Here is a 44,842-nt window from a genome sequence, read left to right as displayed (position 1 = left end):
GATAAAAATTTCGTTTAGAAAAACATCTCCCGCGTAGTGTTGGCACTGCCCCTAGCGGCGGCGAAGAGTTGCTTCGAATGAGATTTTTGTAACCTACAAACTGTAATTTGTAGAAAGTGCGTAGATAAATTCATAGAAGCCTCCATAAGGTAGATGAATCCATCTTATGGAGGCTTCTATATTTTATGTCCGTATAAAGGGATTTTTCACAGTCCCTTTGTTTCCTCGCTTGTTATTATTCCATTAATTCATAGCCAGCCTCGGTGATTACCTGCGCAAATTCCGACTGAGAAATTTCACGGTCTGCCGTAACCATAGCCGTACCGGCTTCTAAATTCACCTCAACAGCCGTAACACCTGCCATTTTTGACAGAGCATCTTTTACATGCTTCTGGCAATGCGCACACATCATACCTTCGATTTTAAGTTCTTTTTGCATAATCTTTTCATCCTTTCTGACAGTTGCCTGTCCATCCTCTTTCGCTTGTCTATCTGCATTCATTTCTGCCGGTGCGGCTTTAGCGGTCGTAAAGGACCGGAGCCGCAAGGCATTCATGACGACACATACACTCGATAAGCTCATAGCCGCAGCACCAATCATCGGCGAAAGTTTGATCCCAAAAGCGGGGTACAAAAGACCTGCCGCCAGGGGAATCCCAATAACGTTATAGATAAAAGCCCAGAAGAGATTCTCCTTGATATTGCGGATTACTGCCTGGGAAAGCTTAATCGCACTTACCACATCCCATAAGTTACTGCGGACGAGTACCGCGTCCGCACTTTCGATGGCTACATCGGTACCTGCCCCAATGGCCATGCCAATATCCGCCCGGGCCAGTGCAGGTGCATCGTTAATGCCATCGCCAATCATAGCCACCTTATGTCCCTTAGCCTGCAAGGCGGCAATCTGGGCTTCCTTGGCGGCCGGCAACACACCAGCAATAGCCCTGGTAATGCCCAACCGCGAGCGCACCGCCTCAGCCGTGCGCTCGTTATCGCCAGTCAACATGATAACCTCCAGCCCCATAGCTGTCAGTTCGTTTATAGCTTCTGCACTGGATTCCTTTTCTTTATCGGCGGCGGCAATGATGCCTAAAAGTTTCTTTCCTTTGGCAAATAAGAGTGGCGTCTTGCCAGCAATCGCCAACTGCTTTAGCTCCTGGCCATAATCCGCTATCGCCACGCCCTGTTCCCGCATGAAGGCTTCACTGCCGGCTAAGCAAACATCACCTTGCACCTCAGCCTTGATTCCCAGGCCAGGAACTGCTTGAAAATCATTAACAATCAAGGGATTTACGCCTCGCGCCTTCGCATAGGCCATCACCGCTTCGGCCAAAGGATGCTCACTGCCCTGTTCAAGCCCAGCAGCCAATGCCAAAAACTCTTCTTCCGGCAGCGATAAGGCCAGCAAATCCGTAACTTCAGGCCGGCCTTCCGTAATGGTGCCCGTTTTATCCAATACCACGGTATCCACAGCCTGAGCAATTTCGAGTGCCTCACCGGATTTTATGAGAATGCCATTTTCTGCGCCCTTGCCTGTCCCTACCATGATAGCTACCGGGGTCGCCAGCCCCAAGGCACAAGGACAGGATATCACTAGGATGGATATAGCAATGGAAAAAGCAAACTCCACGCTCTCCCCCAACGCCAGCCAGACACCGCCTGCCACTAACGCGATGAAAATTACCACCGGCACAAAAATCCCCGCGATGCGGTCCGCCAATCTTGCCATAGGTGCCTTGCTGGCACTGGCTTCGTCCACCAACCGGATGATTTGGCTGATGGCCGTATTTTCCCCCACCTTGTCGGCCCGAAAATGAATAGCGCCCGTCTTGTTTAACGTGGCAGCAGTCACTTTGTCCCCCGGTGCCTTGAACACCGGCATACTTTCCCCAGTAAGAGCGGATTCATCGATACTTGTTTGACCGGAAAGGACCGTGCCGTCGGCCGGCAAACGTTCGCCAGGGCGTACGATGATTTCATCGCCCACCACCAATTCCTCCACGGGTAGAGATATTTCCTGCCCTCCCCGCAGGACCGAAGCCTTTTCCGGCGCCAATTCCATGAGCTTAGCCAACGCTTCACCAGTCTTGCCCTTAGCCCGGGCTTCCAGAAACTTGCCCACGGTAATCAAGGTAACAATCATGCCTGCCGATTCAAAATAGAGATTGCGGCTGTATTCTGCGACCAGCGCCCAATCTCCATGCCCTAAGCCCCAGCCCATACGAAATACCGCAAAGACACCAAAAAGAGCAGCCGCCATAGAGCCCATGCCCACTAAGCTGTCCATATTCGGCGCACCGTGCCAAAGATTGCGAAAACCATTTTGATAATACTTTCGGTTAAGATACATAATCGGCAGCAGCAGAAGAAACTGGGAAAACGAAAAAGTAATGGCATTCTCTGGACCGGCGAATACTTCCCGCAAAAGAACCGGCACCGAAAGCCCCAACCAGCCAAAAAACATCGGATGCATAGCGATAAACATCACCGGCAAAAGAAATACCAACGACCAGCCCAGCCGCTGTTTCATGGCAGCGGCCTCTTTTGCCAAAGGCGCCGTCTCACTTTGCCGAGTTGTTTCCATCGTCTTTCCTTTAACACTTGCTCCATAGCCAGCCTGTTCCACAGCTTCAATGATCTTTGCGGAATCCAGCGCCGTTTCGTCATAGGCAAGCTGCATACTGTTTGTCAGCAGATTGACACTGACTTCAGCGGTCCCAGGCAGCCTTGTTACAGCCTTTTCCACTCGCGCTGAACAAGCCGAGCAAGTCATGCCGGTGATGATAAAACGTTCTTTTTTCATAAGTCACACCACCTGTCAACGTACCATTTTCCCTAGAAGCGTTATCAATTCTTGTACCACATGATCATCGCCTTCACGGATGTCATGAACCACACAACTGTTGATGTGCTGAGCGAGCAGTTCTTTGTTAAACGCCCCCAACGCTGCCTGAATCGCGCTGACCTGCGTCATAATATCCACGCAGTAGCGATCCTCTTCCACCATACGACGAATTCCTCGCACCTGCCCTTCGATGCGATTCAGCCGGGATATCAGTCCTTTATATTCTTTCCCGTCCTTGTCACGGTGTTTGTGCTTGATTTCTGCGCAACAACATTTCTCCATGGGTACCTCCTTGATCATAATAAATATACCCCTCATAGGTATGTATATTATACCTATGAGGGGTATATGTCAAGAAGCTCTCCTCAAATTTTAAAAGGCATGCCGATACCCCAGCGATAGTCCAGCACCATTATAGCCTGGGTTATGGGTCTTAAAGCCATTGGATGCGTGGTGGATGATGTAGGCAGCACTTATCGAATCATCCGTAGTGAAATGATAGGTGATCCGTGGCCCCATTCGCCATAAGAATCCAAAAGCTCGTCCTCTGGCTGGATGTGCGTGATTATACGCTAGGATTGACCCAGCCCCATCGATGGATGCCGACCATTTCTTTGACATTTTTTTCTCCCAACGCATCATATAGGACGGCCCGATCCCTACTGCTTCTGAGTTGCGGTCAATCCCATCATCAGTTGTCTTGCCGAGCGGACGTGTCACACTGATGCCATAGTGAAGCGAAACATCCTTTACTTGTTTGTATTGCCGATAAACATGAAGATTATATAAGTCAATATCGCGTTTGGCAAACCAACGGCCATCCAAATATTCCAACTGTACTTCCACGGCCTGGCTCTTTGCTGGCTTTTGCTCAGCTGGCGCACTGCCAGCGGCCATCGCTGTATTGGTAAAAAACATAACCATCATAGCCATCGTCATTCCCTTGCCTAGTATCTTTCTGCTATCCATAATCATCACATCCTTTATCATTCGGTTCAGAAAATAAACTGCTTATCTTGCGTTATTAATTACTTCGCCACAAAAAAAAGAATCCCTATCAAAAAGAGATTCTTTTTATTTTCTTATTCGAATTCTTTTATTCTTCGTTATAACGCTGCGCCAGCAGGCGTCGTTCGTTTTCCAGCTTTCGCTCCTGAATATAACGATGAATGAAGATATTCGGTATTGCCACGCCGACAGCAATACTGGTAATGATGATAACAGCCTCGACACCACTTCGAATGCCATCGAGCAAAGCACTCGAGGTAATAAACTGAATGTTCAGCAACGCAAAGAGCAAGCGATAAAGCAAAACTCCAGGAATCATTGGAATTGCTGACGGAATCGTCATGATGATATTCGGCGTATGGAACCAATGAATTGCCCGCAGGGCGATGACACCGACAACAGCTGCGCCAAAGAAGGAACCCGCAGCCTGTGACCATCCCAGCTCCATTATCGTCACATTGCGAAGCAAGACGGTGATGATGCCACCAATTCCCACAACGGGCAGCAACCGTTTAGGAACATTAAAGATGATCGAAAATCCGATTGAGGCTATCGCGGCTGCCAAAGCCTGCGATACATACGAAGTCTCCGCCGCCGAAAGTCCCACGGCTGTAAAGTCCGTAACGCCGCCCAAGCGAATCGCCATCACGATACCAAAGGTCATTGAACCGACGACCAGAAGCGTGTGCATTGCCCGCGTCATGCCCGAAACAATAAAATTGTTGAGCAAATCATCCACGGCATTGATAAGCGGGATACCTGGCACTAAAAAGAGCGTGCAAGCGATGAGCGGATACCAGTTAAGCCCTCCGGTTAAAAACTGCGTGGCCCAGGCCAGCATCGTCGTCGCAAAAGACGTGATGGCGATCGCCGCATAAGTATTAAACCCGTACCCCAAGCAAACGCGGCGAATGAGAAAGCCCAGCAGCGCGCAGACCGCAGTCAGCAAAAAGTCCAGCCAACTGCCGCCAAAAAGCTTGCAAAATCCACCACAGGCGGCACCAGCCCCCAGCGCAGTGAGCCACACGGGATAATTCCGTGGCAATTTGCGAATGTTTTCCAATTGCCGTTCAAAATCCTGCAGCGAATAATTTTTCGCCATAGCCCGCCAAGTCAGCTTGCTGACTGCTGAAAGCGTCGTCATATTAACCCCATGCTTGGTACATTTGCGAAATTCGGTATAAGAATGCCGATCATCGTTGACATTTAACATCAGCGTCGTATACATAACATGCTGATGAATGCGATCCTTCGGAATTCCCATAAAAGACGCCGCCCGCATCATATCCCGCAAGGTGCGGTCCGAATCGGCACCATTTTCCATCAGCAACTGTCCCGTGTGCAATAAAAGATGCATTTTGGGACCTATTTCGGCAAACGGCTCGCTAAAGATGCGTTCCTTTTCTTCCTTTTTATCCAAACTATTCATAGGTTATCTTGCTCATTCCCCTATCTTTTCTTACGTTTCCGGACCAAAAAATTCTACGATCTTTGCAATGGCCAAGGCCATATGATTCTGATTCTGGAAGGGATGATTTGCCCCCTCCACAGAAATAAATTCAATGACATTGTTCTCCGCGAATTCTTGAGAAATCGCAAACGGAATCATTTCATCCTTTGTGCCATGCAAAATCAGCATATCATCCGCAAAATCAAAATATTCCTGTTCGCGAACATCAAAGGACTTCAGCGAGTCGAGCAGGCTGTTATCAATTTTGAGTTTGCGCTCGAACCCGACTTGAACCTCTTTTCCCTTGGCCAGTTTTGTCCGATTTTCCTCAGTAAGATGCTTGTCCATGGATTCAAACATATTAACCGCCGGACTGCGCAAAGCGATCTTGGCGAAGGGATTTTCCTGCTCTATCATATAACGCAGCGTCAAGTAAGCCCCAAAACTCGTGGAATAATTGTAGACGCGCTCCGCCTGCAGCTCCGTTTTCGCATAAGCCGTCACAAGCCGCAGATAGGTCATGCACTCCTCAATTTCCAGTTTCTTGCGCGCATCTTCGCCATGACAAGGCCAATCAAAGGCAATGACCGCATAGCCTTTATACTTGTTCACCATATGCTCGCCAAAATTAGCGGTTCCGGCCGTATCCTTGTGACTGCCAAAACCATGTGTGACGATAACCACATCGCGAAACGTACGCACCGTCTTGTCACTATCACGAGTAAAGAGCTTGCAGCGTATACTAAAGCCCTCTTCATTGATGTCAAACTTCTTTTCCATAACCTAATGAGACTTCCTTTTAACCTTATTTTCTATTGTGCATATTTCCATAGGCGCGGGATTCAATGTACTGGGCTTCTCGTCCTAATACCTCGGGCAAGCGATAATAATCCCCTGTGTAATCTGCGGTATCTTCATGCTTGATATAATACGTGCCATTCGGTTTTTTCCAAACGTAAAAATAGCCATTGGCTTTAAGAACTGGCTCGGACTTTGACCACTCGTAAGCACAAGCGACGAATATGATATCCGAATCATTTGTCTGCACTTTCGTAGCCGAGGTCAAATCAGCGAAACTAGCGACACCAGACCCCGAATAATGCGTTATACGCAGATAATTATTTGCATCATCATAAAAGAACAAACCGTTATGATAGTGCCCCGCTTCGGCAAAACGAAGCGGCAACAACAATAGTAACAAGAAACACAACAATCCGAATTTTTTCATAACCCTGACTCTCTTCCCTTTCCTTCTAAGCACAATTAACTAAACAGCGCAATCTGGTCGCTCTCCCCCATGCCGTCCAGACAGCCATGGTCGCGCAGGATTTCGATGTTGGTCTTAGAGATACCCGTGCGGCGGCGAAGGTCTTCGATACTCGTAAACACGCCATCTTTGCGGGCCTCGACGATGCTCTGCGCCGCTTTGGTTCCCATCCCGCTGAGGCTGGCGATCGGCGGCAGCAGGGATTTTTCGTGGATGACGAATTTCTCTGCATCCGATTCGTAAATATTGACGTATTCGCAACTATAGCCACGCAGATACATTTCCCAAGCCAGCTGCAGAACGATAAGCGTCGCATTCTGCTTGGCATCGAGTTTCTTTTCCTTAGACGCAAGCTCCAGCTGATGAATCTGATCTCCTACATAATCCTTGCCACGAGCGATGACGTTCGCATCAAATTCGGCGGCACGGATGGAAAAATACGCAGCATAATAGGCCAGCGGATAATGCACCTTACAGAAGGCGATTCGGTAGGCCATCATAACATAAGCCGTGGCATGTGCACGCGGGAACAGATACTTGATTTTCTGGCAGGATTCGATATACCATTCCGGAATCCCCCCCTTGCGCAAAACTTCTACCGTATCTTCGGCAATTCCCTTTCCCTTACGAACTTTTTCCATAGTCTTAAAGGAAAGCAGTGGATCGATACCGTTATGAATCAAATACATCATGATATCATCACGAGCCGAGATTGCATTCTTAATCGTGCACTGTCCCCCGCGAATGAGGTCCTGCGCGTTGCCCAGCCACACGTCAGTACCATGGGAGAATCCCGATATACGCACCAAATCCGAAAATACATCTGGATTGGTGTCATCAATCATCTGCCGGGTAAAGGGCGTGCGGAATTCCGGGATGCCAAAGGTTCCCGAAGTAGCCCCCAACTCCTCTGGCGTCAGGCCTAATGCTACGGTCGAGTTAAAAATCGACATCGTGGCTTTATCATCAAAAGGAATGGTCTTCGGATCCCGGCAGGTAAGATCTTCGAGCATCTTGATAACCGTCGGATCATCGTGTCCCAGAATATCAAGCTTAACCAGACGGCTGCTGATGGAATGATAGTCGAAGTGAGTCGTTATCGTACCGCAATTCATATCGTTAGCCGGATGCTGAATCGGCGTAAAGAAATGGACGTCCATATTGCGCGGCACAACCATGATGCCAGCCGGATGCTGCCCCGTCGTGGACTTGACACCCATACAGCCATGGGCCAGCCGATCGATATAGGAGCCATGTTTCTTGACCCCCTTTTCTTCAAAGAATTTCTTGACATAGCCAAACGCCGTCTTATCTGCAACGGTCTGAATGGACCCTGCGCGATAGACGTTGTCCTTGCCAAACAAAATCTCTGTGTACTTATGAGCAACCGGCTGATACGTGCCAGAAAAGTTCAAATCGATATCTGGTACCTTATCGCCATCGAAACCAAGGAATACCGCAAAGGGGATATCGTGACCATCTTTTATTAATGGCTCTCCACAAACCGGACAATTCTTATCCGGCAAGTCATACCCACAACCATAGGAACCATCGGTAATGAATTTGCTGTACTGACAATGCGGGCAGCGCCAATGCGGCGGTAGCGGATTAACCTCTGTGATGCCCGTCATCGTAGCGATAAACGATGAACCGACCGAACCACGGGAACCAACCAGGTAACCATCGTCATTGGATTTTTTAACGAGTCGCTGCGCGATAAGATAGAGCACGGAGAATCCATGTCCGATAATCGGCTTCAACTCCTGCTGGAGACGAGCTTCAACGATTTCGGGCAAGTTTTCGCCGTACATTTCCCTAGCCTTGTTGTACGACATCGACCGGATTTCTTCATCGGCACCTGGAATCATCGGCGAATACAGGTCGTCAGGAATCGGCTTGAAGGATTCAATCATCTCGTTGATTTTTCGCGGATTCGTAACGACGGCTTCGTAAGCCAGTTCCTCCCCTAGGTACTCAAATTCCGCCAGCATTTCCTCCGTCGTCCGCAAATAAAGCGGTGGCTGCAGCTCGGCATCATCAAAGCCCTTGCCCTTCATGAGAATGGCGCGGTATATCTGATCTTCAGGATTCAAAAAATGAACGTCACAGGTTGCGACGAGCATCTTCCCGAGTTTTTGCGCAAGGTCAGCGACTTTCAAGTTAATGTTGATAAGGTCTTCATCCGTATTGATGTCCGGGAATTTATCACTGCGCTTCAAAAAGTCATTGTTGTGGATTGGCTGAATCTCAAGATAATCGTAGAAATTCGCAATCTCAATAAGCTGCTCGTCCGATTGTCCTTCGACAATCGCGCGAATGAGCTCGCCTGCCTCACAGGCAGAACCAATGATGATTCCCTCACGGTATTCTTCAATGATTTTCTTGGGCAGACGAGGCTGACGATGAAAATATTTGACGTGCGCCAGCGATACCATCTGATAGAGGTTGCGCAGGCCATTGGGATTTTTGGCCAAAAAGATAATATGGTTGGCCCGCTTTTGCTCCCAATCATCGCCAGTTAGATAGCCTTCCATGCCATAGATGACCTTAATGCCGGCATCCTTGGCGGCCTTCGCCGCATCCGGATAAGCCTGAACGACACCATGGTCCGTAATGGCAATAGCCGGCCAGCCCCAACGAGCCGCCGTCTTGACGAGGTTTTTGACCGATACCACGGCATCCATAGCACTCATGGTGGTATGCGCATGAAGTTCTACGCGCTTTACCTCCGCATTATCCATGCGGGATTCCGTTTCTTTCTTGGCTAACGAATCCATGAAGAGCACATACTCATTCATATAGGTATCAAAGCGGACAGAACCACGGATACGCACTTCCATGCCCTCTTTGAGCTTGCCAATGATTTCCTCAAAATCTTCTTCTGGCCCATTCTTGCCACGTTTTGGCTTGAAGAACTTTTTACAAGCAATGCCGTTACTCTCATCCGACAGACAGAACGAGAGCAACTTCGTCCCGGTCTTGAACTCATTGGTCTTGATGCCAGAAATCGCACCCTCACCAATAAAGCCTTCGAGAATGACATTCTTCATCTCGCCATCGAGTTCATCGATAAGCTTGCGTTCTCCCATAACCCCACGGCCAAAGATGAGGTTGCCTGCGCCATGCACCACCACCGGTTTATCAAAGTCAGCATGATGTTTCGGCACCTTCGGCAATTTTGGCTTACTCTCTGCGGCCGCCGTCTTGACGCTGGCATTTGGAATCTTCGCCGTGGCAGCTTTCTGCTCAGCCACGCGCTCCTGATGAACAGCTGCGCGATACTCCGGCGTATTGAAGCTATCATCTACCTCTAGATTCTGCAATACTTCATCACTGGCATTGCATTCTACCGGACAGCGATATCCCAGCAACTGTTTGATGGCTTTGCCCATGAGCTGCGCCACCGAATGCGCACGCATGATTTCGCCGCCCAGCTCTCCTGGTACATCGAGAATCAAGCGGCTGCCATCCACGCGATACTTGGAACGCTTCAACAGCTGAAACACCGTCGGATTGCCTTCGGAAACCACCGTAACAAGTTTGGTCCAAATTTTCTGGATGCCGTCTTCCACATCAATGACTTCCTGATAAAACAGCACCTGATCGAGCTGGCACTTCCGCTGAATCTGAGCGGCCGCTTCCTGTAAGAGTGCATCGGGGATAAGCGTTTGGCTGATCAGCACGATTTCCCAGCTGTTGGTCTTGGTACATACTTCCACATGACGAATCGACGCCGACTTCATAAGCTCTTTTTGCTCATCATCCAACGTCATCCCCTGAACCAGCTGCCAGAACATATTCTCTTGTTGCGGAACGATTCGATACTTCTGCATTCCCCGAACTCCTCTTACTCCGGATAAAGCTCCCGATACTTCTTCTCATCAGCCAGAACCTGCCGGACATAATCCCGCGTCTCCGCAAAGGGAATGGCATCGATGTCCGAAAAATCTTCTGGCCAATTATATTGTTTTATCCATTCCTGTACGTTTCCCCGGCCAGCGTTATACGCCGCCAAGGCTAACACATTATTTCCGTGAAATTCTTTTTGCAGGGTAGAAAGATACCAGGTTCCATACCGAATGTTGCGATCCGGTTCATGAAGCCCTTCTTCCGAGTAGTTTGTATCCCCCAGCTGCCCGGCAATCCATTTTGCCGTATCCGGCATAATCTGCATAAGCCCAATGGCTCCACGATGGGAATGAACTTCCCGTTTGAATTTACTCTCCTTCTTGATGACAGCTGCCGTAAGATTGCTATCCACATGATACAGGGAAGCGTACTTCATCACCGTATCATGATAAGGATAAACATAAAAATAACTGCGCTGCACCGGTTCAAACTTCAGCACAAAAAAAGCACTAAGGCTTACGAAAATAATGAATAACGCAACACAAAAACAGGATACCATGCGGCGATGCTGCCTCTTCCTGTTTTGACGGACCCTGTCATGAAACTCCGTCATGCGTCCACTCCTTCCATAGATCATCCACCTGCCGCAGGGTTGACGACAAGCTTCCGCTGTTATCAATCAGGCAATCTGCCCGTTTTTTTTTCTCTTCCCAAGGCATCTGCGCGGCAATTCTGGCCGCCGCCTCTTCCCTTCCATAGCCATTGCGCTTCATAAGGCGCGCCAACTGAATTTTTTCCTCAACATATACAAGACAAACCTTCTCTGCCATTTTATCCCATCCCGACTCAAAGAGCAATGGAACATCCAGTACAATTACGGATTTTTTCTCCGCTTGATAACGTTGCAACCGCTGGCAGATTTCTTGCTGAATCAACGGGTGAGCGGTCGCATTCAGCCATTTCCGTTCAATAGGGTCAGAAAAAACCAGCTGCCCAATAGCACGGCAGTCAAGCGTGCCATCAGGCAACAGGATTTTTTCCCCAAAGTGATTGCGATACGCCTCGTATAGCGGTCTGCCCGGCTCCAGGAGTTCATGAGCGATTCCATCGGCATCGATAATGCTGGCACCTTTTTCCTGCAAATACGCAGATACGGTACTTTTGCCAGAGGCTATGCCCCCCGTAAGGCCGATGATTTTCATACTACCTTCTCCTTCTTGTGTCATTTTTGACAATGCGGGCAATAATGGGTTCCCCGCCCCCCCACGGTTATCTTTTCGATCGACGTACCACATTTGCGGCAGGGCTGTCCCTTTCGATTGTAGACAAAGAGATGTTCCTGATGACTTCCCTGCCTGCCCTCACCATTTTGATAATCGCGGAAGGTGGTGCCACCATCGCGGATTCCCGCTTCGATGACCGAATTAATGGTTCCATACAGGCGCTGGCATTCTTCCTGGGTAAGGGTACCAGCACGCCGCTGGGGATGGATGCCGGCTAAGAACAATGCCTCGTCATCGTAAATATTGCCAATGCCGCCAATATATTTTTGATTCAGCAAAAGCGACTTGATGAGCGTCTTTTTTCCCTGCACCAGTTGATAGAGGTATTCTGGCGTAAATTCAGGCGACAACGGCTCTGGTCCCATCTCAGCAAGGCCATGAATGCGCCAGCGCTCCCCTGGAGCTAACGCATAGACCGCCCCGAGCGTACGGGTATCCCCATAGACGAGCAGCCCGCCGCCATCAAGATGGAACAACAGCCGCGCATACGAATCGTGAGACTCTCCCTCCGGTTCAAATACCAGCCGTCCCGTCATGCGAAGGTGGAAAATCAGTTCATTGCCATTGTCGAGCTCCATGATGAGATACTTCCCCCGGCGCTTCATCGCCTGTATCGTCCGGCCAATAGCCATCGCCCGATAAGCTTCCGGCTCTGGCCATTTGATCTGCCGTGGCAGCAACAGGTCAATCTTCATGATTTTTTGACCGGTCAAAACTGTATCGAGATAGCGGCAGATAATTTCCACCTCTGGCATTTCCGGCATATTACTTCGCCTCCGCCCAGTTTTTGCCACTGTGAATATCAATCAAAAGCGGAACGGAAAGCTTAGCTACCTGTTCCATCGATTCTTTTAGGATCTTGCTGACAAGTTCGCGTTCGTTTTCCGTGGTCTCCAAGACCAACTCATCGTGTACCTGCAGCAGGATACGGCTCTTAACCCCAGCTTCCTGCAAGCGATGATACGCTTCAATCATAGCCAGCTTGATAATATCGGCTGCAGTGCCCTGAATCGGCGTATTCATCGCCATGCGCTCAGCGAGAGAACGCTGCATGAAATTCCGGCTCTTGATAGCCGGCAGCTCACGACGCCGGCCGTAAAGAGTCGTAACACACCCCGTCTCATGGGCAGCAGCTACGGTGTCATCCATGAATTTACGAATGCCAGGATAGCGCTCAAAATAACTATCGATATAACTTGCTGCTTCCTTCTTCGGAATGTGCAAATCACGCGAAAGCCCATAGTCACTGATGCCGTAAACAATACCAAAGTTTACCGCCTTGGCCCGGCTGCGCAGCGTCGGGGTGACTTCTGCTAATGGCACCCCAAATACCTCCGCTGCCGTACGGGCATGGATATCCTGATTCTGACAGAACGCATCAATAAAGCTTTCGTCTCCCGACATATGCGCCAGTAAGCGCAGCTCAATCTGCGAATAATCGGCCGAAAGAAGATAATCATAGCCTTCCCCTGGCTCAAAGAGCTCACGGATCGTCTTCCCCTCTTCCGTACGGACCGGAATATTTTGCAGGTTCGGATCGGAACTGGAAAGTCTCCCCGTTGCCGTAACCGTCTGATTAAAGCTCGTATGAACGCGGCCGGATTCTTCCTGGATGAGTTCACCAATTGCATCCAGATAGGTGGATTTCAGTTTCGTCCACATGCGATAGGCCAAGATCTGTTCGATAATCGGATGCTGGAACCGCAGGGATTCCAATACTTCCGCATTGGTGGAGTAACCCGTCTTGGTCTTCTTCGTTGGCGGAAGTTCCAACCGCTCGAAGAGCACCTCGCCAAGCTGCTTGGGCGAGTTGATATTGAACTCTGTCCCCGCCAGCACGTAGATATCCTGCTGGATTTTTTCAATCTTCTTGCCAACCTCGGCGGCTTTCTCTTCCAGGCTTTTTCGATTTACGTAAACGCCATTCTGTTCCATGGCCGCCAGGACTTCCACCAGTGGCAGTTCAATTTCATCATAGAGCTTTTTCATGCCAAGTGCTTCAAGCTCAGCTGCCAGCTTAGGCTGGAGTTTCGCGATGAGTTTTGCCGTCCATACCGCCTGTAGGATTTCATCGTCAAAGGTTTCCGGTACACACTGCTCCGGAAAATACTGATGCGAAAGGTTCGACAGTTCGTATTTGGACAGTTCCGGATGAATCAGATAGTCGGCCAATTTGATGTCAAAAAAGCTATTGCCCGCCTTGATTCCCGCATGATAATACTGCTTCAAATCGTAGACCGTCACCGGTTTTCCCGCTTCCATGAACGCCAACAGCCGCTGCCATGCCGGCGTATCCGAAGCGACAAGGCCCGTATCGCCAGTTGACGAAACCACCACCGCACGACGAAGCGATTCAAACGGGGCACGGCCTGCAAAGATACCACTGACAGCAATTGTTTCTGCCTGCTCCAAGACCTCTGTCAGCTGCTGCTCATCCCATTCTTCATAAGTTAAATCAACGGGCGCCGCTTCCTGGATTTCCATGCCAGCAAACAATCCATCATCGGACTCTCCATAAATTTTCGTGAAGTTCTTCCAAACACCTCTTAACTCATAGCGGTCACAGAACTTCTTCATAGCGATACGGTCTGGGGTGATGGTATAATCATCCATCGAAAGTTCCACATCCGGAACCTGTAATTCAATCGTGGCAAGTTCCTTGGACAGGATTGCCTGATCGCGATTTTCCGTCAAGCGTTCCTTTAGTTTCTTGCCAGAAATTGCCTCAATGTTGTCCAAGACATTTTCAAGAGTCCCATATTCCAGCAACAGTTTCGTTGCCGTTTTGGGTCCCACGCCGGGGACCCCCGGAATATTGTCGGAATTATCGCCCATCAATCCCTTGAGGTCAATCAGTCGAATCGGCTCAAAGCCGTATTCCTCCCGAAATACTTCTTCGTCATAGGCTTTTAGCTCGGATATCCCCTTCTTCGTCAACATGACGCGAAGGTTCGGGCGCACCAGCTGCAATGCATCCTTATCCCCAGTGACTACCATGACATCATGACCTGCCGCAGCAGCCTTTGTTGCCAGGGTTCCGATGATATCATCAGCCTCATAACGCTCTTTTTCCATAAAAGAAACGCCAAAAGCTGCTGCAAATTCATGCAGCAGCGGGATTTGGGCGAGGAGCTCTTCCGGGGTCTTGTCACGCGTTCCCTTGTATTCCGGATAACGTTCCGTGCGGAACGTCTTTTTTCCCTTATCAAAAGCGATAACCAACGAATCCGGTTTCAGCTCCCCCAACAGCTTGGTGAGCATATTGGAAAAACCAAATATCGCATTGGTCGGCTCGCCCAGGGAATCCGTCAATGGTGGCAGCGCATAAAACGCACGATACATAAGGCTGCTGCCATCCAAAATCACAAAACGCTTGCTCAAGCAGGATTCCTCCTCAAATTGTTCAGTTTATAGGTTACGATAACTTACAAGAAACTATTTTACTTCTTTGTTGCTTCTTTGTAAATCTGTTTTAACGATTTTTTGCTTTTGCTGCCATCAACAGCTTTGTCCTCAGCCTTCGGCTGCTCATTGGCTACCTGCTGCGGCGTTTCAGCCGTTTTCTCTTCGGTCTTTACTTCCGGAGTTTCCGTCTTCGGCGTTTCCGGCTGTGCGGCTGTCGTCAAAACGAACTGTTTCGCATCGTTGATGCTGCCCGTCAGGTTAAAGAGGGTTTTCGTATCTTCGGCTTTGCAGTAAAGCACATCGCGTTTATCGACACCCTCGGCACTGCCCAGCGTGCTGATAAGCTTATGGGTTGCTGCATCCCAACCAAGATTTACATTGACGGCATTGGCCAAATCAATCGCTGGCAGATACGTCACACCATCTTTGTTTACCGCATTATTGGTAAGCTTTTTCCCATTGACATAGAGCGGATAGACCTTGCCAACATACGTGGGATTGCCATCGGAAGCGTTGATTTTCGCCTGAATATCCTCATCGGATTCGAAGTTGCCAACGCCATAGCCAGCCAGCCATTTGTGAACATCAGCTACCGACAGCTTCTGCCAGCCATACCCATCCGGATAAATGTAATAGACCACCGTATCATCCGGAGCTTTTTCAACGACAACGCGGTTATAAGTAATTTCAACCGGCGTGCCTACTTCCACCAGATCATAAAGTGCCTCGACATCCTTTTCAAACATGCGCATGCAACCATGCGATGCATACGTTCCGATAGAAGCCGGGTTATTGGTTCCATGAATGCCGATATTGCCCGTAACCGTCATCCAACGATAACCCAGCGGGCAATCCGGGCCCGAAGGAATGGAATAGCCCGTAGCCGGATCCGTCCAAGTCGGATTTACTTCCTTCTCGAGGATTTTATAATAGCCGGTCGGAGTCGGCGTGTAAGCCGTTCCCGGAGCAATCGGATACAGACGGATTTTCGTCGTCCCCTGATAAAGTGCTAACGAACGGGCAGCAAGGTTGATGCTAATCTTCATCGGCTGCTCTACCTTCTGCGTTTGAGCTGGCTGTGCAGCAGTTTCCTCCACCGGCGCAGCACTGACCATATTCGCCGAAAGTCCAGCTGCCGACCCTGTAATCATCATAGCGCCCAACATACCTGCGCAAACTTTTTCCCACATAATTCATAATCTCTTTTCTTTTTAAGATTTACTGTAAAATTAACAGTTACTTTTAATATCCTAACATCTTTAGTCCCTATTTGCAAGTTAAAAGGCCCTTCCGATTTCATTAGGAAAGGCCTTATTTATTCTTAATCCTAGTCAATGCTATCTTGCATTCGCCGCCTCGATAATGGCTTCTGCTGCCCGCTCCGGTACCGGTTCATACCGCGCAAATTCGAGCGCATACGATCCGCGTCCCTGGGTTAACGAGCGAAGTTCCGTAGCAAACTTATAGAGCTCCGCCTGCGGAATCAAAGCCTGAATCTCACTCATATCCCGCTCCTTGCTATCCACCCCTAGGACATGCGCGCGTTTGCTGTTGAGACGTCCCATGACATCTCCGAGATAATACTCGGGGGTCAGCACTTTGATGGTCTCAATCGGTTCCAACAAAATGGGCGATGCCTCCATGACCCCTTTCTTGATGGCAAGTGCGGCGGCTGTCTTAAAGGCAGCTTCCGATGAGTCAACAGGATGATACGAACCATCGTACAGATTGACCTTTACATCTACCACAGGATACCCCGCAAGCACCCCCTGAGCCAAAGTCTCTGCCGTACCTTTCTCCACCGCCGGGATATACTGCTTCGGCACGCTGCCGCCAAAAATCGTTTCGGAAAATTCGTTGCCACTCCCCGCATCCCGCGGTCCGATTTCCAGCCACACATCGCCGAACTGGCCATGCCCGCCACTTTGTTTCTTATGGCGTCCCTGAACTTTGACGGTCTTGCGGATGGTCTCACGATATGGAATTCGTGGCTCAGCCAAATCCAGCTGCGCGCCAAATTTCCGTTCGAGTTTTTCAGCTAGGATCTCCAGATGCACTTCCCCGATGCCCCGTACAATCGTCTCACCCGTCTCCGGATTTTTTTCCACGAGCAGCGTTGGATCCTCATCCTGCTGCTTTGCCAAAGCACCAAAGACTTTGTCTTCCTCCCCTTTCTTATGGGCGGATGCCGCCATCTCAAGCATTGCTGTCGGATAAAGAATCGCTTCATATTGAATGGCGTCGCTCTTATCGCAGAGCGTATCCCCCGTCTTGACCTGCTGCAATTTCGTCGTCACCACGATATCACCAGCCGCAGCAACATTCAAATTATGCTGCTGTTTGCCTTGCAGTGTAAACAACGTTCCGATCCGTTCCTCGGTATCCTTATTGGGATGATGATACGAAGCATCCCCGCGCATTTCGCCAGACAAGATGCGAATATAACTCTGCCTGCCCACAAAGGGATCGACAATCGTCTTGAACACCTGCGCAGAAAACGCATCTTCCGTATGACGTTCCTTGAGTTCACCACTTACCGGATCCATGCCAATGGACACTTTAAAATACGGCGTCGGCATATACTCCACCAAATCATTCATGAGTTTCCGCATGCCGATATTCTGTTTGGCCGACCCACAGAAAACGGGGAAAATCTTACCAGCCTGTATGCCTTCAATCAGCGCCGCTGCGGTCTCCACCTCGGTGATTTCCGTTCCTTCGATATATTTCTCCAACAGCTCATCGTTGAACTCCGAAATGGATTCAATCATCTTTTGACGAGCTTGCTCGACTTCGCCTTTCATATACTCCGGTACTTCGTCTTTAACGATCTCCTTGTCATGAGTGACAATCTTCATATGAAGCGACAGCAAATCCACTACCCCTTGGAAAGCTGCTTCTTTACCAATTGGCAGCTGTACCGGAACGACACCATCCCCGAAGCGTACGCGAAGCTCTTCTACTACCCCGTAGAAATCTGCATGTTCGCGATCCATCTTATTGATAAAGAAAGCTCGTGGCAATTCGTTTTCCTCTGCATACCACCAGGCATTTTCGGTGCCAGATTTGATGCCAGACGAAGCAGATATCACGATCAAGGCACTGTCAGCTGCCGCCATAGCCCCCTTGACATCACCGACAAAATCAGGATACCCCGGTGTATCGATGAAGTTCAATTTGAAATCGCGCCATTCACACGCTGCCAATTTCAAATTAATCGTCATGCCGCGTTTGGTTTCTTCCGGCTCATAATCCAGCGCACTGGTGCCATCCTCGACATTGCCAAGGCGCTTAACCGCTCCTGCATCAAACAGGCAAGCATCCAACAAACTGGTCTTACCTGTTTTCCCGTGACCTACAACAGCAATATTTCGGATATTGGCACTTTTATAGTTCTTCATCGATATTCCCTCCTATTGTTATGATATTATCAGTATTCTTCGACTATTCTTCATTTTCCTGCTACAATTTTCAGATTATGCAAAAAAAGGAGTCATCTCGTAGCGAGATGACTCCAATTTTATTCTTGTTCTTCTAAACGCATCAGCAAAAAGCAATAGTCCGAAATGCGATTTAAATACAGGCGATCCGCCTCAGCGATGGCTGTTTCCTTCGCTAACCGGCAGGCACAACGCTCAGCACGACGAGCAACGGTACGTGCCATGTCCAACATAGCTCCAGCCTTTGTATCCCCAGGAATCAAAAAGCTTTTCAAGGGCGGAAGCTGTTCTTCCAACGCCACAATTTCCCGTTCGATTTCTTTCACGGTCTCAGCCGTAATATACGGCGTTTGATTGAGGCTCGCAAAATCAGCCATCAAAAGCGAAAGATTTTTCTGCAGTGCGAAAATACGATTTTTCACCTCAGACTTCGTGGCAAAAGCTCTGGCCATCGAAAGCGCCGAACCAGCTTCATCAATTATGCCATAAGTTTCCACCCGCAGGCAGCCCTTTTCCACCCGTTCTCCGGTATAAAGGCTTGTCATCCCTTTATCACCAGTCTTGGTCGTAACGCTCATACGATCGCGCTCCTTAGCAATTACTTCGAATTACTCCATGGCTTCATACTGACCGTCCAAAATCTCGGTCTCATTGAAGAATATATGAATCTCCCGGTTCGCACTCTCCACCGAATCCGAAGCATGAACCGCATTGCGCCGGCCATTGGCCGCAAACTGCTTGCGGATTGTCCCTTCCTCTGCCTCAGCCGGATTTGTCTTGCCGTTGAGCTTTCTCACCTTTGCGATGACATCTTCTCCTTCGAGGACCATAGCAATAATCGGTGCCGAAGTCATAAAACCTACCAAATCTCCATAATACGGACGGCCGATATGTTCTTCATAATGAATCGAGGCCAGCCGCTCATCCATCTTTAAGAGTTTCATCGCTACAATGCGGAAGCCCTCCGCTTCATACCGTTTGATAATATCCCCGCTATAATGTTTGGTAAAAGCATCTGGTTTAATGAGTACGAGTGTTTTTTCCATTACGATAAAGTCCCCTTGTTTCTTAATTAAAATTATTCAAAGCAATTCTGCTTTGTAATTTTCTGCTACTTGCTGATAGTTCATGGCCGAATCATGGAGTGCCTGCAATTCATCTTCCCGCAAAGAACGGATGATTTGCGCCGGATTGCCATAAACCAGCGAATTAGACGGAATCTTTTTATGTTGTGTCAGAATTGTCCCAGCGCCGATGATTACATTATCGCCAATCTCTGTATAGCCAAGAATTATCGAGCCCATACCAATTAGGCAATTATTCCCGATTTTCCGAGCATGTACGATGGCGTTGTGCCCAATGATAACTTCATCGCCGATTTCCGTTGGCACATCGGCCATAACGTGAATCGTCGCATTATCCTGAATATCGGTATTTCGACCAATCTTAATTGGTTGGAAATCTCCACGCACCACTGTGCTGAACCACAGACTAGACCCCTCACCGATTTCGACATCACCGACTACGGCAGCCGTTGGTGCAACAAATACACTCGGATCGATTTTTGGGGCTACGGATTTATACGGAATAATGGTACTCATGAGAAATCGCCTCCTCAAGATTCAGACATCAACTATTTTGTGAACCAATTCTGATATCTTTATTCTTAATTATAGCCTTTTTTTGACAATTTCGCAACAATTAATCGATAGAATCCGAACGAATCACGATATTTCGATAAATCTTTAACTGTTCCGAACGAATCCATTCCCCAACTTTCTTGCCAGTAACTCCGAAAGGACAATCTCGTCCACTGACCTGCTTCATTTTTTCCACATAAACCTCTCCGTATTGCAAATAATCCGGTAAGCTTTGATGGTCTGCTAAAATTACCGCCCGAAACTCTGGCCAAGACAGATTTGACCGGTCAACTTTCAGCAATAAATCGACAATCTTTGCCGCTTTTCCCAGCATCGGAGCCCGCATGTGTTCTGCAATGACAAAGGATCCCGCCTGCATCCAGTCCCTTGGCAGCGTCATGCGTCTATTCCATTTTGTTAGCACTACCAGGCCTCGTTCCTCGTGTCCGTAATGATGTGGTTCCATCTCTTTTGGCGTCGTCCCCTTCCCCAAGTCGTGAACCAATCCGGCAAACCGCGCCAACACGGAATCCGTCTGCTCAGCCACTTTATCGACCACAAGCATTGTGTGCTCAAACGCATCCCCCTCAGGATGAAAAGCCGCTGGCTGTGTTTTACCGATCAACGCGGCCAGCTCAGGGAACGTAACAGACAACAAGCCGGCACGCTTCAGACAACGAAAGAATATGGAGGGTTTTGGCGTATTCAAGGCACGCCTCAATTCCCCCAGCACCCGCTCAACTGGTTCATGGACAAGTTCCTCGCGGCATGCAGCCATCAAGCGATAGGTATTGTCTTCAATCGCAAAGCCAAACTCTGCCGCCTGCCGGGCCGCTCGCAAGGCCCGGACTGGATCTTCACTGAAATGTTTGGATATGGCACGGATTATTCCACCACGAATATCCGCCTCCCCACCGTATAAGTCGTGAATCGTCTTCTCGGGCAGCTCCATTGCCAGACTGTTCATGGTCGTATCTCGACGATACAAATCTTCTTCTAACGTAACGGAGGAATCGTAATTCACAGCGAATCCACAGTAACCGCTTCCTGTTTTTCGTTCTTTGCGGGCAAAGGCGACTTCGGATTTCTTGCCATCAATCGCTACCAGATAAACCGGAAACGATTTGCCAACTTTTTCGGCCGCCGGAAAAAGCTCGGTAAAGGTATCTTCTTCCATTCCGGCTACCATGTAATCTTTGTCATGTGCTTTCACGCCACGAATCTGATCACGCACCCATCCCCCAACGATAAAGACCCTGGCACCGCACTTTCGCAGTGCCGACACAAAATCCTCTTCTCTCATACCATGATCCCTCCTCATTCCTGTATTGTAACAGAAAAAATGCTGCAACAAAATAGCCTGCTGACTCCCTTCGGAACCAGCAGGCCTATTGCTTCGAACTCATTCTTTATTTTCATTGAGGATATGAGCACCACGATTATCCAAATCCATAACCAAGATTTTGGACTCTACTCCGTGCTGCTTAAAAGCTTGCTTCATGGCTTCGCCCACAGCTTCTTCACACTGACGGTTTTCCAGTGTATAAGCTATGAGGCAAGGACCTGCACCGCTTAGGTTAGCCCCGAGGGCACCCGCCTTGCGGGCAGCCTGAAACACATCGTACATACCGGGAATAAGCTCTGCGCGGTAGGGCTGATGAAGAGCATCTTCAAACACATTGCGCAAGAACTTGTCATTTCCCTTGCAAAGGGCAGCTACGAGCATGGCGGCACGGCCAATGTTATTGACCGCATCTTTCATCGGTACCTTTTCCGGCAAAACAGCCCGAGCCTTGCGCGTTGAAAGCGGAAAATCCGGAACGGCTACCACCAGCTTCATGCGAAACTTCGGCATAAACGTGAAACATTCCACATTGCCGCGGGTCACAGTGCTAATCGTAAAACCACCGAAAATTGCCGGCGCCACATTATCGGGATGCCCCTCAATATCCGTCGCAAACTGCAAAAGCTCGCGGCGATTAAACCGATTGCCAATCAACACATTCGCAGCTTTTAGGCCAGCTACGATTGCCGTAGCACTACTGCCTAAGCCTCGCGAAAGTGGAACATGATTTTCCATGTGGATGACTGCACCTGGATATTCTTTATCCAATTTGGCCTTGCGAAGCAAATACTGTACCGACCGCCAAACGATATTGCGATTATCGCAGGGAATGTTTTGCGCGCCTTCCCCTTCAATGGTAATCGTAAGCCTTGGCTCCTTCAACAGCGAAAGTTCCAAATCGTTATAGACGGTACAAGCAAGACCGATAGCGTCAAATCCAGGTCCACAGTTGGCACTGGTTCCTGGCACCCGAATACGGACCGAACGGTTTGTCATAAGATTACCCCCGTTCTTTCTCAACACGGATTACATTGCGGATCTCATCCACTACCGACAACTGTTTCAAAGCATCCAACGCCTTCTGAATGCTCGCATGGCGGACAATATGCGTGACCGCAACAATCTCGGCATGATCCACCACGCTGCGTTTCGTCTGAATAACGGATTTCAAACTTACCTCAGCATCACCAAAGGCCGTAGCAATTTGCCCGAGAACGCCGGGTTTATCATCCACCAACAAACGGACATAATACGAAGACTCCGTCTCTTCAATCGGGCACATGGACTTCTGCTCGTAGCAAGTGCAGCCAATCCGGCCAAAGGAATTGTTGACAATATCCCTTGACACGTCAATAATATCCGACACTACCGCAGAAGCCGTCGGCAAAGAGCCTGCCCCCTGACCATAGAACATGGCCTCGCCAATCGCATTACCACGGACAAAAATTGCATTGAATACGCCATTTACAGCTGCCAACGGATGCTCTTTCGGCAAAAATACGGGATGAACGCGTACATCGACACCATGCTCCGGCGAATCCTTGCCAACTGCCAAGAGTTTTACCACATAACCGAGACTCTTCGCATAATCGATATCATCGGGGGTTATCTTCGTGATCCCCTCAACCGAAACATCCTTGAGCTCCACTCGCGTGTTAAAAGCCAATGACGAAAGGATTGCCGCCTTACGGGCTGCATCAAGACCATCAACATCCGCTGACGGGTTGGCTTCTGCATAGCCTTTTTCCTGTGCTTCCTTAAGCACTGCATCATAGTCACAGCCTTCGTCTGTCATCTTGGTGAGCATATAGTTCGTCGTACCATTGACAATGCCCATGATTTCCGTGATTTTATTGGCCGTCAAGCATTGCTTTAGCGGCGTAATGATGGGGATACCACCACCGACACTGGCTTCGAACATGAAATCGACGCCATGTCTTTCTGCAGCCTCAAACATGTCCTTGCCAAACTGAGCCACCACATCCTTATTAGCCGTTACGACGCTTTTACCATGCTCCATTGCCTGAAGCATATACTCTCTGGCTGGATGCAGCCCGCCCATGAGTTCTACGACAACATCAATTTCGTCATCGTTTAAGATATCCTCGTATTTATCCGTCAACGAATATCCCTCAAGCTGCGGACGCTTTTTGCTCAAGTCCCGGACCAAAACGGTTTTCAGCATAATAGGCGCGCCGACGCGCTCGGTAATTTGCTCCCGATTCATTTCGAGTACCTGAACCACGCCGGAACCTACTGTACCGGACCCCAACAAACCTACACGAATCACTTTCTCCATATCGACGCACCTCCTTCCACTGTTTAAGCCTGACCGAGAACTTCCAAACGCTTCACGCCATCAACCATGCGAAGCTTATCAAGCAAAGCTTCCAGGTCAACGCTGAGGTTTGCCGTCTCAATCGAAACCGTCGCATTGGCAACTCCCTGCAAAGGAATCCCCTGATTGATGGTCATAATGCTGCCGGAATCCGACGAAATCGTGTTGAGTACACTCGAAAGAACGCCCTTCTTATGCTCAAGCAGGAACGTAAGCGTAACGATTTTGTTCTGGCTTGCCTCATAGAACGGGAACACATAATCTTTATATTTATAGTAAGCGCTGCGGGAAAGCTCCATCTTCTCAACGGCTTCGTTGATAGTGCGAGCATCGCCACGCTTCAGCATTTCTTTGACTTTGATCGTCTTTTTAATTGCTTCCGGGAGAATCTCTTCACGAACGAGGAAGAACCCACTCTTCTGATTATTCATATATAGCGCCTCCAATGGATAATTTTCTACTGACAAAAGATAGTATACCACAAGTAGTGGACGAATAGCAACTTTATTTTTACAAATGTCCACTTCACCTGTAATATCTATTATTGTTTTACCTATTTTGTAACATTATTTGTCAACGATGTCCTGCCTTGATTTTACTTTCGGTTCCACTGAGCAAACGTCCGATATTGGCATGATGGCGAATGATGATGAAGGCGGCTGCCAAAATGCCAAACCCAATATACTCAACAGGATACCCAAATTGCCATGCCAAAACAGGGACAAGAGCCGCAGCAAGGATAGATCCCAGCGACACATAACCGCTGAACTTAACCACTCCAAGCCAAACTAAAAATACCAGCAACGCAGGAATTGGCATCATCATGACAATGACCCCGAGTCCCGTGGCCACACCTTTTCCGCCTTTAAACTTCAGGAAAAGCGAACAGGAATGTCCAACAATTGCAAAAACACCAGCTAGCACACATGCCAGTGCCGTATCCCCAAGCTTCATACCGATATATACACTGATGGCTCCCTTGAGGAAATCCAACAGGAAAATCAAAAAGCCCGGCCCTTTGCCCAGCGTTCGCCAAGCATTCGTCGCACCGATATTGTGACTGCCATGCTCACGAAGGTCAACCTGCCAAAGCAACTTGCCAAAGACAAGCCCATTGGGAATCGACCCCAAGATATAGGCAATCGCACAAGCTAGTACCATGTTCATCAGTACTCATCCTCCTCATCCCGCGCGCGTACAATCAAGCGGATGGGCGTGCCCTCGAAACCATACATTTCGCGCAGACGGTTCTCGATGAAACGCAAATACGAGAAATGCATGAGTTCCGGATCGTTGACGAAAATGATAAACTTCGGCGGCTTGACATCCGCCTGCGTCATGAACAAGATCTTCAAACGTCGGCCCCGATGCATGGGGGGCGGATTGATGGATACGGCATCACGAATGAGTTCGTTCAATACACTCGTCTTGATGCGCATGGACTGCTGCTCAGCAACGTATTTGACCAAGTCTGTAACACGGCCTACGCGCTGACCAGTCAAAGCCGAAGCATAAAGAACCGGCGCATACTGTAAGAAGCCGATTTCATCGCGTAAATCTTCCGTAAAGCGAAGCGTTGACTTGTCATCTTTATCCGGATAGATATCCCATTTGTTGACGACAATGATGACGCCACGCCCTGATTCATGCGCATAACCAGCAATTTTCTTATCCTGTTCCGTAATGCCTTCCGATGCGTCAATCATCATCAAAACGACATCGGCGCGGTCAATGGCACGCAGAGAACGCATCACACTATAGCGCTCAACCGGTTCATCAATTTTGCCACGGCGGCGCATGCCAGCCGTATCGATCAACATGAACTTCATGCCATCTTTGACAAAATGCGTATCGATGGCGTCGCGGGTCGTGCCGGCCATGTCGCTGACAATGACGCGTTCCTCACCAAGAAGCTGATTGACAATCGAGGATTTGCCCACGTTCGGGCGGCCAATTACCGCAATGCTGATCTCATCTTCATCCTTATCCTCCGCTTCATGCTTGGGGAATGCTGCTACCATCGCATCGAGCAAATCGCCAAGGTTCATGGCATTGGAAGCCGACAGAGCAATGGGATCCCCGAGACCCAGATTGTAAAACTCGTACGAATTCATGACTAGCTGCGGGCTGTCAATCTTATTGACGCCCAAAATAACCGGCTTCTTCGTGCTGCGCAGCATCTTAGCAACTTCTTCATCCGCCGTCGTAAGTCCGGCACGGCCATCGACGAGGAACAAAATCACATCGGCTTCTTCCATTGCCAACTGAGCCTGACTCCGCATGGACTTTAGGATATGATTGCTTTCATCAAATTCGATACCGCCAGTATCAATCATCGTGAACTCATGATTGAGCCATTCCGCATCCAAATAAATGCGGTCACGCGTAACGCCCGGCATGTCGTCGACAATCGAAACACGTTTTTTGCCAATCTGATTGAACAAAGTAGATTTTCCTACGTTCGGACGGCCAACGATAGCCACGATTGGTTTACTCATGATATTACCTTCTTTCTATATAAAATCCTATCAATATTGAATATTTTTCGTATACCCGGCATTGCTCTGCCAAGTGTAGGCAGTTTCATTCTGGCGGTCCTTATGGTACGCATTCCAGCCAGTCAGCGCCAGGCGAAAATCCTTACCGCCCTGCACCGGTTCAATGCGTGCCTCCGGATAATGCGCCTGAAACTCCTCTAAGGACACATCATCAAGGAAAATATCTTCTCCCGAACGAAGCGCTGACTCTGGAATCAAGATCCCCGTACGCGGTCCTGGCAGACTATCCAACGTTTTCATAATGTCCTTAGCCGTCAGCAATCCGGAAACATTGACCGTGTGACCAAAGTGATCATTTTTCACCGGCACGATGCGAATGTAAAGATTCTCCTTCTGGACCGAATCCGCCAACTGCTGCAAAACTGGCGCCACGGAAGTCCCCGTTACCACATCGAGGTATACAGGCTCCGAATAGGAATCCGTCACTTCCTCCGTCTTCTCCCAATCGTTTAGAAAGCTTCGCGTAAGACCAATGCCATTATCCAGCTGAGGGAACCCATCGTAAAAATCCGTCTTTGGAACTTCCCTGCCAGCGAGCAAATAGAACTCGTCACCTAAGTAGATAAAAGTACGGCCCTCTTCCTGACGAATCTTAGCCTGCCATTTTTCTACTTCGTCAATGACCCGCGCCGCTCCTTCCGCATCAAATTGCCGCAGCGGAAATGGATCATCCCGGTACTTGGTAAGTCCCACCGGAACAATCGCCATCGATAGTGCATGCGGCCGACGTGCCACAATATCGCGAATCGTGCGCTCAAGTTCCGGCCCATCATTAAGTCCGGCACACAAGACCACCTGCGTGTGATAGTCACAGCCTGCTTTTTCCAAGTTATCAAGCTGCTCCGCAATCTTCGCGGCCCCCTTGCAACGGAGCATCTGCGCACGGAGCTCCGGATTCATACACTGAACCGAAACATAGAGTGGCGACAAATGATACTGCTCAATCCGTTTGAAATCCCTAGGCCCCATATTCGTCATGGTCACGAAATTCCCATACAGGAAGGACAGCCGATAATCGTCATCTTTTATCGATAGACTGCTCCGCATATGAGGGGCAATCATATCAACAAAACAGAAATAACAATGGTTCGCACAATTGCGGATGCCATCAAATACAGCTGATTCAAACTCAACGCCCAATTCCTCGTCAAAATCTTTGTCAAAGGATATCATTTCCTGCTGGCCATCCGCATGCTCGATGAGCATATCGATTTCCTCATCGGCCATGGCAAAACTCAAATCAATGATATCGTTTAATTCCTGCTCATTGATCGCTATGATTTTGTCTCCTGGCACCAGTTCTAGTTCTTCGGCCAGGCTGCCTGGATAAACCCGCAGAATTACACCGGCATGTTGCTTGCTCATTTCTCGTTCTCTTTCTTTCGATTCAGTTCTTTACATCTTTTCTTCCATCAAAAACAAAGGAGTGATGCTTGTATCATCACTCCTCTGAGTCATTCTATCCAGTTGATTTATTATCAGCTATTAGTCTTTAGCTTTCGTGATGGACAGGGAAATGCGTTTGCGTTTCATGTCGATGCGAAGGACCTTAACTTTGACTTCATCGCCAACATGAACAGCTTCATCAGCGCGCTCAATGCGTTTCTCAGCGAGCTCGCCCATCGGAATCAGGCCATCAAAGCCCGGCTCGATTTCCATGAATGCACCGAAATCCGTCAGTTTGATAACTTTACCTTCGATGATGTCGCCCTCAGCGTATTTCTCAGCATTGTCGAGCCACGGATCACGCATCGTGTCTTTTACAGACAGGGAGATACGTTTTGCTTCCGTATCAACGGACTTAACATAAACGTCGAGTTCCTGACCAACTTCGAGAACATCCGACGGATGTTTTACACGGTGCCAAGCGAGATCGGAGATATGAGCCAGACCATCTACGCCACCGATATCGATGAATGCACCATAGTCAACGATGCGTTTAACCGTACCGCGAACCGTCGTACCAGCCTCGAGGGTGGAGAAGATTTCGCCCTCTTTCTCAGCGCGCTCAACTTCGAGAAGTGCACGACGGGAAAGAACCAGACGCTGTTTGTGAACGTCGATTTCAATGATTTCGCACTCAACCGTCTGACCAACATAGACAGACAGATCTTTTACGAAATGGAGCTCCATCTGGGAAGCCGGAATGAAGCCGCGGAGGCCATTAACAGAAGCCACGAGGCCACCCTTAACAACCTGGTTGACCTGAGCCTGAACATGCTCGCCACGCTCTTTGATTGCTTCCATATCTTTCCAAGCAACCATACGGTCAGCTTTTACCTTAGAGAGCATACCGCCGTTGTCGCCACCGAGGGAAACAACATAAACGTCAATCTTGTCGCCAACCTTAACAACATCAGCTGCGGACTCCGGAGCCGGGTAAGCGAGTTCTCTCTTCGGGATAGCGATTTCCTGTTTGTAGCCGATATCAACATAGGCCTCATCGCGGGAAACCTGGATGACGGTACCTTCAACAACCGTACGCTCCTGGATATCCGGCATCGAGTTCTCTGCCTCTGCTAATAATTCTTCCATGTTCATCTGTTCTGACACTTTTTATATACCTCCTTGATAATCCAGTCAGGCGTCGAAGCGCCCGCTGTAATACCAATTTTTTCAATTTTATCAAACCACTCGTCCTGCAGCTCCGCCGCAGTTTCGATATGGTAAGTAACACATTTTGTTGCACAAAGCTGTGCAAGACGTGATGTATTGGCACTGTTCTTGCCGCCAATAACCAGCATCCTATCAACTTTCGCAGCTAAATCCATAGCTGCTGCCTGTCGCTGATCCGTCGCTGTACATATTGTCCGCAGGATTTTTACCTCGCGGGACTTTTCCAGCAAGTGCGTGACGATTTCTCGAAATTTCTCTCCCGAAAAGGTCGTCTGACACACGATACCAAGTTTAGCACAATTGGGCAATGCATCGGCTTCTTCAACTGTCTCGATGATTTTCGCCTCAGTATTCGACCACTCGAAGATACTACGTACCTCCGGATGCTCCTTCTCGCCAATAATGACCACACGATAGCCTTCATCCACCAGCGATTTGGCAGAAAGTTGTGCTTTCTTGACATGCGGACAGGTCGCATCCACCACCGTCAATCCACGATTCTCAGCATCAGCATAAACCTGAGGCCCTACCCCATGGGAACGAATGATGACCGTACCTTTTTCCATTTCATCCAAACTGCTTACAGAACCTACGCCCTCATTACTGAGACGTTCGACCATCTGCGGATTATGGATGATTGGCCCTAATGTACAAGCGGTGCCATCAGCGGAAGCATTTTCTCTGGCAATCGTTATTGCGCGCTTGACGCCATAACAGAAACCAAGATAATCTGCTAAAATGACTTCCATACATCAACCACCAATTATTAGTCATGCGAATTTGGTATATTTTATATTTTTTTTCGCAATCTAACATCTAGTTTAGCATAGATTACCATGACAAGCAAATTATTTTTCACAAATTCAAAGATTTTTTTCTTTCATTTCCGCAATCTTATCCATAATAGACTGGGAAAATGCTTCCAGCTGCTCTTTATCCTTATGATCACCAGTAAACTTCATGGGTTCGCCATAGATAACTTTGAGTTTTGGGAAATATCCGCCGTTAGCAAAGATGCGGTCCGTGCCGATAATGGCCGCTGGCACTACCGGAGCACCTGTCATCGAAGCAATCAGGCCAACGCCAGCCTCGGCTTTGCGCATCTTTCCCGTGCGGCTGCGAGTACCTTCCGGAAAAAGTCCCAAACAGCGTCCCTGCTTTAAGACCTGCATTGCCGCCTTGATTGCTCCGCGGTCAGCTGCGCCGCGTTTGACGGGAAAGGCATGACAGGCGGTAATCGCCCGGCCAAAAATCGGATTTTTAAAGAGTTCCACCTTTGCCATGTAACTTACCGGCCGGGAAAGGAATGTTGCCACAAAAGGCGGGTCCCAGTTGCTCATATGGTTGGCAGCTAAAATAACAGCCCCATCCTTTGGCATGTTTTCTCGGCCGATAATCTCAGCCCGAAACAGGACTTTAAATATGATGCCAAAAATAATCTGAAGCAATCCGTAAAGCATCGAATCACCTCACTGACACATGGAAAGAATGCGGGAAACGACTTCGTCAATAGAAAGTCCCGTCGTATCGAGCAGCGTTGCATCCTCAGCCTGTACCAAAGGAGAGATCTCACGCTCGCTGTCGGCCTTATCCCGAGCCGCAATATCCTGCTGGAGCTTTTCCAGCGTGATATCGTAGCCCTTTTCCTTCAATTCCTTCCACCGACGCTTAGCCCGTTCCTCAATGGAGGCCGTCAGGAAGATTTTCACATCCGCATTCGGCAAAACGTTGGTGGCAATGTCACGGCCATCCATGAGGATAGAGCCGCGCTCGGCCATCTTACGCTGAAGGTCAACCATCTTGACGCGGACCGGCCCTAGTGCTGCCACCTGGGAAACAATACCGCTGACTTCCGGCGTACGAATAGCCGCGCTGACATCCGTACCATCAACAGTAACTTTCGTCTTACCGTCAGCATACTGCAAGTTCACATCAATATCCTTGACTACTTCAAGGATCAATTCATCGGTAATTGCCTTGCCCTGCTGCAGTGACTTCCAGGCAACGGCACGATACATTGCTCCCGTATCGATATAGGTGTAGCCAAGTTTCTTGGCCGCCAGCTGCGCAACGGTACTCTTGCCGGCACCTGCCGGCCCATCAATGGCAACAACTAATTTCTTCAAAATCTTTTCCTCCTACTAAATGGGTAATTTATTGATTAGCGTAAGCTCTCTAGCGTTTGATAGAACGTCGGATAGGAAATATTGACACATTCCGGATTCTCGATGATGACGCCATCCCCAGCCGCACCGAGAATTGCCAGTGACATAGCAATACGATGGTCGTCATACGAAAAAGCCTGCGCATGCTGTATCGATTTTCCGCCATGAATAACCAAACCATCTTCGGTACCATCCACAGCCCCTGGCGCAAGTTTGTTGAACTGATCGGTAATTGCCTGCAACCGGTCCGTCTCCTTGACGCGAAGCTCACCAGCTCCCGTAATGATCGTATCGCCCTCAGCGAAAAGGGCTGCTACGGCAATAACCGGAATCTCATCGATAAGCCGCGGCATGATTTCTGCACCGAACTCCGTGCCATGTAGCTTGCTGTAACGGACGTGAATATCCGCAGCCGCTTCACCACCACTGATGCGCGCATTGAGAAGCTCAATGTCCGCTCCCATATCTTTGAGCACATCAAGGATGCCGGTACGCGTCACATTGACACCTACATTGCGAAGCATCAAATCACTGCCCGGAACGATGCAGCCTGCTACCAGCCAATAAGCAGCCGAGCTGATATCACCAGGGACTTCGATTTCCTGCGGCGCCTGGAATTCCTTTACCGGATGAATGGTAACTGCCGTACCATTTTTTTCCGTATGTACGCCAAATGCTTCCAACATGCGTTCTGTATGATCACGGGAAGTGAAGGGCTCCACGACCGTTGTATCCCCTTCCGCATACATACCAGCCAAAAGGATTGCCGATTTGACCTGCGCACTGGCCACGGGGCTGTTATAGGTCATCCCCGTTAACTTCCCGGCCGATGGAACGATAGTGATTGGCAGTTTCTGATTCTCCTGACGGCCGTAAATTTTTGCTCCCATCTTCGACAGTGGCGCAATGACACGCCCCATCGGACGTTTATGCAACGAGGCATCACCGGTAAAGGTCGTAAGGAATGGCTGCGGTGCCAAAATCCCCATCATAAGCCGAAGCGTCGTACCGGAATTTCCCGCATCAATAATCGTCTGAGGTTCTTCCAGCCCATGCAGGCCATTGCCCGTAACGACCAGCTCCGTGTCGCTTTTAAATTCGACTTTTGCGCCCAGTGCTTCCATACAAGCTGCCGTAGACATACAGTCCTGCGCATGCAGGAAATTCGTGATATGGACCGGCGTATTGCCCAGTGCCGAAAACATAACGCTGCGATGCGAAATCGACTTGTCCCCCGGGATTTGAATTTCTCCCCTCAGACCGGCTGCTGCTTTTGCTATCGTTTTGGTATCCATAAAGCCACTCCTCTCTTGTCATTGATCAATCATTCCAGACGCTCCAGTTGCCTGCAGCGGCCCCCATGGAAAAAGCTGCCTGGAGATTATAGCCACCAGTGTAGCCATCCACATCGACAACTTCCCCCGCAAAGTACAGCCCCGGAACAAGTTTTGATTCCATCGTCTTGGGATTGATCTCCTTCACCGATACGCCTCCCACCGTGACGATTGCTTCCGCCAATGGACGGGTATCCGTAATAACCAGTGTCAAATCCTGCAAGGTCTGCACTAAGCGATGACGTTCTTCGACGGTAATTTGATGAACCGGCTTGTCCGGTGCCAAGAAAGCACTGTCGAGCACCGGTCCAATAAGCTTATGTGGGAGCAAATCCACCAAAGCATTTCCGAGCTGCTTGCGCTGATATTTCTCAAAATCGCGCTGAATACGAGCATCCAACTTTTCTTCACTAAGTGCTGGCTTCAAATTGATGGATAGTTCCAGAAAATGGTCCCCTGCGGCCAAGTATTCCGACGCTGTCCGGCTCATGGACAAAATAATGGGCCCCGTCACTCCGTAATGCGTAAACATCATCTCGCCAAACATTTCCGCAGCCTTTTCTCCATCTACCCGAAGCGTCCCGCGAACATTGCGCAGGGAAAGCCCCTGTACCTCTTTAACCCAATCGTCTTCTGCCACCAACGGTACCAGCGACGGACGAACCGTCTCAATGGTATGCCCCAAGGCCTCGGCCATCGCATAGCCATCTCCCGTAGAACCAGTGCCCGGATACGAGGCCCCGCCAACGCAGAGTATCACGGCATCGGCCTTGTAGATAGCCCCAGTTTTCGTGCGAACGCCAGCCACTCTTCCCTCCTGGGTGAGGATGTCTTTTACCGTCGTTTCGGTTTCGATCGTCACCCCCAATTCATGGATGCGTTCCACCATGGCATCGACCACATCCTGGGCCTTATCGCTGACCGGAAAGACGCGATTGCCACGTTCCACCTTAGTCGGCACCCCCTGACCTTCAAAAAAGTATATGACATCCTGATTGTCAAAGGCACGCATCGAACTATTGAGGAACCGTCCATTGCCATGGATATTGCGGATGATTTCGGGCACATCGGCTGCATTCGTGATATTGCAGCGGCCTTTGCCCGTAATCATCATCTTACGACCTGGCTTTTTCATTTTCTCGAGGATTACAACCTCTGCACCGTTCTCAGCCGCTTTGATGGCTGCCATCATTCCAGCGGGCCCGGCACCTACTACCACGATTTGTTTCATGCTTTTAATCCTGCCAATCTATACAACGCGGAAATTTCTTTTGCCGTAAGCTCCCGATGTTTTCCACGACCGACACCCTCTAACGTAAGACCTGCAAACTTTACACGCTTTAACGCCTTCACATCGGAACCAATGGCAGCAAACATACGGCGAACCTGCCGATTGCGCCCCTCATGAATCGTGATTTCCACCCGGCTTTGTCCGCCGCCTTGTGTTAGCAAACGAACTCTGGCCGGAGCGGTCATCCCATCTTCCAACCGAATCCCTTGACGCAAACGGTCCAGCACAATTTCCTCCGGCTCTCCAGCAATGCGGGCTATATAGGTTTTCTCCACTTCATATTTGGGATGCAGCAAACCGTTCATCAATGCACCGTCATTGGTAAGGATAAGCAATCCTTCTGTGTTATTATCCAAGCGCCCCACCGGATAAATGCGCTCTTTGACCTCCGGCAGCAAATCCAATACCGTCGAGCGGCCTCGCTCATCCTTAGCTGTGGAAATATAGCCTTTGGGCTTATTGAGCAGAAAGTAAACATGACGCTGCTGTGCAGAAATTTTTTTGCCATCCACGCGAATATCTGCCAACAATGGATCGACTTTTACGCCAAGTTCCGTAACGAGCTTGCCATTCACCTTGACCCGGCCTTCTTGTATCATTTTTTCCGCCGCCCGCCGGGAAGCTATCCCAGCCTGACTGATAACTTTCTGCAAGCGTTCCTGCATCAGAACAATCCTTTCATCAACTTCGTAAACCATGTCGTCAAATCCGACCAAAAGGTATGATAAGGAGCATCTTGAGATGCCAGCAAATCTACACGATCGACAACCATACCATCCACATAACAGATGGCCTTGCCAACAACATCACCTTTTTTGACTGGTGCGCTGATTTTATCCGGCACCTCGATTTTCTTTTCGAGCTTCGGATTTTCGTCATACAACGTCCCAATGACCGAATCACGGGCAGCCACGAGCGCCATTTCATCGATATGGGCATCGGCCACTTTTATCTTTGTCACCTCTTCGCCCGCTTTGCAAAAGGAACTGGGCCGGGTATGGGCAAAGCCGTAATCCAACATCGCATAAGCATCTGTCCACATCACCGGATCATCGAGAACAACGGCAATCAACTGAACGCCGTCCCGTTTGGCCGCCGAGACCACACAGCGTCCAGCCCGCTCGGTATACCCTGTCTTTACGCCATTGCCCCCCTGATACTGCCAAAGCAATTTATTCTCGCTGGTGATGTGCTTCGATGGATCGCGAAGCCAGTTATAGTCCGCATCCTGAACGCTTACGATAGACTCAAACTCCGGCAGGGAATAGCCATAAGCCGTAATCCGTGCCAAATCGTGAGCCGTCGTATAGTGATTATCATCCGGCAAGCCGTGCGCGTTGACAAAATTCGTCCCCACCGCACCGATCTCACGGGCTTTATCCGTCATCATCTTGGCAAACGCCGGCACTGAGCCTGCAATATGCTCGGCCACTGCCACCGTCGCATCATTTCCCGACTGCATCATCATGCCTGTCAAGAGCTCTCGCAGTGGCATCTTATCGCCCTTTTCCAAATATAACGAGGAGCCTTCTACCCCCACAGCATTGGGCCCTACCGTTACCATATCGTCCAAATTGCCCTTTTCAAGGGCAACAATCAACGTCATGATTTTGGTCGTGCTGGCGGGAAAACGACGCGCATCCTTATTGCGCTCATAAAGGATGTTTCCCGTCTTCGCTTCAATCAGGATAGCCGAGCGCGCCATAAGATTCGGCATCGCATCGTTAGCTGTCACCTGTATCCCCAAATTTTTCGCATTCGGATTCACCACTTTCGCCGCCGGATGCATCACCGGATTAGCCGGTTGTGCAATCGCCAGCTGCACCGGTGTTCCGAGAACTACTCCGGCTCCTACCAGACAAGCTGCAACTCTCTTCTGAATTGCCTTATTCAAAAACATACACTCCATTCCCCAGGGGACTCCAGCTTCCCCTATGATACATACTTCCTATTGTAACATTTGCCCTTTTCCTTGGCAAATCAAAGGACTTAGCGTTTTTTAACTGATTTATCCCCTAACAGTTTTTTAAGCTCTTCCAACACTTCTTCACTGTCATCCACCCAAAAAGAATCGCCAAGTTTTTGCCAGCGTCCCTGATGAATATAAACCGGCAATTTCCCAGGATGCGCGGCTAAAATCCCCTTGAGTTTCTCTTTCATATCCTCCGCAAATTCTCCCTCGGGGAGTAGCAAATAATACTCCGGCTGATAGTCGCGAAGAGACCAGATTTTATCCGCCAAAATCTTGACGCCATCATCGGAAATATCGGCCTTGCCCTGAAGAACCACCGCCATATCCGGCACCAACAGGTTAACATTCTCGTAGAATATCCGTGGGAACACGGTGACTTCAATGCGCTCGGTATAATCCTCCAGCGTTGCAAAGCACATGGTATCCCCCTTCTTGGTCGTGATGCGTTTGAGTTCTGTCAGCATGCCACCTACCCGAACGACCTGCTTATCCTTCACCACGCCCGTCGAAAGAGTTGCAATCCCCGGCAAGTTATCGAGTTTGCGACGGAACTGATCGAGCGGATGACCGGTGATATAGAATCCCGTGGTGTCCTTTTCCCACTCCAAACGTTCTGCCTCAGAAATCTCTTCAATATCCGGCAGTTTCAACTCGCCAGCTTCTCCCATAGTCTCTTCACTGAACAGCCCCAGCTGGCCATTCATCGCATCTTTTTGCTGACGCTGAGCTTCGCCTACTGCCTGTTCCAACACAGCCAACAGTTGGCTGCGTTTCGCCCCAGAAGTATCAAAAGCACCGCACTTAATGAGGCTTTCGATAACGCGTTTATTCACCTTGCCCATATCCACGCGGCTGCAAAAATCCACTAGCGACTTAAACGGACCATCCTGCTGACGAGCCTGGGTAATGTCCTGAATCGCGGCATCGCCAACATTGCGTACCGCAGCCAGGCCAAAGCGCACAGCCTCACCATCGACACTGAAATTCGCCGAGCTGGCGTTGATGTCCGGTGGCAGGATCTTAATGCCCATCCGGCGGCAAAGTTCGATGTACGTTGGCACCTTCTGCGTATCCATGATGCTCGTAAGCATGGCCGCCATAAACTCCGACGGATAATGGGCCTTGAGGTACGCCGTCTGCCACGCCACCAACGCATAAGCAGCACTATGGGATTTGTTGAACCCATAATCGGCAAAATGCGTCAGCAGATCGAAGATGCGATTGGCAAGGCCCGGTTCGATGTTATTCTTCGCACATCCCGACAAGAAGTTCGTCTTCTGCGCCATCAGGATTTCGTGTTTTTTCTTTCCCATAGCACGGCGCAAAAGATCGGCCTGTCCCAGCGAGAAGCCAGCCAGCACCTGAACGATCTGCATAACCTGCTCCTGATAGAGCACGACCCCAAAGGTCTCCTTTAAGATTGGCTCTAGCAGCGGATGCATGTATTGAACTTCCTTGCGGCCATGACGCCCGCCGATAAAATCCTCGACCATGCCACTGCCCAACGGCCCTGGGCGGTACAGTGCCACCGTAGGAATGAGGTCCGTAAAGCCCCGGGGCGCCAAATCCTTCACGAGCTGGGTCATGCCGGAGGACTCCATCTGGAACACGGCACCAGTCCGACCCTCGCAAAGCATTTTCGCAGTAATTTCATCCTCGAGCGGAATCTTGTTGATATCGATATCTTCTCCACGGGTCTTTTTGATATTGGCTAACGTATCGCTGATAACCGTCAACGTGCGAAGGCCCAAAAAGTCCATCTTTAAAAGGCCGAGTTCCTCGACATGGTCCTTATCAAACTCCGTCACCAACGTGCCATCGGACACCGTGACTGGCAGATAATCTGTCAACGGATTGCGCGCGATAACGACACCGGCAGCATGCGTCGAAGAATGACGTGGCAGACCTTCGACTTTGCGGGCAAGATCGATGAGCCGCTTGACCTCAGGGCTCGAATCATACATGGACTTGAACTCTTTGGACTCTTTTAATGCCTTATCCAGGGTCATCTTTAGTTCGTTGGGGATAAGCTTCGCAATATCGGCTACCTGTGCATACGGCATATTAAGCACGCGGCCCACATCACGAACAGCCCCCTTGGCCGCCATCGTTCCGAACGTGACAATCTGTCCCACATGATCGTAGCCATAACGTTCTTTAACGTAATCAATGACTTCCTCACGGCGGATATAGCAAAAGTCAACATCGATATCCGGCATGGTTACGCGTTCCGGATTCAAGAATCGCTCAAAGAGCAAATCGTATTTCAGCGGGTCAAGATTGGTAATGCCCAAGAGATATGCAACAATACTCCCCGCTGCTGAGCCACGCCCTGGGCCAACGGAAATGCCAACTTCACGGGAATGATTGATAAAGTCCCAAACAATCAAAAAATAGCTGTCATATCCCATCTTATGGATGATGCCGAGCTCATATTCCAAACGCTCTTTGACCTTTGGCGAAGCATCCGGATAATGCGAAGGCATTGCCTGCTCGCAAAGAGCCCGCAAATAGGCTTCATCATCGGCATACGGCGCCGGAATCGGATAATACGGCAACTGGATATGACCGAACTCAAAATCCACCTGACAGCGATCTGCGATTTTTTGCGTATTGGAAATCGCCTCAGGATAATCCGGAAACAGATTCGCCATTTCGGTGGGAGACTTCAAATAGTAATCATCGCTGTTGAACCGCATGCGGTCCGGATCGTCGATGGTTTTGCCCATCTGGATACAAAGAAGCACATCATGGAACTCGCTGTCCTCGCGCTTGACGTAATGGCAGTCGTTGGTCGCTACCAAGCCAACATCATATTTTTTCGCTAGCTCGATAAGACCGGCATTAGCCTTGCGTTCTTCGGGCAGTCCATGATTCTGGATTTCCAGGAAAAAGTTCTCGCGCCCAAAGATATCGAGATACTCCTTGACCAATGCCTCCGCCCGCTCTTTATTATCCTGAATGAGCGCGCGCGGAATCTCACCGGCAATGCAGGCCGAAAGACAGATAATTCCCTCGTGGTACTTGCGCAAAAGCTCCTTATCGATGCGCGGCTTATAGTACATGCCCTCAATGTTCGCCAGGGACACGAGCTGCACGAGATTCTTATAGCCCGTCTGATTCTCCGCGAGCAGAATCTGATGGTAATATTTAACGCCGCCCACTTCCTGCCGTTCCCGGCGGTCAGTCGGCGCCACATAGACCTCACAGCCAATGATTGGCTTTATGCCCTGCTTCTTGCACTCTTTATAAAAATCAATAACGCCAAACATGACGCCATGGTCGGTTATCGCCAGTGAATCCATGCCCAGCTCTTTCGTCGTGGCGACAAGCTCCTTGATGCGGCTCGCGCCGTCGAGCAGACTAAATTCTGTATGGGTATGAAGGTGGCAAAATGGAATCTTGCTGACCATCTATCTATCTCCTTCTCGCAATACTTTTCGTTCCTTTATCGTGCTTACTAGTATAGCACAAAATGAGCATAGCCGTAGAGGCCTATGCTCATTTTAAACCGGATTAAGTTTTCCAGGCGCCTTAACGAATCTTTCCCTCTTTGAATGCCATCATCATCGCATGAGTCAGACTGAAATCGTCGGCTTGTCCTTCGATATCCTCACGCTTTACCCAAACGCCTTCTTTGAGTTCCTCTTCTTCGAGGCGAATCGTCGTATCGCCATCCACTTCACAGAAAAATCCCGTCAGAATGTCCAGGGCACTCCCCCAGGGCTGGGATTTATAATAGCGGATGTTCTTGACCTTGAGGCCAACCTCTTCCATGACTTCGCGGGCCACGCATTCCTCCAGCGTTTCACCGATTTCAGTAAAGCCAGCCACCAGCGCATAAAAGGACATCTTGCGATTCGCGTATTTCGTCATCAGGATGCGGTCGCCATCGATGACGCCAACAATCACGGCAGGAATCAGCCGCGGATAAATCACATTGCCACAGGCAGGGCATACCATCGCCCGCTCCACCTCCGAATGCTGTGTCTCATGACCACAGCGGCCGCAAAAGCGATTATCCCGGTACCACATGGCAAGATGATAAGCCGTATACGCAGCATACATCAAATGACGCGGACCTTTATACTGATAACGGATATCGCGCAAGGTCTCATAGCGATATCCCTCCGCCACGATTTCCTCTTCGGAAAATCCCAGATAGTAATCCTGTTCATCCAGCGAAAAAAGATACTGACAGGTAAAATCACCAGCTAACTCCTTCCGTTTCGGGAACTGCAGCTCATGCTCCGCACCGCCGACCAAAAGCGTCTTATCCTTAAGGCAAATGAGCACATCATCCGGCTGGCACACCTTGTCTGCCTGATACTGATTGTATAACTTATGCGGCCTTATATCCTGAAGCATGAACATCAACCTCCACTTTTTAACGAAACTACCATTAATCCCATATTTTGACTACCTTGAACTTCCTCACAATATTAATCTCCCAGTCTATATAAAGCTCCTAATTTATTATACTATATCTTTTAATTAGCCTATTATCTAAATGTCATCTACTGTCAGGGGCCTTAATAGAAGGCACCAAGATTAATCGCTATCGTTTGTCGACACAAGCAGTACCTTAACTTATCTCCTTATAAAGCTCGTTTGCCATAAAAATATACAGTTTTATTGTACGCCAATTTTAATACTTTAGGTTTCCAATTTACAACATAGTCAAATATCGTCTGATAATAATATGAAATATTATTCTTCTCTGATTCTGTAACTCCTAAATATTCATAAACTCGTTGGACATCCTTAAGCAGTCGCAGCATCATCCATTCATTGTCTTGTTTTGCAATCTCAGCTTGTGCCTGTAAATATGCAAATTCTCCACACTCTCTAGGTGTTGTAGATATAAAAGCGCCCATCTCTGCCCAATGTTTAGCTTTATCATATTGGGTATCGTGCATTTCTTTATAAAACATTGCTAAACACTGATCTTTTGTATGTTCACCAAATTGACGATTTATTTTATCGGCCTCCTCATGATTTATTACAGACATTTTCAAATAATGGTTGCGAATCATTCCAGCAAGAGCATCATATTTTTCTTTTGTTTTAATTTTTTCATCTTTTCTATCATTCAACTCTTTTAGCGATGAATCCTCTTGTACTAATAATCCAACGTTTCAGATGATCCAGCTACGTATGTTCCTGTTGCAGATATATTATGTTCCGCTGCAAATGCCTCCTGAGTAAATATCGTTATAACCAATGTTAGCAAGAATGCTACTAACCATTTTTTCATACTAACATCTCCATTCACTGATCATTTTGTTTTAAACAACCTGTCATTCGACACTCGATTTAACAAAAACTCCAAAAGCACCAAATAAAAGCATTGTCGTTGTTTAACTCCATTATCTATAACTAGCATAACGGTATCGACGTACCAAATCATTTTTGGCCGTAAAGGCTTCTTGGAACACCGACGCGAAATTAGCAATGCTCACGACTTTCCATTTTCCCTCATTATCGCTCTTCAATTCTAATTTTACTGTTGCTTGCTCAGGATTTATATACTCGTTCTTCGCTTTAAATTCGACAGTAGCAATTGCCTTGTCCCCATCAATATCAATATATTTTATCTCCGGAGCATATTGCTGCGCTAAGTAAATCAGGTAATTAACATAATCTTCTTCGCTATTGTTATGCGTCCAGCTAAAACGGTCAGTCGGTGCCTGATACATATACGACGACTTATCGACACTGATAGCTTTTTTTACTATTCTACGCATTTTGGAGAGATTTCCTTGCTTTTCCTTTTGCGGTTTTTCTTGTAACTCTTCACTTAACAGCCGCTCGGTTTCCTTTTCCCGATGGATTTTTATGCTATCTTCTTTTAAGTCGTTTTTATCTTTTTTATAGCGTGCATCATAAAAATCCGTATAAAAACTTTCGGTGAGCGAATCAAAATCTGCATATTTCTCTGCAAGATCGAAATCCCCCTTATCGACCGCTAGAGTCAACTGGGTTAACGAATATCGCACATGATTTTCCTTTGATGAAAATCCTTCAATTACAAAATAAACCACGCCAATCAGAGCAAATATTGCCAGGAAAAATACCCAACCACTTTTCTTCCATTTATTCTTTATCTTCCGGCGACAGCGATTGCCACACACAGGACAAAAATACGCACTATCATTTAACGCATTCCCACAATTACTACAAAACATTCGATTCCCTCTCTATCCGTGATTAAATATTATCCTTAAAAAATCCCCCGCGATGCACAGACAGTGCCTTATAAAGCAACAGCCCTAAACCTCCACAAGAAATCAATTCCCCCACGCCAACGGTTGCCATCATAACCGGAATTGGCAATGGCACACCATACGCATAGCGCAAAATAAGCGGCACGATAAGCATATTGGCAACGATTGGCGGGACCAATGCCAATGCTGGCCGTCTTTGCCGCAACAATCTGGTTCCCACAGCTCCCAATAGGGTTGCCAGGGAACCAAACACTACATCTGGCAGTGGTGCACCACCAAAGATATTCGCCACCAAACAGCCAAGAAACACCCCAGGGACTGCCGCCGGTGTAAAAACGGGAAGCACGGTCAATGCTTCCGCCACGCGGACCTGAATCTCCTTAAACGAAAACGGTGCAAAAACGACCGTCAGCACCACATATATCGCCGCAATCACCGCCCCCTGTGCCATAAATCGCGACGAGCTCTTATCTCTCATGAAAATAACTCCTCCTACTAAAAATATCCCATAAACCGATTCCAAGAACCAATCACACCGTTCCCTCTTCGGCAGATAACACTTATGGCTCAGCCTCCTCATCCAAAGCTTCCAGCAAAAAACTTACGGGACGGAAGCCATCATTGCAGGAAATCATGGCCGAGCGCGGATTCTTCATCCAACCTTCATAAAAGTTTTCCGCACCTTCTTCACCTTATCACCTCAAAATCCATAGCCAACATCCCCTTACCAAACAGTTGTGTTTATTATAACGCCATTGTTTAAAATTTGTCGACCGGCAAAACTTCCATCGCTTAACCTACTGGAAGGATTATCGCTTTACTATTGGAAATAACGAAAACCGTTGGTACGAGCGCACGGCTCTTGCCAACGGTTTTTCCGTTCTCAGATTTTAAATTTCCGGACCTCCTCACTGAGGAGTTCTGCCTGACGGCTGAGTTCTTCGCTTGCCGCGGCACTTTCTTCACTCGTAGCTGAATTTGCCTGTACTACCTGCGATACCTGTAACACGCCCTGATTGATTTGTTCGATGGCAAGGCTCTGTTCCTTTGAGGCCTTCGCAATGGATTCTACAAGGTCCGCGACTTCGGATACATTTTCCACGATGGTCTTTAGCTTTTCTGCCGCCTGCTGCGCAGACAGCTGACCATTATCGACTTTTTCAATCGAGCTTTCAATCAGCTCGGTAGTCTCTTTAGCCGCTTTGGCGCTGCGTGCCGCCAGATTGCGAACTTCTTCGGCCACGACTGCAAATCCCTTGCCATGCTGGCCTGCCCGGGCAGCTTCTACCGCAGCATTGAGGGCCAAGATATTGGTCTGGAAGGCGATTTCGTCAATCACTTTGATGATCTTTGAAATATCCCCCGACGAAGCATTTATCTCCTCCATCGCTTGCAGCATACGCATCATGTCCTCATTGCCTTCTTCGGCATTTGTCCGCGTAACGACGGTTATGCCATTGGCCCGTTCGGCGTTATTGGCATTGCTTTTCGTCTGGGAGGAAATTTCGGCAATGGAGGCCGAGAGCTCTTCTACGGAAGAAGCCTGTTGCGCCGCTCCCTGCGATAGAACCATACTCGAATCCGAGATATTCTTCGCCCCACCTGCGACCTGCTCCGCCGAAGACGCAATATTTTCCATGATAGACTTCATGGCATTCTTCATCGTATTGGCATCTTGACTGAGCTTAGCGATCTCATCCTGTCCATTAAATGTAATATCACTACCGCTCAAATCCCCACCAGCGATGGCTGCTAATGTCTTTTGCACTTCGAGAATCCGCTTCATCTGGTTGGCGATGATACCAGTTGCCAGCACCCCTATAATCAGCACCAAAACGATGATGGTAAGAATCATATTGCGAACGAACCGATGCTGAACTTCGATTACCGGCGCACTGGGCGCGCCGACAAAAAACATGCCAATCCGCTCGCCACTTGCGGAAACAATCGGCAAATAGCAGGTAAAGTATGGCACCCCAAGCACATCCGTCTCAACGGCTAATCTTTCTCCCCGGCCGATTACCGCCTCGACAACCTTTTCTGCCGCCTGCGTTCCCACCGCACGGTTGCCATCTTGTTTCAGCGTCGTCGAAACGCGCGTATTCCCGCGAAAAATGGTTATCGCATCCTCCCCAGCAATACCATCAATCCCATCCGTCAAATCTTCCATGAGACTATCGCCCTTGTACAGTCTACCATTTTTTATCTGCCAATTTCCGGGATATTGTTTGTCAAGCAGCATGCTAAGATGGCTAGCATCATCCGAGACCTTGCCAATATATACATCCGAAAAGGCATCATCGGCATTTTTGTAGGCTAGTATACCAACGCAGAGGCATGCGAACGCAATACATACGTTCAGGAATATTACCGTCTTCTTTTTCAGATCCATCTTGTACCTCCCTGTCTCTGCCCATTGGGCACAACTAATCGGATAAGGACCTCTACTTATGCGTCACGCGTCAATTTGCCGAACAATATGATATTATTGCAATATTCGTCACCCTGCGGATAGTTTCCTGCCAAAAAAATCCCTCTGATTAAAAACTGAACTGCTCCCCGTCAAGAGGACAATAAAAAAATATAAGATTTCTTTGGTCGGCAGATTCGTCTGCCGGCCTTTTTATGCGGCTAAATACAAGGTATGTTTCTCTATCGGTGTTAGGATACCAAGGTTACGTTGCACACGCTTGTGGTTGTAATAATGAATGTATGCTTCAATCGAACGCATAAGTTCACACTTGCTGGTAAAACGTCTGCCGTAGTACATCTCCCGCTTAAGGATGCCCCAGAATCCTTCCATAGG

General features: G+C 48.8%; 38 protein-coding genes and 1 pseudogene. All 39 read right to left on the bottom strand.

Annotated features, from left to right (window positions below; all coding sequences use genetic code 11):
* Nucleotides 1–235: 235 nt before the first annotated feature.
* Nucleotides 236–2,806, bottom strand: coding sequence for a heavy metal translocating P-type ATPase (locus T504_RS0109390; protein WP_033170821.1), 2,571 nt, complete (start codon nt 2,804–2,806; stop codon nt 236–238).
* A 15-nt stretch (nt 2,807–2,821) separates the two neighbouring features.
* Nucleotides 2,822–3,130: a metal-sensing transcriptional repressor gene (locus T504_RS0109385; RefSeq protein WP_033170827.1), complete on the bottom strand. Its 309-nt coding sequence runs from the start codon at nt 3,128–3,130 to the stop codon at nt 2,822–2,824.
* Nucleotides 3,131–3,220: 90 nt separating this feature from the next.
* Nucleotides 3,221–3,817 carry an acyloxyacyl hydrolase gene (locus T504_RS0109380; protein ID WP_051635306.1) on the bottom strand — a complete coding sequence of 199 codons (597 nt, stop codon included), beginning with the start codon at nt 3,815–3,817 and terminating at the stop codon, nt 3,221–3,223.
* 127 nt (nt 3,818–3,944) lie between these two features.
* A complete protein-coding gene (locus T504_RS0109375) occupies nt 3,945–5,285 on the bottom strand; it encodes a threonine/serine exporter family protein (protein WP_081823426.1) in 1,341 nt (446 codons plus the stop codon).
* A gap of 30 nt (nt 5,286–5,315) precedes the next feature.
* On the bottom strand, nt 5,316–6,086 hold the full coding sequence (locus tag T504_RS0109370; RefSeq protein ID WP_033170819.1) for an alpha/beta hydrolase: 771 nt from the start codon (nt 6,084–6,086) through the stop codon (nt 5,316–5,318).
* Between the two features lie 25 nt (nt 6,087–6,111).
* Nucleotides 6,112–6,534 carry a hypothetical protein gene (locus T504_RS0109365; protein WP_033170818.1) on the bottom strand — a complete coding sequence of 141 codons (423 nt, stop codon included), beginning with the start codon at nt 6,532–6,534 and terminating at the stop codon, nt 6,112–6,114.
* Between the two features lie 35 nt (nt 6,535–6,569).
* Nucleotides 6,570–10,406, bottom strand: coding sequence for a PolC-type DNA polymerase III (locus tag T504_RS0109360; protein WP_033170817.1), 3,837 nt, complete (start codon nt 10,404–10,406; stop codon nt 6,570–6,572).
* 14 nt (nt 10,407–10,420) lie between these two features.
* Complete coding sequence (locus T504_RS0109355; RefSeq protein WP_369793635.1) at nt 10,421–10,921, bottom strand: lytic transglycosylase domain-containing protein; 501 nt, start codon at nt 10,919–10,921, stop codon at nt 10,421–10,423.
* A 97-nt stretch (nt 10,922–11,018) separates the two neighbouring features.
* A complete protein-coding gene (gene coaE, locus T504_RS0109350) occupies nt 11,019–11,624 on the bottom strand; it encodes a dephospho-CoA kinase (RefSeq protein ID WP_033170815.1) in 606 nt (201 codons plus the stop codon).
* A gap of 20 nt (nt 11,625–11,644) precedes the next feature.
* Nucleotides 11,645–12,469 carry a bifunctional DNA-formamidopyrimidine glycosylase/DNA-(apurinic or apyrimidinic site) lyase gene (mutM, locus tag T504_RS0109345; protein WP_033170814.1) on the bottom strand — a complete coding sequence of 275 codons (825 nt, stop codon included), beginning with the start codon at nt 12,467–12,469 and terminating at the stop codon, nt 11,645–11,647.
* 1 nt (nt 12,470) lies between these two features.
* Nucleotides 12,471–15,086, bottom strand: a complete 2,616-nt coding sequence (gene polA / locus T504_RS0109340; protein WP_033170813.1) for a DNA polymerase I — start codon at nt 15,084–15,086, stop codon at nt 12,471–12,473.
* Nucleotides 15,087–15,145: 59 nt separating this feature from the next.
* Entirely contained in the window at nt 15,146–16,300 is a 1,155-nt protein-coding gene (locus T504_RS0109335; RefSeq protein WP_072022728.1) for a L,D-transpeptidase, read from the bottom strand.
* Nucleotides 16,301–16,447: 147 nt separating this feature from the next.
* Entirely contained in the window at nt 16,448–18,511 is a 2,064-nt protein-coding gene (fusA, locus tag T504_RS0109330; protein ID WP_033170812.1) for an elongation factor G, read from the bottom strand.
* 119 nt (nt 18,512–18,630) lie between these two features.
* Nucleotides 18,631–19,128 carry a cob(I)yrinic acid a,c-diamide adenosyltransferase gene (locus T504_RS0109325; RefSeq protein WP_033170811.1) on the bottom strand — a complete coding sequence of 166 codons (498 nt, stop codon included), beginning with the start codon at nt 19,126–19,128 and terminating at the stop codon, nt 18,631–18,633.
* 30 nt (nt 19,129–19,158) lie between these two features.
* Nucleotides 19,159–19,596, bottom strand: a complete 438-nt coding sequence (ndk, locus tag T504_RS0109320) for a nucleoside-diphosphate kinase (RefSeq protein WP_033170810.1) — start codon at nt 19,594–19,596, stop codon at nt 19,159–19,161.
* 36 nt (nt 19,597–19,632) lie between these two features.
* Nucleotides 19,633–20,151, bottom strand: coding sequence for a gamma carbonic anhydrase family protein (locus tag T504_RS0109315; RefSeq protein ID WP_033170809.1), 519 nt, complete (start codon nt 20,149–20,151; stop codon nt 19,633–19,635).
* A gap of 100 nt (nt 20,152–20,251) precedes the next feature.
* Nucleotides 20,252–21,493: an HD domain-containing protein gene (locus tag T504_RS0109310; RefSeq protein WP_033170808.1), complete on the bottom strand. Its 1,242-nt coding sequence runs from the start codon at nt 21,491–21,493 to the stop codon at nt 20,252–20,254.
* Nucleotides 21,494–21,592: 99 nt separating this feature from the next.
* Nucleotides 21,593–22,531: a homoserine kinase gene (gene thrB / locus T504_RS0109305; RefSeq protein ID WP_033170807.1), complete on the bottom strand. Its 939-nt coding sequence runs from the start codon at nt 22,529–22,531 to the stop codon at nt 21,593–21,595.
* A 4-nt stretch (nt 22,532–22,535) separates the two neighbouring features.
* Nucleotides 22,536–23,834, bottom strand: a complete 1,299-nt coding sequence (locus tag T504_RS0109300; protein WP_033170806.1) for a homoserine dehydrogenase — start codon at nt 23,832–23,834, stop codon at nt 22,536–22,538.
* A 23-nt stretch (nt 23,835–23,857) separates the two neighbouring features.
* A complete protein-coding gene (locus tag T504_RS0109295; protein ID WP_033170805.1) occupies nt 23,858–24,304 on the bottom strand; it encodes an ACT domain-containing protein in 447 nt (148 codons plus the stop codon).
* A 142-nt stretch (nt 24,305–24,446) separates the two neighbouring features.
* Nucleotides 24,447–25,040, bottom strand: a complete 594-nt coding sequence (gene plsY, locus T504_RS0109290; RefSeq protein ID WP_033170804.1) for a glycerol-3-phosphate 1-O-acyltransferase PlsY — start codon at nt 25,038–25,040, stop codon at nt 24,447–24,449.
* The gene (der, locus tag T504_RS0109285; RefSeq protein ID WP_033170803.1) at nt 25,040–26,371 is read right to left on the bottom strand and encodes a ribosome biogenesis GTPase Der; all 1,332 of its coding nucleotides are present in this window, start codon (nt 26,369–26,371) and stop codon (nt 25,040–25,042) included. Before der ends, plsY begins: the two co-directional genes overlap by 1 nt.
* A gap of 30 nt (nt 26,372–26,401) precedes the next feature.
* Complete coding sequence (locus T504_RS0109280) at nt 26,402–27,796, bottom strand: DUF512 domain-containing protein (RefSeq protein ID WP_033170802.1); 1,395 nt, start codon at nt 27,794–27,796, stop codon at nt 26,402–26,404.
* A gap of 120 nt (nt 27,797–27,916) precedes the next feature.
* Complete coding sequence (rpsA, locus tag T504_RS0109275; RefSeq protein WP_231473892.1) at nt 27,917–28,966, bottom strand: 30S ribosomal protein S1; 1,050 nt, start codon at nt 28,964–28,966, stop codon at nt 27,917–27,919.
* A 2-nt stretch (nt 28,967–28,968) separates the two neighbouring features.
* Nucleotides 28,969–29,796 (bottom strand): 4-hydroxy-3-methylbut-2-enyl diphosphate reductase, encoded by an 828-nt coding sequence (ispH, locus tag T504_RS0109270; RefSeq protein ID WP_033170801.1) that lies wholly within the window; start codon nt 29,794–29,796, stop codon nt 28,969–28,971.
* 114 nt (nt 29,797–29,910) lie between these two features.
* Nucleotides 29,911–30,507, bottom strand: a complete 597-nt coding sequence (locus T504_RS0109265; protein ID WP_033170800.1) for a lysophospholipid acyltransferase family protein — start codon at nt 30,505–30,507, stop codon at nt 29,911–29,913.
* 9 nt (nt 30,508–30,516) lie between these two features.
* Complete coding sequence (cmk, locus tag T504_RS0109260) at nt 30,517–31,173, bottom strand: (d)CMP kinase (protein ID WP_081823424.1); 657 nt, start codon at nt 31,171–31,173, stop codon at nt 30,517–30,519.
* Nucleotides 31,174–31,208: 35 nt separating this feature from the next.
* Entirely contained in the window at nt 31,209–32,507 is a 1,299-nt protein-coding gene (gene aroA, locus T504_RS0109255) for a 3-phosphoshikimate 1-carboxyvinyltransferase (protein WP_033170798.1), read from the bottom strand.
* 25 nt (nt 32,508–32,532) lie between these two features.
* Nucleotides 32,533–33,777: a BaiN/RdsA family NAD(P)/FAD-dependent oxidoreductase gene (locus T504_RS0109250; RefSeq protein WP_033170797.1), complete on the bottom strand. Its 1,245-nt coding sequence runs from the start codon at nt 33,775–33,777 to the stop codon at nt 32,533–32,535.
* A complete protein-coding gene (locus T504_RS0109245; RefSeq protein ID WP_033170796.1) occupies nt 33,774–34,502 on the bottom strand; it encodes a pseudouridine synthase in 729 nt (242 codons plus the stop codon). Before T504_RS0109245 ends, T504_RS0109250 begins: the two co-directional genes overlap by 4 nt.
* Nucleotides 34,502–35,731, bottom strand: coding sequence for a D-alanyl-D-alanine carboxypeptidase family protein (locus T504_RS0109240; protein ID WP_231473891.1), 1,230 nt, complete (start codon nt 35,729–35,731; stop codon nt 34,502–34,504). Before T504_RS0109240 ends, T504_RS0109245 begins: the two co-directional genes overlap by 1 nt.
* Before the next feature lie 95 nt (nt 35,732–35,826).
* Nucleotides 35,827–39,222 carry a DNA polymerase III subunit alpha gene (locus T504_RS0109235; protein WP_231473890.1) on the bottom strand — a complete coding sequence of 1,132 codons (3,396 nt, stop codon included), beginning with the start codon at nt 39,220–39,222 and terminating at the stop codon, nt 35,827–35,829.
* 121 nt (nt 39,223–39,343) lie between these two features.
* The gene (nudC, locus tag T504_RS0109230) at nt 39,344–40,177 is read right to left on the bottom strand and encodes an NAD(+) diphosphatase (protein ID WP_033170794.1); all 834 of its coding nucleotides are present in this window, start codon (nt 40,175–40,177) and stop codon (nt 39,344–39,346) included.
* Between the two features lie 230 nt (nt 40,178–40,407).
* Complete coding sequence (locus T504_RS0109225; protein WP_033170793.1) at nt 40,408–40,905, bottom strand: hypothetical protein; 498 nt, start codon at nt 40,903–40,905, stop codon at nt 40,408–40,410.
* A 273-nt stretch (nt 40,906–41,178) separates the two neighbouring features.
* On the bottom strand, nt 41,179–41,997 hold the full coding sequence (locus tag T504_RS0109220) for a zinc ribbon domain-containing protein (protein WP_033170792.1): 819 nt from the start codon (nt 41,995–41,997) through the stop codon (nt 41,179–41,181).
* Nucleotides 41,998–42,019: 22 nt separating this feature from the next.
* Nucleotides 42,020–42,514 carry a QueT transporter family protein gene (locus T504_RS0109215; protein ID WP_033170791.1) on the bottom strand — a complete coding sequence of 165 codons (495 nt, stop codon included), beginning with the start codon at nt 42,512–42,514 and terminating at the stop codon, nt 42,020–42,022.
* 82 nt (nt 42,515–42,596) lie between these two features.
* Nucleotides 42,597–42,707 (bottom strand): annotated as a pseudogene (locus T504_RS14245) (TIGR04076 family protein); the annotation flags it as partial.
* Nucleotides 42,708–42,919: 212 nt separating this feature from the next.
* A complete protein-coding gene (locus tag T504_RS13925) occupies nt 42,920–44,428 on the bottom strand; it encodes a methyl-accepting chemotaxis protein (RefSeq protein ID WP_051635304.1) in 1,509 nt (502 codons plus the stop codon).
* A gap of 231 nt (nt 44,429–44,659) precedes the next feature.
* Nucleotides 44,660–44,842: IS3 family transposase (locus T504_RS0109205; RefSeq protein WP_033170790.1), on the bottom strand; the 183-nt coding region annotated here is incomplete at its 5' end.

Origin of the sequence: Selenomonas sp. ND2010 (genome assembly GCF_000702005.1) — a bacterium.
Lineage (GTDB): Bacteria > Bacillota > Negativicutes > Selenomonadales > Selenomonadaceae > Selenomonas_A.
The sequence above is the reverse complement of the archived record's forward strand: the minus strand, read 5'-3'. Positions and strand labels throughout refer to the sequence as shown.

Excerpts from the sequence above, each read along its gene's own strand:
- T504_RS0109390 (WP_033170821.1), bottom strand. The coding sequence starts at position 2,806 with ATGAAAAAAGAACGTTTTATCATCACCGGCATGACTTGCTCGGCTTGT.
- T504_RS0109385 (WP_033170827.1), bottom strand. The coding sequence starts at position 3,130 with ATGGAGAAATGTTGTTGCGCAGAAATCAAGCACAAACACCGTGACAAG.
- T504_RS0109380 (WP_051635306.1), bottom strand. The coding sequence starts at position 3,817 with ATGGATAGCAGAAAGATACTAGGCAAGGGAATGACGATGGCTATGATG.
- T504_RS0109375 (WP_081823426.1), bottom strand. The coding sequence starts at position 5,285 with ATGAATAGTTTGGATAAAAAGGAAGAAAAGGAACGCATCTTTAGCGAG.
- T504_RS0109370 (WP_033170819.1), bottom strand. The coding sequence starts at position 6,086 with ATGGAAAAGAAGTTTGACATCAATGAAGAGGGCTTTAGTATACGCTGC.
- T504_RS0109365 (WP_033170818.1), bottom strand. The coding sequence starts at position 6,534 with ATGAAAAAATTCGGATTGTTGTGTTTCTTGTTACTATTGTTGTTGCCG.
- T504_RS0109360 (WP_033170817.1), bottom strand. The coding sequence starts at position 10,406 with ATGCAGAAGTATCGAATCGTTCCGCAACAAGAGAATATGTTCTGGCAG.
- coaE (WP_033170815.1), bottom strand. The coding sequence starts at position 11,624 with ATGAAAATCATCGGCCTTACGGGGGGCATAGCCTCTGGCAAAAGTACC.
- mutM (WP_033170814.1), bottom strand. The coding sequence starts at position 12,469 with ATGCCGGAAATGCCAGAGGTGGAAATTATCTGCCGCTATCTCGATACA.
- T504_RS0109335 (WP_072022728.1), bottom strand. The coding sequence starts at position 16,300 with ATGTGGGAAAAAGTTTGCGCAGGTATGTTGGGCGCTATGATGATTACA.
- fusA (WP_033170812.1), bottom strand. The coding sequence starts at position 18,511 with ATGAAGAACTATAAAAGTGCCAATATCCGAAATATTGCTGTTGTAGGT.
- T504_RS0109325 (WP_033170811.1), bottom strand. The coding sequence starts at position 19,128 with ATGAGCGTTACGACCAAGACTGGTGATAAAGGGATGACAAGCCTTTAT.
- ndk (WP_033170810.1), bottom strand. The coding sequence starts at position 19,596 with ATGGAAAAAACACTCGTACTCATTAAACCAGATGCTTTTACCAAACAT.
- T504_RS0109315 (WP_033170809.1), bottom strand. The coding sequence starts at position 20,151 with ATGAGTACCATTATTCCGTATAAATCCGTAGCCCCAAAAATCGATCCG.
- T504_RS0109310 (WP_033170808.1), bottom strand. The coding sequence starts at position 21,493 with ATGAGAGAAGAGGATTTTGTGTCGGCACTGCGAAAGTGCGGTGCCAGG.
- thrB (WP_033170807.1), bottom strand. The coding sequence starts at position 22,531 with ATGACAAACCGTTCGGTCCGTATTCGGGTGCCAGGAACCAGTGCCAAC.
- T504_RS0109300 (WP_033170806.1), bottom strand. The coding sequence starts at position 23,834 with ATGGAGAAAGTGATTCGTGTAGGTTTGTTGGGGTCCGGTACAGTAGGT.
- T504_RS0109295 (WP_033170805.1), bottom strand. The coding sequence starts at position 24,304 with ATGAATAATCAGAAGAGTGGGTTCTTCCTCGTTCGTGAAGAGATTCTC.
- plsY (WP_033170804.1), bottom strand. The coding sequence starts at position 25,040 with ATGAACATGGTACTAGCTTGTGCGATTGCCTATATCTTGGGGTCGATT.
- der (WP_033170803.1), bottom strand. The coding sequence starts at position 26,371 with ATGAGTAAACCAATCGTGGCTATCGTTGGCCGTCCGAACGTAGGAAAA.
- T504_RS0109280 (WP_033170802.1), bottom strand. The coding sequence starts at position 27,796 with ATGAGCAAGCAACATGCCGGTGTAATTCTGCGGGTTTATCCAGGCAGC.
- rpsA (WP_231473892.1), bottom strand. The coding sequence starts at position 28,966 with ATGGAAGAATTATTAGCAGAGGCAGAGAACTCGATGCCGGATATCCAG.
- ispH (WP_033170801.1), bottom strand. The coding sequence starts at position 29,796 with ATGGAAGTCATTTTAGCAGATTATCTTGGTTTCTGTTATGGCGTCAAG.
- T504_RS0109265 (WP_033170800.1), bottom strand. The coding sequence starts at position 30,507 with ATGCTTTACGGATTGCTTCAGATTATTTTTGGCATCATATTTAAAGTC.
- aroA (WP_033170798.1), bottom strand. The coding sequence starts at position 32,507 with ATGGATACCAAAACGATAGCAAAAGCAGCAGCCGGTCTGAGGGGAGAA.
- T504_RS0109250 (WP_033170797.1), bottom strand. The coding sequence starts at position 33,777 with ATGAAACAAATCGTGGTAGTAGGTGCCGGGCCCGCTGGAATGATGGCA.
- T504_RS0109245 (WP_033170796.1), bottom strand. The coding sequence starts at position 34,502 with ATGCAGGAACGCTTGCAGAAAGTTATCAGTCAGGCTGGGATAGCTTCC.
- T504_RS0109235 (WP_231473890.1), bottom strand. The coding sequence starts at position 39,222 with ATGGTCAGCAAGATTCCATTTTGCCACCTTCATACCCATACAGAATTT.
- nudC (WP_033170794.1), bottom strand. The coding sequence starts at position 40,177 with ATGCTTCAGGATATAAGGCCGCATAAGTTATACAATCAGTATCAGGCA.
- T504_RS0109220 (WP_033170792.1), bottom strand. The coding sequence starts at position 41,997 with ATGTTTTGTAGTAATTGTGGGAATGCGTTAAATGATAGTGCGTATTTT.
- T504_RS0109215 (WP_033170791.1), bottom strand. The coding sequence starts at position 42,514 with ATGAGAGATAAGAGCTCGTCGCGATTTATGGCACAGGGGGCGGTGATT.
- T504_RS13925 (WP_051635304.1), bottom strand. The coding sequence starts at position 44,428 with ATGGATCTGAAAAAGAAGACGGTAATATTCCTGAACGTATGTATTGCG.